The organism is Tropicimonas marinistellae, assembly GCF_001509585.1.
Taxonomy (GTDB): Bacteria; Pseudomonadota; Alphaproteobacteria; order Rhodobacterales; family Rhodobacteraceae; genus Tropicimonas; species Tropicimonas marinistellae.
In genome coordinates, this window is sequence record NZ_LNCI01000002.1 from 169,514 (window position 1) to 227,184 (window position 57,671).

General features: G+C 62.3%; 47 protein-coding genes, 2 tRNA genes and 1 pseudogene (1 of these 50 cut by a window edge). 34 read left to right on the forward strand and 16 right to left on the reverse strand.

What is annotated here, in order from left to right; translation table 11 throughout:
- Positions 1 to 138: 138 nt before the first annotated feature.
- From ARC39_RS04190 to ARC39_RS04215, 6 genes are all read right to left on the reverse strand, one after another.
- Positions 139 to 213 (reverse strand) — tRNA-Gln (locus ARC39_RS04190).
- A gap of 80 nt (positions 214 to 293) precedes the next feature.
- Entirely contained in the window at positions 294 to 1,127 is an 834-nt protein-coding gene (kdsA, locus tag ARC39_RS04195) for a 3-deoxy-8-phosphooctulonate synthase (RefSeq protein WP_068110563.1), read from the reverse strand.
- A gap of 9 nt (positions 1,128 to 1,136) precedes the next feature.
- A complete protein-coding gene (locus tag ARC39_RS04200; protein WP_068110566.1) occupies positions 1,137 to 2,900 on the reverse strand; it encodes a KpsE/RkpR family capsule polysaccharide export protein in 1,764 nt (587 codons plus the stop codon).
- The gene (locus ARC39_RS04205; protein WP_068110569.1) at positions 2,878 to 3,537 is read right to left on the reverse strand and encodes an ABC transporter ATP-binding protein; all 660 of its coding nucleotides are present in this window, start codon (positions 3,535 to 3,537) and stop codon (positions 2,878 to 2,880) included. Before ARC39_RS04205 ends, ARC39_RS04200 begins: the two co-directional genes overlap by 23 nt.
- Positions 3,538 to 3,950: 413 nt before the next feature.
- Entirely contained in the window at positions 3,951 to 4,985 is a 1,035-nt protein-coding gene (locus ARC39_RS04210) for a permease (RefSeq protein ID WP_068110572.1), read from the reverse strand.
- Complete coding sequence (locus ARC39_RS04215; protein WP_149866307.1) at positions 4,978 to 5,322, reverse strand: ArsR/SmtB family transcription factor; 345 nt, start codon at positions 5,320 to 5,322, stop codon at positions 4,978 to 4,980. Before ARC39_RS04215 ends, ARC39_RS04210 begins: the two co-directional genes overlap by 8 nt.
- Before the next feature lie 80 nt (positions 5,323 to 5,402).
- Between ARC39_RS04215 and ARC39_RS04220 the strand changes: the two genes are divergently transcribed.
- From ARC39_RS04220 to ARC39_RS04230, 3 genes are all read left to right on the forward strand, one after another.
- Positions 5,403 to 5,990 (forward strand): uracil-DNA glycosylase family protein, encoded by a 588-nt coding sequence (locus tag ARC39_RS04220; RefSeq protein WP_068110577.1) that lies wholly within the window; start codon positions 5,403 to 5,405, stop codon positions 5,988 to 5,990.
- Positions 5,987 to 6,781, forward strand: a complete 795-nt coding sequence (locus ARC39_RS04225; protein ID WP_236545119.1) for an SseB family protein — start codon at positions 5,987 to 5,989, stop codon at positions 6,779 to 6,781. Before ARC39_RS04220 ends, ARC39_RS04225 begins: the two co-directional genes overlap by 4 nt.
- Positions 6,782 to 7,042: 261 nt before the next feature.
- Positions 7,043 to 7,273, forward strand: a complete 231-nt coding sequence (locus ARC39_RS04230) for a hypothetical protein (RefSeq protein WP_068110579.1) — start codon at positions 7,043 to 7,045, stop codon at positions 7,271 to 7,273.
- Between the two features lie 882 nt (positions 7,274 to 8,155).
- Here the strand turns inward: ARC39_RS04230 and ARC39_RS04235 are convergent.
- A complete protein-coding gene (locus tag ARC39_RS04235; protein WP_068110582.1) occupies positions 8,156 to 8,977 on the reverse strand; it encodes a TolB family protein in 822 nt (273 codons plus the stop codon).
- A 173-nt stretch (positions 8,978 to 9,150) separates the two neighbouring features.
- Here ARC39_RS04235 and aspS point away from each other — a divergent pair, with 173 nt between their 5' ends.
- The gene (gene aspS, locus ARC39_RS04240; RefSeq protein ID WP_068110584.1) at positions 9,151 to 10,926 is read left to right on the forward strand and encodes an aspartate--tRNA ligase; all 1,776 of its coding nucleotides are present in this window, start codon (positions 9,151 to 9,153) and stop codon (positions 10,924 to 10,926) included.
- 105 nt (positions 10,927 to 11,031) lie between these two features.
- Here aspS and ARC39_RS26450 read toward each other — a convergent pair whose 3' ends face one another.
- Positions 11,032 to 12,720, reverse strand: a complete 1,689-nt coding sequence (locus ARC39_RS26450; protein WP_068110589.1) for a pentapeptide repeat-containing protein — start codon at positions 12,718 to 12,720, stop codon at positions 11,032 to 11,034.
- Between the two features lie 174 nt (positions 12,721 to 12,894).
- Here ARC39_RS26450 and ARC39_RS04250 point away from each other — a divergent pair, with 174 nt between their 5' ends.
- Together ARC39_RS04250 and ARC39_RS04255 are read left to right on the forward strand one after the other, a co-directional pair.
- A complete protein-coding gene (locus ARC39_RS04250; RefSeq protein WP_068110592.1) occupies positions 12,895 to 14,268 on the forward strand; it encodes a DUF1800 domain-containing protein in 1,374 nt (457 codons plus the stop codon).
- A 9-nt stretch (positions 14,269 to 14,277) separates the two neighbouring features.
- Positions 14,278 to 15,504, forward strand: coding sequence for a DUF1501 domain-containing protein (locus ARC39_RS04255; protein ID WP_068110595.1), 1,227 nt, complete (start codon positions 14,278 to 14,280; stop codon positions 15,502 to 15,504).
- Between the two features lie 72 nt (positions 15,505 to 15,576).
- Here the strand turns inward: ARC39_RS04255 and ARC39_RS04260 are convergent, their stop codons facing one another.
- Positions 15,577 to 16,296, reverse strand: a complete 720-nt coding sequence (locus ARC39_RS04260; protein ID WP_068111626.1) for a response regulator — start codon at positions 16,294 to 16,296, stop codon at positions 15,577 to 15,579.
- A gap of 146 nt (positions 16,297 to 16,442) precedes the next feature.
- Between ARC39_RS04260 and mce the strand changes: the two genes are divergently transcribed.
- The 17 genes and pseudogenes from mce (at position 16,443) to ARC39_RS25180 (ending at position 33,964) form a co-directional block, all read left to right on the forward strand.
- A complete protein-coding gene (mce, locus tag ARC39_RS04265) occupies positions 16,443 to 16,850 on the forward strand; it encodes a methylmalonyl-CoA epimerase (RefSeq protein WP_068110598.1) in 408 nt (135 codons plus the stop codon).
- Entirely contained in the window at positions 16,851 to 17,144 is a 294-nt protein-coding gene (locus ARC39_RS04270) for a DUF1467 family protein (RefSeq protein WP_068110600.1), read from the forward strand.
- Between the two features lie 317 nt (positions 17,145 to 17,461).
- A complete protein-coding gene (locus ARC39_RS04275; RefSeq protein WP_068110603.1) occupies positions 17,462 to 17,878 on the forward strand; it encodes a universal stress protein in 417 nt (138 codons plus the stop codon).
- A 48-nt stretch (positions 17,879 to 17,926) separates the two neighbouring features.
- Positions 17,927 to 19,561, forward strand: a complete 1,635-nt coding sequence (locus tag ARC39_RS04280; protein WP_068110607.1) for a BCCT family transporter — start codon at positions 17,927 to 17,929, stop codon at positions 19,559 to 19,561.
- Between the two features lie 95 nt (positions 19,562 to 19,656).
- A complete protein-coding gene (locus tag ARC39_RS04285; protein ID WP_068110608.1) occupies positions 19,657 to 20,883 on the forward strand; it encodes an aminotransferase class V-fold PLP-dependent enzyme in 1,227 nt (408 codons plus the stop codon).
- Positions 20,884 to 21,059: 176 nt separating this feature from the next.
- Complete coding sequence (locus tag ARC39_RS04290; RefSeq protein WP_068110611.1) at positions 21,060 to 22,505, forward strand: cryptochrome/photolyase family protein; 1,446 nt, start codon at positions 21,060 to 21,062, stop codon at positions 22,503 to 22,505.
- 147 nt (positions 22,506 to 22,652) lie between these two features.
- Positions 22,653 to 23,864, forward strand: a complete 1,212-nt coding sequence (locus ARC39_RS04295; protein ID WP_068110614.1) for an SAM-dependent methyltransferase — start codon at positions 22,653 to 22,655, stop codon at positions 23,862 to 23,864.
- A gap of 30 nt (positions 23,865 to 23,894) precedes the next feature.
- Positions 23,895 to 24,338, forward strand: a complete 444-nt coding sequence (locus ARC39_RS04300; RefSeq protein ID WP_068110617.1) for a TrgA family protein — start codon at positions 23,895 to 23,897, stop codon at positions 24,336 to 24,338.
- Between the two features lie 23 nt (positions 24,339 to 24,361).
- Entirely contained in the window at positions 24,362 to 25,486 is a 1,125-nt protein-coding gene (locus ARC39_RS04305) for an NUDIX domain-containing protein (protein WP_068110618.1), read from the forward strand.
- 54 nt (positions 25,487 to 25,540) lie between these two features.
- Entirely contained in the window at positions 25,541 to 26,578 is a 1,038-nt protein-coding gene (locus ARC39_RS04310) for a cysteine synthase A (RefSeq protein WP_068110619.1), read from the forward strand.
- A gap of 2 nt (positions 26,579 to 26,580) precedes the next feature.
- Complete coding sequence (locus ARC39_RS04315) at positions 26,581 to 29,091, forward strand: DUF3772 domain-containing protein (RefSeq protein ID WP_068110620.1); 2,511 nt, start codon at positions 26,581 to 26,583, stop codon at positions 29,089 to 29,091.
- The gene (locus tag ARC39_RS04320; protein ID WP_068110621.1) at positions 29,091 to 29,813 is read left to right on the forward strand and encodes an alanyl-tRNA editing protein; all 723 of its coding nucleotides are present in this window, start codon (positions 29,091 to 29,093) and stop codon (positions 29,811 to 29,813) included. The genes ARC39_RS04315 and ARC39_RS04320 overlap by 1 nt, the downstream gene beginning before the upstream one ends.
- Before the next feature lie 82 nt (positions 29,814 to 29,895).
- Positions 29,896 to 29,985: transfer RNA gene (locus tag ARC39_RS04325), tRNA-Ser, on the forward strand.
- Between the two features lie 282 nt (positions 29,986 to 30,267).
- Positions 30,268 to 30,597 (forward strand): annotated as a pseudogene (locus ARC39_RS26540) (transposase); the annotation flags it as partial.
- A gap of 424 nt (positions 30,598 to 31,021) precedes the next feature.
- Positions 31,022 to 31,396 (forward strand): GIY-YIG nuclease family protein, encoded by a 375-nt coding sequence (locus tag ARC39_RS04330; RefSeq protein ID WP_068110623.1) that lies wholly within the window; start codon positions 31,022 to 31,024, stop codon positions 31,394 to 31,396.
- On the forward strand, positions 31,386 to 33,068 hold the full coding sequence (locus tag ARC39_RS04335) for a DNA sulfur modification protein DndB (RefSeq protein WP_068110626.1): 1,683 nt from the start codon (positions 31,386 to 31,388) through the stop codon (positions 33,066 to 33,068). The genes ARC39_RS04330 and ARC39_RS04335 overlap by 11 nt, the downstream gene beginning before the upstream one ends.
- Positions 33,068 to 33,964 (forward strand): RelA/SpoT domain-containing protein, encoded by an 897-nt coding sequence (locus tag ARC39_RS25180; RefSeq protein WP_078059068.1) that lies wholly within the window; start codon positions 33,068 to 33,070, stop codon positions 33,962 to 33,964. The genes ARC39_RS04335 and ARC39_RS25180 overlap by 1 nt, the downstream gene beginning before the upstream one ends.
- Positions 33,965 to 34,092: 128 nt before the next feature.
- On the opposite strand, the gene dndA is transcribed toward ARC39_RS25180, so the two are convergent.
- A complete protein-coding gene (gene dndA / locus ARC39_RS04350) occupies positions 34,093 to 35,232 on the reverse strand; it encodes a cysteine desulfurase DndA (RefSeq protein WP_068110635.1) in 1,140 nt (379 codons plus the stop codon).
- A 142-nt stretch (positions 35,233 to 35,374) separates the two neighbouring features.
- On the opposite strand from dndA, the gene dndB reads away from it, so the two are divergent.
- Genes dndB through ARC39_RS04375 form a run of 5 tightly spaced genes read left to right on the forward strand, consistent with a single transcriptional unit; the run spans position 35,375 to position 40,954 of the window.
- Positions 35,375 to 36,466 (forward strand): DNA sulfur modification protein DndB, encoded by a 1,092-nt coding sequence (gene dndB, locus ARC39_RS04355; RefSeq protein WP_068110636.1) that lies wholly within the window; start codon positions 35,375 to 35,377, stop codon positions 36,464 to 36,466.
- The gene (dndC, locus tag ARC39_RS04360) at positions 36,450 to 38,015 is read left to right on the forward strand and encodes a DNA phosphorothioation system sulfurtransferase DndC (protein ID WP_068110646.1); all 1,566 of its coding nucleotides are present in this window, start codon (positions 36,450 to 36,452) and stop codon (positions 38,013 to 38,015) included. Before dndB ends, dndC begins: the two co-directional genes overlap by 17 nt.
- Entirely contained in the window at positions 38,012 to 40,015 is a 2,004-nt protein-coding gene (dndD, locus tag ARC39_RS04365; RefSeq protein WP_068110647.1) for a DNA sulfur modification protein DndD, read from the forward strand. Before dndC ends, dndD begins: the two co-directional genes overlap by 4 nt.
- Positions 40,012 to 40,413, forward strand: a complete 402-nt coding sequence (gene dndE, locus ARC39_RS04370) for a DNA sulfur modification protein DndE (RefSeq protein ID WP_068110648.1) — start codon at positions 40,012 to 40,014, stop codon at positions 40,411 to 40,413. The genes dndD and dndE overlap by 4 nt, the downstream gene beginning before the upstream one ends.
- A 1-nt stretch (position 40,414) precedes the next feature.
- Positions 40,415 to 40,954: a hypothetical protein gene (locus tag ARC39_RS04375; RefSeq protein ID WP_068110649.1), complete on the forward strand. Its 540-nt coding sequence runs from the start codon at positions 40,415 to 40,417 to the stop codon at positions 40,952 to 40,954.
- Here the strand turns inward: ARC39_RS04375 and ARC39_RS04380 are convergent.
- Positions 40,941 to 42,917, reverse strand: coding sequence for a DNA phosphorothioation-associated putative methyltransferase (locus tag ARC39_RS04380; RefSeq protein ID WP_068110652.1), 1,977 nt, complete (start codon positions 42,915 to 42,917; stop codon positions 40,941 to 40,943). The genes ARC39_RS04375 and ARC39_RS04380 overlap by 14 nt on opposite strands.
- Before the next feature lie 194 nt (positions 42,918 to 43,111).
- Between ARC39_RS04380 and ARC39_RS04385 the strand changes: the two genes are divergently transcribed.
- The gene (locus tag ARC39_RS04385; RefSeq protein WP_068110655.1) at positions 43,112 to 43,666 is read left to right on the forward strand and encodes a hypothetical protein; all 555 of its coding nucleotides are present in this window, start codon (positions 43,112 to 43,114) and stop codon (positions 43,664 to 43,666) included.
- A 111-nt stretch (positions 43,667 to 43,777) separates the two neighbouring features.
- Positions 43,778 to 44,212: an HNH endonuclease domain-containing protein gene (locus ARC39_RS04390; protein WP_068110658.1), complete on the forward strand. Its 435-nt coding sequence runs from the start codon at positions 43,778 to 43,780 to the stop codon at positions 44,210 to 44,212.
- Between the two features lie 3 nt (positions 44,213 to 44,215).
- Here the strand turns inward: ARC39_RS04390 and ARC39_RS04395 are convergent, their stop codons facing one another.
- The 5 genes from ARC39_RS04395 to ARC39_RS04415 form a co-directional block, all read right to left on the reverse strand.
- On the reverse strand, positions 44,216 to 44,650 hold the full coding sequence (locus ARC39_RS04395) for a hypothetical protein (protein WP_068110661.1): 435 nt from the start codon (positions 44,648 to 44,650) through the stop codon (positions 44,216 to 44,218).
- A complete protein-coding gene (locus ARC39_RS04400) occupies positions 44,647 to 45,942 on the reverse strand; it encodes a recombinase family protein (RefSeq protein WP_438273252.1) in 1,296 nt (431 codons plus the stop codon). The genes ARC39_RS04395 and ARC39_RS04400 overlap by 4 nt, the downstream gene beginning before the upstream one ends.
- Positions 45,943 to 45,950: 8 nt before the next feature.
- Positions 45,951 to 47,309, reverse strand: a complete 1,359-nt coding sequence (locus tag ARC39_RS04405) for an ATP-binding protein (RefSeq protein WP_068110668.1) — start codon at positions 47,307 to 47,309, stop codon at positions 45,951 to 45,953.
- A complete protein-coding gene (locus tag ARC39_RS04410) occupies positions 47,306 to 48,418 on the reverse strand; it encodes a metallophosphoesterase family protein (protein WP_068110671.1) in 1,113 nt (370 codons plus the stop codon). The genes ARC39_RS04405 and ARC39_RS04410 overlap by 4 nt, the downstream gene beginning before the upstream one ends.
- Positions 48,419 to 48,511: 93 nt before the next feature.
- Positions 48,512 to 49,510 carry a helix-turn-helix transcriptional regulator gene (locus ARC39_RS04415; protein ID WP_068110674.1) on the reverse strand — a complete coding sequence of 333 codons (999 nt, stop codon included), beginning with the start codon at positions 49,508 to 49,510 and terminating at the stop codon, positions 48,512 to 48,514.
- A gap of 143 nt (positions 49,511 to 49,653) precedes the next feature.
- Here ARC39_RS04415 and ARC39_RS04420 point away from each other — a divergent pair, with 143 nt between their 5' ends.
- From ARC39_RS04420 to ARC39_RS04440, 4 genes are all read left to right on the forward strand, one after another.
- Entirely contained in the window at positions 49,654 to 50,496 is an 843-nt protein-coding gene (locus ARC39_RS04420; protein ID WP_149866309.1) for a hypothetical protein, read from the forward strand.
- Positions 50,497 to 50,506: 10 nt separating this feature from the next.
- A complete protein-coding gene (locus ARC39_RS04425) occupies positions 50,507 to 53,788 on the forward strand; it encodes a TM0106 family RecB-like putative nuclease (protein WP_068110680.1) in 3,282 nt (1,093 codons plus the stop codon).
- 697 nt (positions 53,789 to 54,485) lie between these two features.
- Complete coding sequence (locus ARC39_RS04435; protein WP_078059069.1) at positions 54,486 to 57,512, forward strand: sigma factor-like helix-turn-helix DNA-binding protein; 3,027 nt, start codon at positions 54,486 to 54,488, stop codon at positions 57,510 to 57,512.
- A gap of 2 nt (positions 57,513 to 57,514) precedes the next feature.
- Positions 57,515 to 57,671, forward strand: partial view of a DEAD/DEAH box helicase family protein gene (locus ARC39_RS04440; RefSeq protein WP_068110687.1) — the 5' end (the start) only. 1,931 nt of this gene lie beyond the right edge of the window; only the first 157 of its 2,088 coding nucleotides appear in the window; the start codon lies at positions 57,515 to 57,517; its stop codon lies off the right edge, out of view.

Genomic DNA, 57,671 nt, shown 5'->3' on the forward strand with positions numbered 1-57,671 from the left:
GTCCCGATCGCTTCCTAAACCGGGTTCTTTGCTCTATCCGCAGCGGATCCTGGTAAGCCAAATCACGGAGCCAAACAAGCATACGCCGGTGGTCGCCGTGTTGCAGGCGACTGATTCTTAATAGCTTTATTTGCAGGCTGGCTGGGGTGGTAGGATTCGAACCTACGATACACGGTACCAAAAACCGCTGCCTTACCACTTGGCTACACCCCAGCAGCGGAGCGCTTCATACTTGCAGGTCCGGAGCACCGCAAGCCCCTTGTTGCAAAAATCTGTCGTGCCGGCGCGAGAAGTCAGATGCGGGCTGGCGCGGCCTTGGCGAGCCGGTCGAACGCTGAAAGGTCTCGCAGGAGAGCGGGCATTTTCGACAGCGGCACCATGTTGGGCCCGTCCGACGGGGCGCTGTCGGGCGCTTCGTGGGTTTCGATGAAGACAGCGGCAATCCCAAGGCTGACAGCCGCCCGTGCGAGTATCGGTGCGAATTCGCGCTGGCCGCCGCTTGCGCCGCCGAGCCCGCCGGGTTGTTGCACGGCGTGTGTTGCGTCCATCACCACCGGATAGCCCGTTTGCACCATCCGGGGCAGGCTTCGCATGTCCGTAACGAGCGTGTTGTATCCGAAGGAACTGCCGCGTTCGGTGAGAAGTATGTGTGTGTTGCCGGTGGACGCGACCTTCGCCGCGACATTGTCCATGTCCCAGGGGGCGAGGAATTGCCCTTTCTTGATATTGACTGCGGCTCCGGTTTCACCGGCGGCCAGAAGCAGGTCCGTCTGTCGGCAGAGAAAGGCGGGAATTTGCAGTATGTCGACGGCCGAGGCCACGGTGCTGCATTGCTCCGGCGCGTGGACATCGGTCAGCACCGGACAGCCGACCGTGTCACGCACGGTTGCGAGCATCTCCAGCCCGGCCGCCATGCCCGGGCCGCGTCGCCCGGATAGCGACGTTCGGTTCGCCTTGTCGTAGGACGCCTTGAAAACGTAGCCCAGACCGGCGTTCGCGCAGGCCTCTGCCATGGCACGGGCTATTGTCAGCGCATGGTCGGTGGTTTCGAGCTGACACGGACCGGCTATGACCGTCAGCGGGCGGTCGTTGCCGATGGTAAGCGGTCCGACAGGGACGTCGATCATGGAGTTTCCTTACGCAGAGACCTGTTCACGCAGGACCGAGGCGGTCAGCGATATCATCAGGTAGATACCTGCAAATGCGGCGAAGGCCAGCAGTGTATTCTCCAGCGCGCGGGGATATGTCGGCTCGTCCGGCGCGATGGGACGTACGCCCACCGCCATGTAGCGGACCTGTCGGTTTGCCTCGATCCGCGCCATCTCAAGTTGTTGCGCCGCCTGCTGGAGCAGCAACTGGCGGGTCGTCAACTCCCCCTCGGCGATACGCAATTCCCCGCTGATCCGCGCCAGCGAGGCCTCGCCTGTCGTGCTCAGAGTCATCGTGTTGCGCAACGTCTCGATCAGCGTTTCCAGGCGACCCACATCGCCCTCCAGGCTGCGGACCCGGGCGGCATTGGGGCGCGGGTTTGCAAGGTGTTGTTCGAGTTGCAGTTTCTTTTCGGAAAGCTGGACCTCGAACATCGTGATTTGCTCCATCAGCGATCCGGTCTCCGAGATCGGATCGAGCACGCCGAGTTCTTCCTGAAGGTCCAGGACGCGGCCCTGCGCTTCCACGACATTATTCTCTGCCACGGCATAGCTCTGCGTGGCGCCGGACATCTGATCTTCACGCAGGCGTCTGGTCAGCTGGTCCACCTGTTCTTCAGCGTATCCTATGAGCGCCTCGGAAAAGGCTTGGCTGGTATCCGGGTCGGCGGCGACGACCTCCATGCGGAGTATGCCCTCCGAGGGATCGAAACCCACCTGAACGCGGCGCTTGTAGAGCTTGTAGGCGTCTTCGTTGGTGGCATCCTCGGCCAACCGTTGAAGCGGATCGATCCAGGGCGCTTGGAAATGCGACTTGAAGCCCATGTCCGCATCCAGTCGCAGCATCGCGTCACGCGATTGCAGGTAAGATTGCACCGTGGTGCTGTCTTGCTGCATGGCCATCCCGGCGCCCTGAAACAGGTCACTCAACCCGGGCGCGGCGGAGGAATTGTCGGCTTGCTGGATGACGAATTCCGACTCCGTTGCGTACATTCTGGTCGCCGCGACGGCGAAGTACCAACCGGCGACCAACGTGGGGAGCAGAACGAAAAGCGCCAGCCGGGCGAAGAGCGCCATGGTCTTTTGGCGGCGGCGGCGCGCGATGTCCTGCTGAATGCGAAAGATCTCGCCCGCCCGATCCTCGGGCAAGCCGGCATCGGGTGTTGGCACATCTGACGGGGCAGGGGGCCGGGGTTCCTCCACAGGTTGAGGCAATTGCACCTGCATCTGTTCGGACTGCGGTGCGCGTTCCGTGGGCACGAGTTCGAGAATGGCCGCACGCTGGAACGGGTCGATCCCGCGCTTTCGCAGCTGGCGCACGGCGTCGAAGTCCGATGTGGCCGCTATTCCGTGCTTCTGCGCCATTCGCCGGGCCATCCGCAACTGGCGCCCGGTCAGCCCCTCCTTGCGGATCTCTGCAATATCGGTTTCCGAGGCAACGTCCTGCGGCGATGCAAGCTCACCGGTCTGTGCCGCCGCGACCGGATGCGCACCCGTTTGTGCCGAGGCCGCGGATTTTGTGACCGCCGCTTCTGCTGCGGTATTCATCTTGGTTCCGGATGCAGCCGCCGTGCGCTCCGTGACGACCCGTGGTCCCGCCACGTTCCCGACGACCTGTGCAATGCTGCCACCGGCGCGATGTGCCGTGCTCAGCGCCGATCGTGCCCTTGCGACGCCCTCTGCCGTCACGCCTTCGGCCAGTGCCTCGTCCGGCCGCAGGCGATATGTCCTAGCTTTGGCCTTCGAAGTCATAGAGCTGCCTTGCCTCTTCCAGTGTGTCGAACATGTGGAGCTTTCCATCGCGTAGCACGGCGGCGCTGCGGGCGAACTTCTCCAATGTCTTGGCCTGATGCGATACGATCACAACGGTCGTGTGTTTCAGCCGCTCTCGCAGGACGGCTCCGGCTTTCTTGTTGAATTCGACGTCGGTCGTATTGGGCATACCTTCGTCGATCAGGTAGATCTCGAAATCCAGTGCGAGCATGAGTGCGAAGCTGAACCGTGCGCGCATACCCTGGCTGTAGGTGCCCACGGGCATCTCGAAATACTCTTTCAGATCGCACATCCATCGTACAAAGGCTTCGACGTAAGTCGGATCGAGCCCGTAGAGACGCGCGATGTAACGTGCGTTTTCGACCCCGCTGTGGCGGTAGACGACCCCGCCCATGAAGCCCAGCGGAAAGGAAACACGGGACGTGCGCCGGATCTCCCCCTCGTCGGGTTTTTCGAGCCCAGCCATCATGTTGATGAGTGTCGTCTTGCCGGTTCCGTTCGGTGCAAGGATTCCAAGTGAGCACCCAAGTTCCACACGCAGGTTCGCGCGATCAAGGATCACCTTGCGCTGCGTCCCTGTCCAGAAGGACTTGCTGACATTGTCGAACTCGATCATGCACCGATCCCGGGGCGGCCAGATATCGCCACCATGAGAGGGATGGCGTTTCGTTACGGTTAACAGCGTTAACCTTTTCGTCCGTTTTGGGCGGCAGTATGTCTTCTTTCGTGCGATGTGATCAATATTCGGCGAGCGCGACGGTCGCAAATCGTCGGCAATTGGGTCCAGAGCGCCCTACGCAGGCGAATGATCGGCGTTTCATCCGTCATTTCCTCGGTGATTGGCTACGAGCATGGATGCAAAGCGACCTCGCCGCGTACCGGCGGTACGGGCCAGGACCATTTGCGCGGCGACGGCGCCCCTGCAAAACGCACAGCGCCACCTCAGCGGGTGGCGCAGCCGTGGTTCTCGTGGTTGACCGTTCGTCGGGCTACGGGAGCGTGCGCCTCAGGCGTGTGGACCCGTAGGCGTCAGGCGACCACCGACCAAACGCTGCCGGCCAGCACTGCACCCAGCATGGCAAACCCCAGGTAGCCGGCGAAGACACGAGGCTTGACGAGCGCCCAGACCGCAACGGCAGCGGGAATGCAGCTCACGCCACCGGCAATGGCAAAGGACATGGCCGCGCCATCCGACATGCCCTGCCGTAGAAGCGCATCGATCAGCGGCACCGCGGCGTAGCCATTGAGATAGGCCGGAGCGCCGACAATCGCGCCAAGCAGGATCGGCCCGAGCCCCTGGCCACCGAGCAGCCCGGCAATGGCTTCGGCCGGCACGTAGGCAAGCATCAGAGCTTCCAGCAGGTAGGCGAGAAGCAGCCATTTCACGAGGAAGACGGCGTTATCCAAGGTGGTTGCCCGGAAGGTGTCGCGCCGCGGGGCTTCTGTCCAGAATTTCCATACCGGCTTGCCCGAAAACGGTTTCTTGACACCGCAGCAGCCTCCGATCTGCGGCTTATCCCGCAAGGGATCGGCGAAGACGGGCGAATTCGCAAAGGCCCGCACGCCAAACCCGCCCAGCATTCCGAGGCCCACGGCCGAAATCGTCTTGGCAATGGCAAAGTCCCATCCGAGCGTTCCGGATGTGATCAAGAACATCGCCGGATCCATCAACGGCGAGGCCAACCAGAACGCCATGACGGCGGAGAGTGGCGCACCGACGGCCAGCAGCGCCGCGATGAAGGGGATGACCTCGCAAGAACAGAAGGGGGACAACCCGCCGAGCAACGCCGCCATCAGGATCATCCGAGTCTCGCGCCCCTCGAAGGCCTTCGCCAGGAGTGTCTCGGCACCGGTCGCCTTGAGAAGGGCCACGGCCAGCACCGCGAAGACGATGAATGGCGCCGTGTGACCGAGAGCGCCGAGCGCGAACGACATCGTCGGGACGGCCTGTGGCGCGTCGAACAGGGCAACGAGCAGGGGGATCGCGAGGATCAGTAGCCAAACCTTGTCGATCCGTCGCCAGAGCGCCGAAAGGGAGGGGGAACTGTGGGTCGTGTCAGTCATGGTCGTCCGGAAGGTTGAGTGGGGCGCAATCGGCGCAGCATTCCGACAGCAGGAAATCGGCAAGTGTACGGATGTGGTCATAGGCCACGGCGGCGCAGATGATGCTGCGCCCTTTCCGCGTCTGCTGGACAAGGCCCACGTGGGCCAACGTTTTCACGTGGTGGGTCAGCGTGGAGCCGGTGACGCCACAGCGCGCCCCGAGTTCGCCGATGCTGAGCCCATCGGGCCCGGCCCGAACCAACGTACGCAGAACGGTCAGCCGCTGTTCTGAACCGAGCGCGGCAAAAGCGGAGGCCGCAATTTCCAGCGGCACACGGGGAGGGGCGTGAGTCGTCATGCGCAATCATTTTCATAATTCTAGAAATATCGCAATATGGAATTTGCCCGGGTTGTCCATACGAACTACATTGCTAACAGATGGACACCCTTCCCGACCGTATCGCCGCCTGCCGGATCTGTGCCGATCGCTTCGCCGCGACGGAAACAGCGCACGCACCGCGGCCGGTGGTGTGGTTCCAGAAAGGTGCGCGCCTCTTGATTGCCGGACAGGCGCCCGGGGCGCGGGTGCACGAGGCAGGCATTCCTTTTCAAGATGCCTCGGGCGACAGGTTGCGCGACTGGCTGGGGCTGGATTCAGCGGTGTTTTATGACCGTTCGCGTGTGGCGCTCATCCCGATGGCGTTCTGCTTTCCCGGCTATCGCAAGGGAGCCGACTTGCCACCGCCGCCAGATTGCGCACGCGCCTGGCGTGCCCAGGTGCTCGACCACGCCGGGCCGTTCGACCTCGTGGTTCTGGTGGGCGGACACGCGCAGAAGTACCACCTTGGCGCCGCGGCAAAAGGCGGCGTGACCCGCACCGTGGCACGATGGCGCGACCATGCGCCGGACGTCTTCCCCTTGCCCCATCCGTCTTGGCGCAATACGGCGTGGCTGAAGCGAAACCCGTGGTTCGAGACGGATCTGCTGCCGGTATTGCGCGCGCGCATCCAGGAGGTGTTGAGATGAATGACGAGATGACGGCGCTCGACCGGGCGCACCAGGCCATGGCCGAGACACCCGAGAGCGACGCGGCGCGAATGCGTTTCTACGAGCGGCTTGCCGATTCGGAGCTGTTCCTGCTGCTGGCGGCGGAATCGGAGGGCGACACGATCGAGCCGCAGGTGTTTCCGCTGGAGGAGGGGCCTGTCGTCCTGGTATTCGACCGCGAGCTTCGATTGGCGGACTTTGTTGGCGCGGCGGCGGATTTCGCCGCGCTGTCAGGACGGCAGATCGTGAAGCTGCTCGCGGGCCAGGGGATGGGACTGGGCGTCAACCTTGGCGTGCCCGGCTCCGAGACCGTATTGCCGGCCGACGCCGTAGATTGGCTGGCCGGGGCGCTCGACAACGCTCCGACGGAGGCGGAGGATCGCCCGGAGGAGGTATCGCCGCCGGGTGGCGTTCCGGAGAGCCTGCTGCAGGGTTTCGATGCAAAGTTCGCGACCGCCGCCGGCCTTGCGCGCCTGGTCTATCTTGCCAGCGTTCGCTACCAGAGCGGCCGGACCGGGCATTTGCTGGCCTTCGTCGAGACGGTCGATGGAGCGCAGACGGCGCTGGCGACTGCCGCGTCGGAGGCGCTGACCTTCTCGGGGCTGGATGCCGGCGAGATGGATGTTGTCTTCCTCTCCGCGAGCGATCCGCTGGCCGCGCGGCTGGCGAAGGTGGGCTTGCGGTTCGACCTGCCGGAACCGGAGGTACCCGAGATCACGGAAATCGCGCCCCCGGGCATGGACCCCGACGCCCCGCCGATCCTGCGCTGAGCAAGGCGCCCTCCTGTACCGACCGGTCTCGCTGCCCGCCGAAGGCGGGCCCCGCCCAACCGCCGCCGAGGCGCGCGGCACGCGCGCGCCGGCGGTGGGCGGGAGACCTCGGCCGGGCGGTGTCCCACGGTGAGACAGTGTTCGGATTACGTGATTTCAACGGGTTGCGCGGGCATGTTCAGAGATCGTTAACCATTCCGCGCGAGAGGACGGGTGTGGCCATGCCACCGTGTATCGGGGGCGGGGACGTCGGATCGGGAGATGCTGCGGTCGCCCAAGACAGCCGGGCGACCTTCGACAAGCGGCGACACGCGCGCCCAGAGAGGAAATCTCATCGCCGGGCTCCTGTTCCTTGGGTTCAGTTGGACGCGCGGGCAGGTTTCGACCGTTGAGGCCGTGGCGCCACTGGCACGGGATCACGGCGGTGCCGCCGTGCCAGCGCCAGCCCCGATCCCGCGCTCGCTGCGGGTGTTCGGTCCAGCCTGCCTGTGAGAAAGGTCTCCTCAGGACATCGACGCTGCACCGGCACGGGATCACGTCGGAGCCACCGTGACAGCGCCAGACCGCCCGCACGGTCTGGCGCTTTGCCGTCCGCACGCGATGCTCGGATAACTCGCTGATATGGTTCATATAAATCTCCCCGCCCAAGCGTCGGAGCGCCAGCCCGCCGTCTGGCTTTGTCGCGGCTATCCGTTCGGGTGCTCGGTCCCGTCTGCCAGCGAAAAGAACCGTGGGATTTTGAAGCGTCATCCGGCACGGGGCAAGGGCGCAGCCCGCCGTGCCAGCGCCAGACCGCCTGCACGGTCTGGCGCTTTGCTACCCGCGCGCAACGTTCGGATAACGCGCGGATATGGTTCATATAAATCGCCCCGCTCAAGCGTCGGAGCGCCAGCCCGCGGTCTGGCGCTGTCACGGCTATCGATGTGGATGCTCGGTCCCGTCTCCCGGCGAAATAGTCCACCTGATATTTTGATGCTCCACCGCCGCGGAATCACGGCGGAGCCGCCGTGCCAGCGCCAGGCCGCCAGCGAGACCGGAGACCTCTTTCCAGGAAATCGAAGCGGCATCCCGCCCGGAACGAGCCGAAGGCGCCGGGCGAGCGCCGGACCGGTCCCGCGGTCTGGCGCTTTGGGAGCCGCGCAGAGGGTTCGGATCTGCGCCGGACATGGCCGGGATAAACCGCTTGCCTCGCACGTCGCGGCGCCAGCCCCCGAACCGGCGCTCGCTGCGCGTGCCCGGTCCTGTCTCCCAGCGAGACCAGCCCCCCATGTCGCAGCACCATCCCCCGGCCGCGCGCCCGGTGCTCGCAGCACGGTGGAGATTGCCTCGCGTGTGACGAAGACGAATCCGCGTTTCAGGCCGCGTCAGGGCGTCTTACTGGCCATAGCGCACAAAGGCGAAGCGGCGGGCGTCGGATGCCCAGCAGGGGACATTGATCGTGCCCTGTCCGCCGAAGAGCGGGAGCACCTCGCGGGAGTCGCCGCCCTCGGCCGGCATCAGTCGGAGCGAGACGTCGAGATCGGCCGGGTGGCCCTCGGTTCCCGGCGGATAGGCGAGATAGAGCACGTGTTTCCCATCCGGCGAGGGATGCGGGAACCAGTTCACGCTGTCGTCGGAGGTCATCCGTTCGAGCCCGGTGCCGTCCGGGCGGACCCGCCACAGATCCACCGCGCCGTCCATTTCGCCGTTGAACCAGATCCAGGCGCCGTCGGGCGTGTAATCCGGCCCGTCGCAATGGTCGAAATCGAAGGTGATCTGCCGCTCCGGCCCGCCCGCCGCGGGGCAGGTGAAGATCTCCGCCTCGGCGCCGCGAAACCCGGCATAGGCAAGCTGCGCCCCGTCCGGCGACCAGCCGTGGAAATAGGACGGGACCTCCGCCGTCACCCGCTCCGGCGCGCCGCCGCCGATGGGGATGGTGTAGATGCAGCTCTGGCCCGTCTCGGTCTTGTCGCTGATGGCGATGCGTGTGCCGTCGGGCGAGATCCCGTGATCGTTGTTGAGCCCGGTGGCGAAGCCGGTATCGACGGCCTCCAGCGCCGGATCGGCCAGCGGCACGCGAAAGAGGCGCCCGTTCGAATTGACCAGGAGCGCCGCATCGCCGGGCATCCAGTTCGGCGCCTCGATATGGTGCTCGCTCCGAAGCACGATCTCCTGGGTTTCAGCGCCGAGATCGTAGACGACGAGTTCGCTGCGCATGGCAATTCCTCCGGGGGGCTGGGGTGGGCAGGTGCCGCGACACTCCTTCCCCCGCGCGGACGGCGTCAAGGCCCGATCGCCGGGACCGCGCGCCTGCCGCCGCCTGCTTGACATCTCCTCTGCCAAGGGGTGTATCGGCGCGGACCGAGACATTCCGCCGAAAGGGCTTCGAGATGCACGCCTACCGCAGCATGACCTGCGCCGACCTTACCCGCGCCAACGTGGGCGAAACCGTCCGACTCTCCGGCTGGGTCCACCGGGTGCGCGATCACGGCGGCATCCTGTTCATCGACCTGCGGGACCACTACGGCGTGACGCAGGTTCTGGCCGACCCCGACAGCGCCGCCTTTGCCGATGTGGAGAAGGTGCGCTCCGAATGGTGCATCCGCATCGACGGCGAGGTGAAGGCGCGCGACGAGAGCCTGATCAACCCCAAGCTGCCCACTGGCGAGGTGGAGGTCTTCATCCGCGAGATGGAGGTGCTGGGCGCGGCCGAGGAATTGCCGCTCATGGTCTTCGGCGATCAGGAATACCCGGAGGAAACCCGCCTGCGGTACCGCTTCCTCGACCTGCGCCGCGAGGCGATGCAGGAGAACATGACGCTGCGCTCTGACGTCGTCGCCTCCATGCGGCGGCGGATGTGGGACCAGGGCTTCCGCGAATACCAGACGCCGATCATCACCGCGTCGAGCCCTGAGGGCGCGCGCGATTTCCTCGTGCCCTCGCGGCTGCATCCGGGGCGCTTCTATGCGCTGCCGCAGGCACCGCAGCAGTTCAAGCAGCTGATGATGGTGGCGGGCTTCGACAAGTATTTCCAGATCGCGCCGTGCTTCCGCGACGAGGACCCGCGGGCCGACCGCTCGCCGACCGATTTCTACCAGCTCGACATGGAGATGTCCTTCGTCGAGCAGCAGGACGTGTTCGACACGATCCAGCCGGTGCTGGAAGGCGTGTTCGAGGAGTTCGGCAAGGGCCACAAGGTGGACAGGCACTGGCCGCAGATCTCCTACCGCGATGCCGCGCTCTGGTACGGCACCGACAAGCCGGACCTGCGCAACCCGATCAAGATGCAGGATGTCTCCGAGCATTTCCGCGGCTCGGGCTTTGCGATCTTCGCCAAGCTGCTGGAGCAGGAAGGCACGCAGATCCGCGCCATTCCGGCCCCCACGGGTGGGTCGCGCAAGTTCTGCGACCGGATGAACAAGTTCGCCCAACAAGAGGGGCTGCCGGGGATGGGTTACATCTTCTGGCGGGACGGGGCCGAGGGCATGGAGGCCGCCGGGCCGCTGGCCAAGAACATCGGGCCGGAACGCACGGAAGCCATTCGCCTGCAACTGGGGCTCGGCAAGGGCGACGCCGCCTTCTTCCTCGGCGGCAAGCCGGGGGTGTTCCAGAAGGTCGCCGGCAAGGCGCGCGACGTGATCGGCGCGGAGCTGGGGCTGACGGAGAACGACCGCTTCGCCTTCTGCTGGGTGGTCGACTTCCCGATCTACGAGAAGGACGAGGAAACCGGCGAGATCGATTTCGAGCACAACCCGTTCTCCATGCCCCAGGGCGGGCTGGAGGCGCTGGCGGGCGACCCGCTGGAGGTGCTGGGCTACCAGTACGATTGCTCGTGCAACGGCTACGAGATCCTCTCCGGCGCGATCCGGAACCACCGGCCGGAGATCATGTTCAAGGCCTTCGAGATCGCGGGCTACCCGGCCGAAGAGGTGATCAAGCGCTTCGGCGGCATGGTCAACGCCTTCAAATACGGCGCGCCGCCCCACGGCGGCTGCGCGGCTGGCATCGACCGCATCGTCATGCTGCTGGCCGACACCGCGAACATCCGCGAGGTCATCATGTTCCCGATGAACCAGCGCGCCGAAGACCTGATGATGGACGCCCCCTCGGAGCCCACGAACGAACAGCTCCGGGAGCTGTCGCTCCGGGTGATCGAACAGGAGTGAGAGGGGGCCGGTCGGCCCTCCCTGCCGCCGGACGCAACCGGCCTGAATCAAACGGATCCGGTGTCGCCGGCTGCAGCGCCGGAACGCGACAGGCCCGGGGCGGCGCTACTGCTCCCAGGGCGGCACCTCGTCCAGCCCAAGCGGCGTGCCCGTGGGCTGCGGCTCGGTGCCGGACGGGCAGAGCCACTGGGCGCGGAGGTCGTCTTCGGTCACGAACCCGAGATCACCTGTCGAGTCGTATGCGATTCCCGCGGCGCGGGCGACCATCGCATCGAAGCCTTCCGGCGGCACGGCCCAGCAGGTCCAGACATGCAAGCCCGGCGGATCGGCCGGCAGTAGAGTGTGCTCGTTGCCGATGACGTGATCCAACATCTCTTGCGTCAGGTCTTGACCGCCGCGAAAATCCGCGAACTGGGCCGGGGAACGCACGTTGGCCCAGGCCCAGTTCGCGGATTGAAACCGCGCCCCGGTGAGGACCGCCCCCTCCATCTGCGCCCCGGTGAGGTCCGCCCCCTCCATCTGCGCCCTGGTGAGGACCGCCCCCTCCATCTGCGCACGGAAGAGGACCGCCCCCTCCATCTGCGCATCGCGGAGGTCGATCCCCGGCATCGTAGCGTTGCGGAGGTCTGCATCCCGCAGGTCCCGGCCGGAGAGATCGGGCTTTGCCAGCGCCGCGATGGTGCGGCGGCGCAGGTCTTGCCATTCGGCGTCGAATTCCGCGTCCAGTTGCGTGAAATAGGCCTCGCAGTCGGCTCCTTCCGGCATCGGGTGCCAGCTACACCAGCGGCGGCGCATCTCTGCCTGAAACTTCGGCGCGCCAAAGCCATTGCCATGGCCGCAGACGTCCGGTTTCAACCCTTGCCGCGCGCACCATTCCGCCCGATAGCGATGGCGGGACGTATCCGGGTTCACCGCTCCCGGCGGGAGTTCGGCAAAAGTAACTCCTGCAAGATCGGCGCGTGCGAGGAGACTGATTCCACCGAAGATCGTTACCGAGATCTCGGTTTTAAACAATGTCAGGGCGAGCAAAGTCAGAAATGCCACCCTCCCCCAAATGTCCCTCTGTCTATGGCCGCGCGCCTCCGCTGCATCGGCTTCCGGGTTTGGGGTATCCCTGCCCGCGCAGGCGAGACCCCGGCGCAGGCGCAGCGCGCTGGTCCAGCCCGCGAAGATGCAGAACGCGGCGCCGATGAGGATGGTAATGGACATCCATTCCGCATGGGCGGGAAGGGACCAAGACCACGTGATCAACAGAACGGCGGGACCGGCCAACCAGATGAGAAGGATTGCGGTGAGTGTTGCCAAAGCGTCAAGCGGGCGCCGCTTGGCCGCCCCGTCACCGCGCAAGCGCAGCACCAGATCGTTCAGGAGCCAGGGGAGGACCGGGTTTTCCAGCGGTACACCCTTGGGGTCCATCGCGGTCTTGCGGACGAAGGGGGGCGGGGCGGTGAGGGCTTCGGTGCATTTGCGGATGATCAGGTGCAGGTAGACATAGAGCGCCGCGCCGAGGACGGGGGCGAAGAGGAAGAAGGAGGTGGTGGGGATGGAGACGCCGATGAGCGGCAGATCCGTCTGCCGGCTGGGAATGAAGAAATCGGCATCCTCCACGCCCAGCACGGTGACCAGCATGAAGGCGAGATAGGCCATGAGGCCGAACCAGTTGGCGCGGCCGGCGCGGGTGAGATCGTTGATCCGGTTGATCTGCGCGTCCTCGGCGTCGTCCTCGATGAGGACGGGCAGGGGGGTGCCTGGGCGCCGGGCCTCGGCGCGCCGGAGGGGGACGGGTTTGCGCATGGGGCGAGCCTTGCGGGCGCATGTGTTTCGGTCAAGCCCGTCTGACGCCGCAGGATCGCGCCGTTCCCGGCGGTTGGCCGCTCGGCCGCAAATCGCGCATGCGCGGGTCACGGACAGCTACCGCGCGGTGCCCGCCGCTGCTACTCTCCGACCCATGTGGACACGGAGAATCCCTTGACGCTCGATCCCACTCTTGCAGCGATCCGGTTCGGGACGGGACGCGCGCCACATCTGCCCGATCCGGCCGGGGCCGACGCGATGCTGGCGGCCCTGACGGGGCCCGACCGGATGGCCGTTGCCCATCCGGTTCCGTCCTTCGCCTCGATCTATCCGGCGACCCGCGAGATCGCGGAGATCGACGCCGCGCGGCGGGCCGGCGAGGCCACCGAGGAGGCGCTTGCGCGGAAAACCGCGCTGGTCCGCGGGTTCCGCGCGCAGCAGGCCGAGCTGATGGCCGTGGCGGTCGCGCGCGGGCTGGACAGCACCGACCCGCTGCGCGAGCGGCTGACGTGGTTCTGGGCCGACCATTTCACGGTTGTCAGCAAACGCATGGAGACACGTTCGGCCGCGCAGATGTATGTGGAGGACGCCATTCGCCCGCATGTGACCGGGCGGTTCGTCGACATGCTGACGGCGGTGGCCACGCATCCGATGATGCTGCTCTATCTCGACCAGCACCAATCCGTGGGTCCGCATTCGGCCGTGGCGCGGAAACGCCCCGGCCTCGGGCTGAACGAGAATTTCGCCCGGGAGTTGATGGAATTGCACACGCTGGGCGTGGACGGGCCCTACACCCAGGACGATGTCCGCGAGCTGGCCGAGTTGCTGGCGGGCATGCACGGGACGCACCGCACGACATTCGTCTACAAGACCCAGCGGGCCGAGCCGGGGCCGGAGACGGTGCTTGGGCGGAATTACGGCCGGCGGGAGCCGAAGTTCGAGGACGTGGAGCGCGTGCTGGAGGATCTTGCCCGCCATCCGGCCACGGCGCGGTACATCGCGCAGAAACTCGCCGTGCATTTCGTGTCCGACCGGCCGGATCCGGATCTGGTGGCAACGCTGGAACACCGGTTCACCGAGAGCGATGGCGACCTGTTGGAGGTCACGCGGGCCTTGCTGACGCATCCGGCGGCCGGATTGCGCCCGATGGAGAAGGCCAAGCCGCCCTTCGACTTCGTCGTCTCCAGCCTGCGGGCGCTGGGGATGCAGGGGCGCGATTTCCGCGCCCTCGACGTGGCCGCGCTGCGCCGGCAGGTGCTGACGCCGCTGGCGAGAATGGGGCAGCCCTGGCAGGCCCCGGACGGGCCCGACGGCTGGCCGGAGGCGGCCGACGCATGGATCACGCCGCAGGGGCTGGCGGAGCGTATCACCTGGGCGATGGGGCTGGAACGGCTCTGGGGGCTGGAGATGCCGGACCCGCGGGACTTCGTCCGTACCGCGCTTGGCGATGTCGCGGGCCGGGAGACGTTGCTTGCCGCGCGGGCCGCGGAAACCCGCGGCGAGGGGGTTGCGCTCGTCCTGGCATCTCCCGAATTTCAGCGCCGCTAGGAGGCAGACATGGAGCGCAGTGCATTTCCCGACCGCCGCCGGTTCCTCCGCAACGCTCTCTCGCTGGGGTGTTCCGCCGCCGCCAGCCCGCTGCTGACGCCGGTCTCGCTGGCCTCGGCGCCGTGGGACGCGCGCCTCGTGGTCATCATCCTGCGCGGCGGCATGGATGGGCTGGACGTGGTCCAACCCTATGGCGACCGCAATCTGGCCGGGCTGCGCGACCGGTCCCTGGGGTTCGGAGAGGCGGCGGGGGCGGCCGACCTCGACGGGTTCTTCGCCCTGCACCCGGCGCTCGCGCCACTGCTTCCGCTCTGGTCGGCGGGCGAGCTTGCCTTTGCCCATGCGGTTTCCACCCCGTACCGGGACAAGCGCAGCCATTTCGACGGGCAGGACCTGCTGGAGGCGGGCACCGGCTTCGCGCCCGGTGTGCCGGTGGCGAAGGACGGGTGGCTCAACCGCATGTTGCAGCAGGTGCCGGGGCTGGAAGCCGAGACGGCCTTCGCCATCGGCCGGGACAACCTGCACCTCCTGAAGGGGAGTGCGCCGGTCGCGAACTGGGCGCCCGGCACCGATCTGTCGCTGTCGCCCCAGGCGGAACGGCTCCTGAAGATGGTCTATGCGGAGGACCCGCAGTTCCGGGACTCCGCCGCGGAGGCGTTGCAGATCACCGCCCGGCTGGAGGCGGCGCGGCAGGCCGGTGCGGATGCGGCGCAGGGGGGCACGTCAAGGCCCGCGCCGTCGCCGGGACACGTGCGCGTGGCGGAATTCGCGGCCGACTGGTTGCGCCGGGATACGCGGATCGCGGCGTTCTCGATCAATGGATGGGATACGCACCAGGGGCAGAAATCCGGGCTGGCAACCGCGCTCGGGCGGCTGTCCGATACGATTTTGACGATGCGGACCGGTCTCGGGCCGGTCTGGCAGAAGACGGCGGTACTCGCGATGACCGAGTTCGGGCGTACGGCACGGGAGAACGGGAACAAGGGCACCGATCACGGCACGGGCGGTGCGATGATGCTGGCCGGCGGGGCGGTGCGCGGCGGTGTCGTGCACCGGCTATGGCCCGGTCTGGGCGAGTCGGATCTCTATGCGGGGCGTGATCTTCTGCCGACGGCGGATGTGCGCAGCTATGCCGCCGCGACGATGCGGGAACTCATGGGCCTCGACCGGCAGGTGTTGGAACGCGCCGTTTTCCCCGGCCTCGACATGGCACGTATCGGTGGCGTCATCCTGTGAGGGGCGGGTGCACTTGTAGGCACCGCGCGCGCCGCGCCTTGGCCGCCGCGACGCGCTGACACTGCGACGCGTTCAGAACGGGCCGGTCCCTGTCATCCGGGTTTCCACCAGATGTGTGACGGCGCTGAGGGCCGCACGGGAATCGCTGCCGTCGCTCCGCGCCCGCTCCAGTTGGCTCGCTGCCTGTGCAAGGTCGGTGTCGGAGGCGCTGCTGGCGACGGAGGAGAGGAATTGCGCAATGTACTCAAGCGACTGGCCGTCAGCCCGTTGCGCGAGGATACCGGCCGCGTGGCTCAGGTCGTCGCGCAGGGCGAGCGGGTCGGGAGTGACTTCCTCGCCGGAGACCAGCCGCATGCCCGGTGGGCGCGACCCGACCGGGAGCCGTGACAGGATGGCCTGCTGGAACACGGCGAGGCTGGTGATGGGTTTCGCCAGGAAGCCGTGGGCGCCGGCCTTCAGGGCCACCGGCTCCGCCGCCGGATCGCCGCTTGTGCCGAGGAGGACCGGGGAAGGCTGGTCGGACGTTGCCAGTTCGCGGATCAGGCAGGCGCCCGAGCCATCCGGCAGACCGAGGTCGACCACCACGGCGGATGGCCGATAGGTCGCCAGGTGGCGCCGCGCCGAGGCCAGGCAATCCGCCCGGCGGATCCGCGCGCCGCTGCGCAGGCACAGCAGGCGGATCGCCTCGCTTGCGAAACGGCTGTCCTCAACCACAAGCACAGTCAGCCCCGTCAGCGGCCGGTCAGGCGTCGGTCTGCGGGCGAGGATGTGGGTGCAAATGTCGTCTGCCATGATCCATCCTTTCATGCTTTGCGTAGAGTTAATGGCGATTCCTCCTAAAGCTTCGTAAATGGACCCTGCGCCGCAGGCGCCGGGGTTGCGGTTGCCCTCACAGCGGAGCGATAAGGCGCGCAGATCCATCAAGAAGGAACAAGATCATGATCGGTCGACTCAACCACGTTGCCATCGCCGTGCCGGACCTCGAGGCCGCGGCCGCGCAATACCGGGAAACCCTGGGCGCCAAGGTCGGCGCGCCCCAGGACGAGCCGGACCACGGTGTGACCGTCGTTTTCATCGAACTGCCGAACACCAAGGTGGAGCTTCTCTACCCGCTGGGTGAGAAATCCCCGATCGCGGGCTTCCTGGAGAAGAACCCCGCCGGCGGGATCCATCACATGTGCTACGAGGTCGAGGACATCATCGCGGCGCGCGACGCGCTCGTGGAAAAGGGCGCCCGCGTGCTTGGCAACGGCGAGCCCAAGATCGGCGCGCACAAGAACCCGGTGCTCTTCCTTCACCCGAAGGATTTCAACGGCTGCCTGATCGAACTCGAGCAGGTGGGCTGAATGGCGATCACCTCCGCACTCGTCCTGCTCGCCGTGATCTGGTTCATGGTGTTCTTCATCGTGCTGCCCCTGCGGCTGACGACACAGGACGAGGCGGGGGATGTCGTGCCGGGCACCCAGCGGTCAGCCCCCACCAATCCGCGCCTCAAGCGCAAGGCGGTGCTCGTGACGGCCATCGCCGTGCCGCTTTGGGTTGTGGTGAGCGCCATTATCCTGACCGGCACGGTGACCGTGGACGATTTCGACCTGTTCCATCGCTTCGGCCCGGATAGCGGGCAGATTACACCCCAATAGGTCGTGGACTTCCGGCGGGAGCCCCTGAGCGGCTGAGGCCGGCAATCCGTGCGTGACCGCCGCTGCCGCATCGTGCCGGCTGCGGTGCCCCGTTCGCACACGCCTTGCCACGCCAAGGCAAACCGGGCTCGTCAGATGCGCCGTGGGCAAGGCGTCGCTTTTTTCCTTTCAATGCGTTAGCATAGACCTCGCGCTTGGTGGCTGGCGTGGGGCGTTTGCCGCTAAAAAACATTAATCGCACGTGCGTCGCGCGACGTTGCTGCCGCTGGATCGGCGCGGCGACAAGGTGCCACGCACCGACAATCACGGAGGTTCTGATGTTCACCCGCATCATGGTGCCGGTCGACCTTACGCACATTGACCGGCTGCAAAAGGCGCTCAGATGTGCTGCGGACCTGGCAAAGCTCTACAGCCTCCCGGTGATCTATGTCGGCGTGACCACCGCTCTGCCGGGCAAGCTGGCGCATACGCCCGAGGAATACACGGATCTACTGGCGGCGTTTTCGGCCGAACAGGGCGCCGACGAGGGAATTGAAACCGGGTTTCACGCCATCCTTTCGCACGATCCGGCGGTGGAGCTCGATCCGGCGCTGATCAGGGCGGCCGCGGAATTGCAGGCCGATCTCATCGTCATGGCAAGCCACATTCCCAACCTCATGGATTACGTCTGGCCTTCCAACGGCGGCACGATTGCGTCCCATGCCAAGGCGTCCGTTTTCGTCGTCCGGGTTTGATCCGGCCGGGTATCGCGACGCTTGAACAAACTCACGAAAGGTTTTGTAATGACTGATGAAACTCAGGGTATCCCTGAACCGGAAGGCCCGGTTGAACTCATCGATACGGAGTACGAGATCGGCCAGGACAACGTGGAGGGGTCCGTCGGGCCTTTCGGCTTCGACATTCACAACCCGGTCTTCGTGATCTCCGGTCTGACCATCGTGATCTTCGTTTTCTACGCTCTGGTGTTCCGCGAGCAGGCGACAGAGGCGTTCGGCGCGCTCCGCCCGTGGCTGACCAGCACGTTCAACTGGTTCTTCCTAGGCTCGGCGAATATCTTCGTGATCTTCTGCCTGCTGCTGATCGTGACCCCGTGGGGAAGCGTCCGGCTGGGCGGGCGCGATGCGACGCCCGACTACACCTACGCGGGCTGGTTCGCGATGCTCTTCGCCGCCGGCATGGGCATCGGGCTGATGTTCTTCGGCGTTCTGGAGCCCGTGTATCACATGGCGATTTCAGAGCCGTTGGGCGTCCCGTCGCCCTTCGCCGAGGATGGCACGATCATCGAGGAAAACGTGGAAGCCGCCAAGCGCATGGGGCTCGCGGCGACGATCTACCACTGGGGCCTGCATCCCTGGGCAATCTACGCGGTGGTGGCACTAGCGCTGGCGCTCTTCAGCTTCAACAAGGGGCTGCCACTGACCATCCGCTCTGCCTTCTACCCGATCTTCGGTGAGCGCGTCTGGGGCTGGACCGGCCATATCATCGATACGCTCGCGGTCTTCGCCACGCTCTTCGGGCTGGCAACCTCGCTCGGCTTCGGTGCCCAGCAGGCCAATGCCGGACTGGAGCATGTGTTCGGGCTGCCGAACAACGTCGAGGTGCAAGTCGTTCTGATCACGCTCATTACGGCGGTTGCCCTGGTTTCGGTGCTGCGCGGTCTGGACGGCGGCGTGAAGGTGCTGTCGGAGATCAACATGGTGCTGGCGGCGCTGTTGCTGCTGTTCGTGCTGCTGGTTGGCCCGACGCTGCTGATCCTGTCGGATTTCGTGGCGGGCCTCGTGACCTATGCGCAAGACCTTGTGGCGCTCTCCTACCCGCTGAACCGTGAAGACACCGGCTACATGAACGGCTGGACCGCGTTCTACTGGGCCTGGTGGATCTCCTGGTCGCCCTTCGTGGGTATGTTCATTGCCCGTGTCAGTCGCGGCCGAACGGTGCGGGAATTCGTGATCTGCGTGCTGATCATTCCTAGCCTCGTCTGCGTGCTGTGGATGGCCGTGTTTGGAGGCGTTGCGATCGACCAGGTGCTGAGCGACCCGGCAAACAGCGCGGTGAAGGCGCAGGTGATCGACAGTTACAACCCGCCGATCTCGCTCTTCGCGATGCTCGAAGGGCTGCCGCTCGCCGGGATCACATCGACGCTCGGCATCGTCCTCGTGATCGTATTCTTCGTCACCTCGTCGGATTCCGGCTCGCTGGTGATCGATACGATCACCGCGGGCGGCAAGGTGGACGCCCCGGTTCCGCAGCGCGTGTTCTGGTGCACGTTCGAGGGGGCGGTGGCGATTGTGCTTCTGCTCGGCGGCGGCCTGTCGGCACTTCAGGCCATGGTCATCTCCACCGGTCTGCCCTTCACGGTGGTGCTGTTGCTGATGTGCGTGGCCATCGGCAAGGGGTTGGCCAGCGAACCGAGATGACCTGAAGTCAGCGATCGGAAATCGGGGGCGGCGGTGCTTGCGCATCGCCGCCCTTTGGATTTTCTATGCGCCGTGATGCGACATGGAGAGGCAACATGACACTCGACGTCGATTTCGTCCGATCCCAGTTCCCGGCCTTTGACGAACCGTCCCTGCAGGGACAGGCGTTCTTTGAGAATGCCGGCGGCTCCTACACGTGCGGGCAGGTGATCGACCGCCTGACCCGGTTCTATCGCGAACGAAAGGTGCAGCCCTACGCGCCCTACGCAGCGTCCGAAGCCGCGGGGGCGGAGATGGACGAAGCGCGGCGACGTCTCGCGGCGCTGTTGGGCGTGGAGACCGACGAACTGAGCTTCGGCCCCTCGACGACACAGAACACCTATGTCCTCGCGAACGCCTTTCGCCGCTGGCTCAGCCCCGGCGACGCGATCATCGTCACCAATCAGGATCACGAGGCCAATTCGGGCCCTTGGAGGCGGCTTGCCGACGAGGGGATCGACGTGCGCGAATGGCGCATCGATCCGGCGACGGGGCACCTGGACCCGGAGCTGCTGGAACCGCTCCTCGCGGACGGCAATGTACGGCTGCTGTGTTTCCCGCATTGCTCCAACGTTGTCGGCGAGGTGAACGATGTGGCGGCGATCACGGCGCTTGCGCATGCCGCTGGCGCTTTCGTCTGCGTCGATGGCGTGTCCTATGCGCCCCATGGCCTGCCGGATGTTGGCACGCTGGGCGCAGATATCTACCTGTTCTCCGCCTACAAGACGTACGGCCCGCATCAGGGGCTCATGGTCGTTCGTCGCCAGATCGGGAGCGCGCTCCCCAACCAGGCGCATTATTTCAATGGGGAAACGCTCTACAAGCGGTTCACGCCGGCCGGGCCGGATCACGCGCAGGTCGCCGCATGTTCCGGGATCGCCGATTACATCGATGCAGTCGCGGCCCATCATGGAATGGCCATGCAGACACCATCAATGACAGGCGCGGCGGTTCACGGATTGATGCGGAGCCACGAAAGCGAGTTGCTGCAACCCCTGCTGGACGACCTCGCAAGCCGAAACGACGTTCGGCTCCTCGGTCCGCGCGAGGCGACGCGCCGGGCGCCGACGGTGGCGATTGCGCTCGACCGTCCGGCAGAGGCGGCCGCCGCCGAACTTGCCGCCCATGGCATCATGGCTGGCGGTGGCGACTTCTACGCCGTGCGCCCACTGGAAGCGATGGGTATTGAGCTGACGAAGGGTGTATTGCGCCTGAGTTTCGTTCACTACACGACGCAGCAGGAAGTTGACCGGCTGCGCACGGCGCTCGACACGGTGCTGTAAGCCGGGCGGCATGTTGCTGGCGGTCGGGTGTGCCGCCCGATCTGACGGTTGCCGGGAAAGACCACTGTCTCCGCCCTGCTGGACGCTCAGTGGGCTGGCGACCGGGATTCGATAGCGATTTGTGTTGCTTCGCGCGCGAAGGGTACTAGATCCTGCATCCTGATCGGACAGGTTTCATGCAAGATTCATCCCCCATTCTCCTTTGGCTCCGGCGCGATCTGCGCATGCAGGATGCGCCCGCGCTCGCGGCGGCCTGCGCTTCCGGGCGACCGGTCGTCCCAGTCTTCATACGCGATGCCTCGGTGGACAATCTGGGTGCCGCACCCAAATGGCGGCTGGGCCGGGCTGTGGAGGTGTTCGCGGCGTCGCTTGCCGAAAACGGGTCACGCCTCATTCTGCGCAGCGGCAACGCGCGGGACGTGCTCCTCGATCTGGTTCGGGAGACGGGTGCCGCCGATGTCTACTGGTCAAGGCTCTATGACCCGGCATCCGTCGAACGGGACACCGCGATCAAGTCGGACCTGAAGAAAGCCGGCCTTGCCGTGCACAGCTTTGCCACCGCCTTGCTCTTCGAGCCCTGGGAGGTCGCGACTGGCGGTGGGGGACACTACAAAGTCTATTCTCCCTTCTGGCGCGCGGTGCGGGGCAGGGACGTCGCAGCGCCGTCGCCGGCGCCGTCGGCCATTCCAGCGCCCGATCGCTGGCCGTTGAGCGAGACGCTGGATCAATGGGACCTGTCGACGCCCATGCGGCGCGGGGCGGAGATCGTCGGACGCTACACGGAGATCGGCGAAGCGGCGGCGCAGCGGCGCTTCGATGCATTTCTGGATGATGACCTTGCGCAATACGCGCATGATCGAAACGCGCTCGACCGCGTGGGAACGTCGGGCATGAGCCCTTATCTGGCGACCGGCGAAATCGGCCCGCGGACGCTCTGGCATGCTGCAATGCGGGCGCATCACGACGGGAACGCCGGTGCCGAGACCTATCTCAAGGAACTGGTCTGGCGCGAGTTTGCCTGGCATTTGTGCTGGCACACTCCGCACATACTGCACCGCAGCTGGCGTGAGGAATGGGACGCATTCCCTTGGAACAAAGACGAAAACCATCCGGACGCGATTGCGTGGAAACGCGCCTGCACCGGCGTTCCGCTGGTCGACGCCGGACTGCGGGAAATGCAGGTGACCGGAACAATGCACAACCGCGCCCGCATGGTCGTTGCGTCCTACCTGACCAAGCACCTGATGTGTGACTGGCGTATCGGCCAGCGCTGGTTCGAGCAGCACCTGGTTGACTGGGATCCGGCAAGCAACGCGATGGGGTGGCAATGGGTGGCGGGCTCCGGTCCGGATGCGGCGCCGTATTTCCGGATCTTCAACCCGGAGACCCAGAGAAAGACCTTCGATCCGGATGGCACCTATGTCGCGCGCTGGATCGCCGAGGGGCAGGAGAGCCCGCCCCGGACGGCCCTGGACTATTTCGAGGCCGTTCCGGCGCGTTGGAACCTTCGCCCGAGCGCTCCCTATCCCGAACCGACGGTGGGATTGGCAGAGGGGCGGGCCCGTGCCTTGGCCGCCTACGACGCGGCACGAGGCGGTTCTGGTAGCGATAATCCGGGGTAACCGGCTGTAATTGGCCCATTTCATCGTGTCGGTCGACCGGGGGCTTGACGGAATGTCGCACCGGAATCGATCATATGGTCGGTGCTGGTGGGGCGCCCACCTGCACGGAGATTGCCGAAAGGATGCCCGGGTTCTTGGAGGGGGACGATGCAGATCAGGACCACGACCGCCGGTGAGACCGGCCTGCCGCGCTACTTCGCGCACGTTTTTGAGCGTGCCGCCCGGACGCCGAAAGGGCGATTGGATATCGCGCTACCCGACGGCAGGATCTTTCGCGCGGAAGGCGTCGAAGCCGGGCCCGTCGCACGGTTGGACATTCACAATCCGGATATATTCGCGCGTCTTGTCCGCGAGGGCGACCTCGGGTTTTGCGAGGCTTATCTCGACAAGTGGTGGAGCACGCCGGACCTTCAGGCCTTCATGGATTACGTCCACACCGGCGAGGAAGAGATCTACGACGAGTTCGGCGGTATGGCGCTTGTGCGGCTGTACGAGCGGCTCCGGCACCGCTTTCGGGACAACAGCCGCCGCCAGGCACGGCGAAACATCTCGTATCACTACGATTTGGGCAACGACTTCTACCGGCTTTGGCTCGACAACACGATGACATATTCCTCGGCGCGATTCGAGCACGCGGGCGAGACGCTGGAAGAAGCTCAGACACGCAAATACGCCAGCCTGATGGATGGGATGGGCGCGCGCCCGGGCGACCACGTGCTGGAAATCGGCTGCGGTTGGGGCGGGTTTGCCGAGTTTGCGGCGCGGGAACGCGGCGTCAAGGTCACGGGGCTGACCATCAGCCGCGAGCAACATGATTTTGCGCAGGCACGCATTGCGCGAGCAGGTCTTCAGGAGCGGGTCGAGATCCGTATGCAGGACTATCGCGACGAGCGCGGCCAGTACGACGGCATCGCTTCCATCGAGATGTTCGAGGCGGTTGGTGAGAAGTATTGGCCGACGTATTTCAATACCTTGCGTGACTGTCTTAAACCGGGAAGAAATGCGACGCTTCAGATTATCACCGTGCAGGACCGGCGTTTCGAGATCTATCGCCGGGGTGTCGATTTCATCCAGAAGTACATTTTCCCCGGTGGGATGCTGCCGAGCCCGTCCGTGTTGCACAGGGAGGTCGAGAGGGCCGGGCTGTCGGTTCTCGGGTCGATAGAATTCGGCGACAGCTACAGCCGGACGCTGCGCCGCTGGCATCAGACCTTCAACGACCGCTGGGATGAGATCTCGGCCCTTGGGTTCGATGATCGCTTCCGCCGGATGTGGGAGTTCTACCTATGTGCCTGTGCTGCCTCATTTTCGTCCCGAAACTGTGATGTAACCCAGATAACCGTCAATCGGACGGCCTGAGATGTTCACTACGAGGGAGCCTCGCAGCACATGCCTACCGCCGCCAAGCTGTTTGCCGCAGTGGCCTTTGGTTTCGTTGCGTTTTTCGCGTCCGAAATTTTCAAGCCCATTCTTCCTGAAGGGACCAAGTTCGGTCTTTTGACGCCTATCAACACGTTCCTTGGCCTGTTGAGCGGCTGGTATGTCATGGGCCAGCTGGCCGGGAGAGGATATTTCGCGGCCGCGGGATCGGGTGTGCGAACCATCGCCGTGGCACTTTTCTACGTGCTCGTTACGTGGTCATGTTACGAGATGGTCGTGCGGTCTACGCGGCGGTATTACGACGGCCCGACCGATGCGCTCGCCGGTATGACGGATCTCATTGCAGAGTATTTCCTGCTGATGGTAAGCGATCCGCAGGTGCCGATCGTTCTTCTCGCCGGCGGGGTTCTCGCGGCTTTTCTGTCGGAGTGGGCGTCGGAACGCTGGGCGTGAGCTGACTTCCGGGGGCTTTTTTCATGGCTGGGATCTTTTTCTATGGCACGTTGTGCCATGCGCCGTTGCGTGCTCTCGTTCTGGGGGAGGATGCGACGGAGCGCCTGACGCCTGCGTGCCTGAAGGATCATGCGGTCGTCTGTGCCGCAGACGAGTCATTTCCCATGATCGTTGCCCGGGAAGGCGCGGAGGCCACCGGATTGCTGTTGGCAAATCCCACGGCCGAAATGGTTGCGCGGATGGATTATTACGAAGGTGGTTTCGGATACCAGCTCGGACCGGTGGAGGTCTGGACGGAGACAGGACCGGTCCCGGCGCAGATGTACCTGCCGCCTGCCGAGGATTCGACCCGGGGTGAGGACTGGGACATCGAAGCCTGGGCCAACCGCTGGGGCCCGCTGACGTGCTTGACGGCGGAGGAGATCCTGCTGGACATGGACAAGCGCCCGGCGACCGAGGTCGCGCATCGTTTCGGGCCGCTTCGGGCGCGCGCGCAAGCGCGGCTCAACGCCCGCCGCTCTGCACCTACGACCTTGCGCCGCCGTGCCATACCGGACGACATCCGGCTGAGGCGCAGAAACCTTGTCTATTCCCGCTTTTTTTCGGTTGAAGAGTACGATTTTGCGCACAAGAAATTTTCCGGCGACTACGGCGCGGAACTCAACCGCACGGCCTTCATTTCGGCGGATGCCGTGACTGTCCTTCCCTACGATCCGGTGCGGGATCGCGTGCTGCTGATAGAGCAGTTCCGCGCCGGGCCATATGCCCGTGGCGATGCGCAACCCTGGATGCTGGAACCGATCGCCGGCCGGATCGATGGCGGCGAGGTTCCCGAGCAGAGCGCGCGGCGAGAGGCGCGGGAAGAAGCGGGGCTGGAACTTGGCGACCTGCATTTGGTGGCGGAGTATTACCCGACCCCGGGGGCGAAGAGCGAATATCTCTTCGCATATATCGCCACTGCCGATCTGCCCGACGACGCGGCTGGTATCGCGGGGCTTGAGACCGAAGGCGAGGATATCCGCAGCCATATCGTTCCGTTGGAACAGGCGATGGCGCTTGTCGAAAGCGGGGAGATAAACGTCGGACCGTTGATCCTCTTGCTCCTGCACCTTTCGCGAATGCGTGAAAGCCTGCGTGGGGACAGTTGACACCGCTTCCCGCTGGGCTAGCAAGGAGTGCATCCAACCCCGAGGGAGCACTTTATGGAAATCAGGACCGACCTGGCAGCCGCCGTTGGCAACACACCGCTCATTCGCCTTCGGGCGGCCAGCGAGGCCACCGGTTGCGAGATCCTCGGCAAGGCTGAGTTTCTCAATCCCGGCCAGTCGGTGAAGGACCGCGCGGCGCTGTTCATTATTCGCGACGCGATTGCAAAGGGCACCCTGCGCCCGGGCGGAACGATCGTCGAAGGAACCGCGGGCAATACCGGTATCGGCTTGGCGCTCGTTGGCGCGTCGATGGGGTTCAAGACGGTGATCGTTATCCCGGAAACCCAGAGCCAGGAGAAGAAGGACATGATCCGGCTCGCGGGTGCGCAGCTGGTGGAAGTGCCCGCGGTCCCCTATCGGAACCCCAACAATTACGTCAAGTATTCCGGGCGGTTGGCGGAGGAGCTTAACCGCGATGACCCGAATGGCGCGATCTGGGCCAACCAGTTCGACAATGTCGCCAACCGGCGGGCGCATGCTGAAGGGACGGGGCCGGAGATCTGGGCGCAGACCGAGGGCACAGTGGACGGCTTCATCTGTGCGGTGGGCTCGGGCGGCACGTTGGCGGGCGTGGGCGAGGCGCTTCAGCCCAAGGGGGTGAAGGTTGCGCTTTCCGACCCGATGGGGTCCGGCATGTACTCGCTCTTTGAGACAGGGACCGCGGCGCCGGAGGGCAATTCGATCACCGAAGGCATCGGGCAGGGTCGGATCACCGCGAACCTGGAGGGCTTTCGACCCGACATGGCATTCCAGGTGTCCGACGAGGACGCCTTGCCAGTGGTTTTCGATCTGCTTGAGCACGAAGGCCTCTGCCTCGGCGGTTCTTCGGGCATCAACGTGGCGGGTGCGATCCGCATGGCACGCGAGATGGGACCGGGTCACACCATCGTCACCGTGCTCTGCGATTACGGAACGCGCTACCAGTCCAAGCTGTTCAATCCGGACTTCCTGCGCGCAAAGGGTCTGCCGGTGCCGCATTGGCTGGAGAGTGACGCCGCGCTGCCGGTTCCGACCGTCTTCGAGGAGGCGTAGCCGTGCAACGGCTGCTGGCTGGCGGGCTGGCGTTGCTGCTTGCGATGCTGGTGTGGATCGGGGTCCCACCGAGCGCCGACCGAGCGTTTTTTCATGATTTCGGTGCCGCATGGGCGGCCACGGACGAAGCCGACGCGAGCGCGGCCGACCATTATTCTGAATGGGAGAAGGTTGCGACCCGTGCCGAGGAGGCACTTGCGGCCGCCCGCGCGTCCAATCAGGCATTCGAAGCGCTGCGCGGAACGCTGGTCGATTGGCGGGCGTTTTTCCTTGAGGAGCAACGCAGCCGCGAGACGTTGATCACCGCGCTGAACGACCGCATCGAGGCGCTCGGACCGGTCCCGGAAGAGGGGGCGAGCGAGAGCACGGAACTTGCCGCGTTGCGTGCCGATCTGGATGTCCAGCTGCAACGTCTGATCACGCCGGTGCGCCAGGCAGAGGAAGCCTATGCGCGGGCGCAGGGATTGATCAGCCGCGTCGATCACCTTCTGCGGGAAAGGAAGACTCAGACGCTGCTGGAACGCGGGCCCTCGCCGCTAAATCCGGCAAATGTCCGGAACGCGTTTGCTGACACGTTGACGGTCCTCCGCATAATTGGAAATGAACTGAGCTCGTCGCTCCACCTGAGCAGCGACCGTCGGCAGTTTTGGAATAACCTGCCGCAAATAACTATACTTCTGGCGCTTTCCGCGTTGCTGCTGACCTTCGGGCGGCCGGTTTTCTACCAACTCGTCAAGCGGCTTGTCCGGGAGAAGCGCAGCGACGACAGGATATTCGTCGTCGCCATGATCCTGTCGCTGGGTCAGTTTCTGATGCCGACAATCGGTATCTGGGCGCTCGCCACGGCGCTCAGGCTGACGGAGATGTTTGGCTCCGCGGGCGAAGGACTGCTCGATATCGTCCCACTTGTGGGGGCGGCGTTCTTTGCCGCGCGCTGGATCGGTGGCCAGACATTTCCGCGCGATGAAAACTGGCCCACGCCCCTGCAACTCAGCGCGCGGCAAAGGGTGCGCGGACGCTTCTATTCCAATGGTCTGGGGCTTCTCGTGGGCCTGGCAATCCTGCTGCGCCGCACCATGGACCTCTTCGTTTTCGAAACCGGGACGATTGCAGTTCTGGCCTTCCCGATCATCGCGTTGGCCGCGGTGTGTTTGGACGGATTGGGACGGCTCATCCTGACGAGCAGCCGTAAAGACAGCGGTGACGAAGCACTTGAGGCGGACGAAACGGCGGACATTCCGGGCGAACGCCGTTTCATCAAAGTGATCGGTCGCTTCATCGGGCACGCCTGTTTCTATGCCGCGATCCTGGGACCCGTCTTTGCGGCGATCGGCTATACGCGCGCAGGGGTCTTTTTCACGCTTTCGCCCGGATTGACTCTCGGTCTGCTGGCGCTCGTCATCTTCCTGCAGCAGCTTGCGGGCGGTCTGCTGGCACTCCTGGCTCCAAGCGACCGGGTGGGGGACGGGCTCCTGGCCGTTCTTGCCAAGTTCGCCATTGCCTTCGCGTCCCTGCCGTTCTTTGCCGTGATCTGGGGCGCGCGCTGGTCCGATATCGTGGAACTCTGGACCAAGCTGAACGAGGGCTACTCCTTTGGCGACGTGACGGTTTCGCCGTCCGGGCTCTTCATCCTTCTGCTGGTCTTCGGTGCCGGGTACGTGGCAACGCGCCTGTTGCAGGGCGCGGTGGGCAGTTCCGTGCTGCCGCGCACATCGCTGGACCGCGGCGCACAAAAAGCGGTGAATGCCGGGCTCGGTTACGTCGGCATATTTCTGTCGGCGGTGATCGCCGTTTCGGTGGCCGGTCTGAACCTCAGCAATCTGGCGATCGTCGCCGGTGCGCTTTCCGTCGGTGTCGGTTTCGGCCTGCAGAACATCGTGTCGAACTTCGTCTCCGGCCTGATCCTGCTGATCGAACGACCGGTGACGGAAGGCGACTGGATCGAAGTTGGCGGCATCATGGGCACGGTGAAGCGTATCTCGGTGCGCGCGACCACCGTCGAGACATTCGACCGGACCGACGTCGTGGTGCCGAATTCCGATTTCGTTACCGGACAGGTCACCAACTGGACGCGCGGCAACCTGAGCGGCCGGCTGATCCTGCCGGTGGGGGTCGCCTACGGGGCTGACACGCGCAAGGTGGCGCAGATCCTTCAGGAGATTGCCGAGGAACATCCGCTGGTCATCGTCAACCCGCCGCCGCTCATCGTCTTTCAAGGGTTCGGGGCGGATGCGTTGGAGTTCGAGATGCGGGTGATCTTGCGGGATATCAACTTCGGATTGAGTGCGCGTACGGAACTCAACCATCGGATCGCGGAGCGTTTCGCTGAGGAAGGGATCGAGATTCCCTTCGCCCAACGTGACATCTGGCTTCGCAATCCCGAGGCGCTTGTGCCCGGCGCGAGGATGCCATCTGGCGGGCAGGGGGGCGATCAGGGGGCATCCGGCGCGGTCGCGACAGCCACGAACCGGCCCGATCCGGAGCCCTACTTGCCGTCGCAGGAGGATGATTGATGACAGAGATGCTGTTCCGCCATGACCCCTACATGCGGGAGGCCATCGGCACCGTGACTGCACACACGCCGGAAGGCGGCGTGGTGCTTGACGCGACGATCTTCTACCCCACCGGCGGCGGCCAGCCGGGCGATAGTGGCGCGTTGCACTGGCAGGACCGGGTTCTGGAGATTGCAACGACGCTCAAGGGGAGCGGCGGCGATGAGATCGTCCTCGTGCCGGCGGAAGCCGCGGCCCTTCCGCCGGTGGGAACTGCTGTCAGACAGGCCCTCGACTGGGAACGGCGCTATCGGCACATGCGCGTTCACACCGGGTTGCATCTGCTTTCCGTCGTCATCCCGTTGCCGGTCACGGGCGGCGCCGTGGCCGCGGAGAAAGGGCGGCTCGATTTCAACATGCCGGAGGCGTTGGATGACAAGGATGCGCTCCAGGCGGCGCTGCAGGAACTAATCGACCGGGACCTGCCGGTGCGCGAAGACTGGATTTCGGAGGCGGAGCTGACGGCCAATCCGGAACTGGTCAAGACGATGTCGGTGAAACCACCCGTTGGAAGAGGACCTGTGCGCCTGGTGCGTATCGGCGACGGTGCAACGCAGATCGACCTGCAGCCGTGCGGAGGCACCCACGTGGCCTCAACCGGCGAGATCGGCCGCATCCGGATCGGAAAGGTGGAGAAGAAGGGCGCGCAAAATCGGCGGGTGAACATGCATCTGGCGAATTGACGGGAACCGGGGCGCGATACGCGTTTTCCATGCGTTATCCGCTTGCATCCCTCCCGGCGTTGCGGCTAAACCCTCGTCCACCGGAGAGGTGGCCGAGTGGTCGAAGGCGCACGCCTGGAAAGTGTGTAGGCGGGAAACCGTCTCCAGGGTTCGAATCCCTGTCTCTCCGCCACTTGCCTCCGCGAAAGTGTTCTCCCGATCCGACTACGGCCGGATTTTGTCGTTGTGTTCAAGGGTTATGCGGGGTGGGCTATTCACCGACCTCAGTGTCGGGAGGTCAGAAAGCGGTCTCTTAAGGCCGATATTCTCCGGACCTGTTGACTTCGAGTATTTGGTACTCACCGTGTAACGTTCTGTTTCTCAATGGGAAAAGTTCGCGCCGAAATCGTTTCTGATATTGGTCGCACCTGGTTCGTTGGGAACTGTCGTCAAACAAAACATGACGCTCCGCCCAGACTATGACTTCGCCACGCGAGACCTCGGTGAGCCGGAGACTGTCTACTCGTTCGTCGACGGCATCGCCGAGCGCATCCGGCCGGGACAGCGGCGCGAGTCGGTGATGGCAGCCTAGGGGTTCACGGCGACGGGTCAGCGCGTGCTGCCGCACTTTATGGCAGGATCGAAGGAAGATGTAATGACTGTCAGCTATTTCATTCAGGACATGCGTGCCCGAGGGCTGGGTGATCCGCTGCTGGTCGTCTCGGACGGCGCGCCCGGTGTGATCAAGGCGATTAAGACCTGCTTTCCGCGATCGATCTGCCAGCGCTGCCTCGCACACCGGATGGCCTAGCCAACTCCATGAAGACTACATTGATAGCGGCCTTTGTCTTGCCAGTCTTCGCAGGAGCAGATTTTCCTCAACCCGGGCGGGTGGCGCCCCGACCCTCTAGGCCCTCGAAGTTTTCGACTATTTGCCGATCGCGCGGTACGCGACCCCATAGCCCTTCGTATTGCGGTCGTCATGGCTGCAACGGGTGAGTGCGGCCATGGTCCTGGCTCGTGTAGTTCACGGGCGCAGGATAAACGGGTCAACTCTACCACACCCTAGTCTATCGGTTCCGATCCCGGTCGTATCGAGCACCTTGCGAGTTCAAAGACTATGATCTCTGAAAAGCTTTATGCGTTGCTATTAAAATATAACCAAAGCTACTTGTAACATACATCGATATGCTCTAGATAAGCGCCGAAAGCTACTTATGGAGAGAGAAATGCTTGCCGAAAGAACGCGCCATTGGCGTAGCGTCCGGGTCCCGGGAGCGACCCCGTCGCGTATCCCCGCGCTGCCGGGCGTCTACGTCATCGCCGACGTTCTTGAAGTTGCTTCATTGAGGCTTCGAGTTGAACCGATCTACGTCGGCAAGACCTACAGCCTGAGGCGTCGAATCGGTGAGCACCTAGATCCTTGGAGGACCCACAATGCTTCTCTGTCGCGCCGCCTGACTGCCGGCCCTAAGAATTCGAAATTTGAGCTCTGGTTCCAAGTGCTTGAGCGAAATGAGATCAGCAAAGCCGAGAAGGAGCTGATCAAAGCACTTCAGCCGGAGGCCAACATCATACGCTATGGAGAAAACAATGACCTCTGAAACAATGCCCCGTGCGGGCGACATCACTTTGGACGAAATCAAAGAGATGGAGGCGCTGGAGCGGAAGCAAGCGCAAACGCTAAGCAGGTTACTTGACAATGCGCTGCAGAAGGATGGTCACGCGATCGTACTTCGCGGCGTGATGGGCAGCACGCTTGCCGATACTGGTGCAAATGTAGGGGTGCCTTCCTACACCGCTGTTCACACCCTTCGGTATGTGAGCGACCCGGTGAAGATCAAGATGGGTTCGGAGATGCCGTTCCTTCGGAACTACATCGACGACGAGGGCCAGGTGCAAGTTGACAAGGGCAACGCGGCTGACCTTGCTCAAAGGGCGCCGGATTGGACACGCCAGCCTGCGCTCACGGCCTACCTGCTTCACGACAAGAACCACAAGTTTGGTACGATTCTGGCTGTCGTTAGCCCTGCTTGGGTCGACGACCCCAAGCATGAGAATTGGAGCAGTGATGGCCGAGCACTGAAGTCCGCGGTGGAGTTTGAGGCTCTCGATTCCAGTGGCAACATGGGCCTCATAGATCTCCGGCACGTAGACACCTATGCTCTGGACGGGCAACACCGGATTATGGGTATTCGAGGCATCCAGGCGCTCCAGGAGGGACGCCTTGATTTTCGGAAGAAGGGCGGAGCGCCGACCGGGAAATACACAACCCGGGAGGAATTCCTTGATGCATTCAAGGTCGAAGAAGCCCGACTAAAGTCGACGCTAGACGAACAAATCTCGGTTGAGTACATCCCTGCCGTGATTAAGGGCGAGACGGCCTCTCAAGCCAAACAACGTGTCCGCTCGGTCTTTGTTGCGATCAACAGCTACGCCAAGCGGACGGACAAAGGCGAGAACATCCTGCTTGATGAGTCGAACGGGTTTGCGCTCGTCGGGCGTCATGCCGGGCTTTCGCATCCGCTTTTTGAGGCGCCGAAGGAGAAGTCCAGAGTGAATTGGAAGACTTCCAGTCTTCCGAAGCGCAGTGTGTGGATTACGACTCTGCAAGCGCTGAAGGACATGACGGAAAACTATCTCTCATCGGTCGCGCCAGATCTCGCAAAATCTTGGGAGCCGAAGTTCAAAGGTCAAGTTCCCCTGCGTCCCTCTGAGCAGGAATTGAAGAGCGGACAGGAGTTGTTCGAGGAATTCCTCGACCACCTGAAGCGCCTTCCGGTCTTCAGGCGGGTTGATAGCCTGGAAGACATCGATGCGATGCGTCTGTTCGATCCTGATGAGCCAAACGGTGAGGGGCACCTGCTTCTTCGGCCGATCGGCCAAACAATCCTGGCTCGGGCGGTCGGAGATCTCGTTGCGGGTGGAATGTCGCTCGATCAGATCTTCGAAAAATTGCGGCGGATGGATTCGGATGGCGGCTTCAACCAGCAGCTGCCCAGCAACGTCTGGTATGGGGTGACATTCGATCCTGCTGGCCGAAAGATGATCATGAGCAATCAAAACCTCGCTGCGAAGCTGCTGGTCTATATGATCAGAGGCGGTGATCAGGCTGAGCAGTCCGCTCTCATGGATGGGGCCCCCGATACCAAGGGCAAAGGTGTTAGGGTGCTGCGCGCAAACGACGATCAATCCATGTGGCGCAACTTCGAAGGTAAACTGGTGCCCATGGAGGACAACAGCTACGGTTCGAGCTTGCCCGTGCCGGTGAAGTAGTGTCCAGCGAGCTCTCGAAAGCTGGCCTGAAACAGCTTGGGAAACGGCTTAGGGCGGTGGTGACTCCGGAGGATTTAGATCTTCTGGATCACTACCGTCGCCGCTTCGACCCGTCACTCGTCGACATGAACGCCAGGTTGGTCGGCGAAATCGATTCCACCGACGTTGATGCTCTGGTTTCCGGCAGAATCAAAAGAACAAAGTCCATTGTACGAAAGCTCGTTCGGGAACCAACGATGGATCTTTCCCGCATGGCAGATATTGCGGGTCTTCGCGTCATAGTCCGCACAACCGACGACCAGAATGCTCTGGTCGGCCTGATCGAGGCCCAGGTTGAAAAGTCTCGGGTCATGGATCGCCGGAACGATCGAACTGAATACAGAGCAATCCATGTAACAGGCACTCACAACGATTTGCCTATCGAGATCCAGCTACGCTCAATCCCGCAACAATTGTGGGCTAACGAATCCGAGAGCCTAGGCGAGCAAGTAAAAGAGGGAGGCGGGACCGACGAAGAGAGGGCGTACTTGGACGCATTGTCCGCAGCGATCTTTGACTTTGAAGAAAGTGTACCCGGAGCTTCCGGCCAGATAGGGCACCGCCTCGCGTCAGCGCGGCAGCCCTTTGAGTACCGTATGCCTTGGATCGAAAGGAAATTCAACGCAGCCATCGATGCTATTGACGCGCACGAAGTTAGATCAGAGCTCTTGATCTTTGATGGGCGCACGTCTGACATCATCAAAGCGATAAGCTTTGGAGCTTCGGAAAGGTCTGATGCGGTCGCCGAATTCGAGCACTTGAGCAGGACGCTTGATCCGGTGCGCTTTGACGTTCTCATACTAAATTCGACATCGCATGCGGCGTTGTGCGTAACGCATCCCAGATTCTATCTCTAACTGGTCGACCAAAGACCGATGATCACAGAGATGCTCGGTTGCTTGGGGCGCATTCCGTCTTTGTCTTGCCCTTGCCGTGGCTAGGCCTCGATCGGTCAAATGATTGGCCTTTGCCAATTGTGCCAAGTTCATACCAAGATGCTCAGCCCCCTAATCTCCTTTGCGAGTTCCGCCCACGGCGTTGAAACCTGCAAGTGGCTCCAGGAAAAGCGAACGACCGAATCAATCAGATCCCGGTCCAACCCCATTGCTGTCAGAACGTGTGAAGCCTCGCGGCTTGCCGATGTGCAGGCCGACCCATTGGAGATGGCCACGTGGTCTTTCAGGGATAGCATCAGAGCCTCTGAATCCACGCCGTCGAACCCAAGCGCAAGGACATGGCCCAATGTGTGCGCCTGATCGCCGATCAGATTGGGCTCAAGGGTTCCCAGGACCTCGAGGACTCTTTTCCTTTCGGCAATGCATGCCAGCCTTCGCGAGTCGTGATCCCGAATGGCGATTGCTGCGGCAGCGCCGAATCCAGCGATCAACGGAACCGGCAAGGTTCCCGGCCGCAGACCCCGCTCCTGACCGCCGCCATGCAGCAACGGCGTGAGTGGCGGCCGTTCATATCCTCGGCGTCGCGCAATGAGTGCGCCAATACCTTTGGGACCGAACAGCTTGTGGGCGCTGACCGACAGCATGTCGATTCGTCCATGACGGGGTCCTTCAAGCTCCTTGCCGAAGCCCTGAACTGCGTCCATGTGGAAATAGGTTTGCCGGCCCTCGAGACCATTGGCAATCTCGCCGATCGGCTGGACGACGCCCGTCTCGTTGTTCGCATGCATCACCGAGACGAGCAGAGTATCGTCGCGAACCGCGGCAAGGATATCGTCCGCAGATACTCGCCCGGACTGCCCGACGCCAACGATGGTCAGCTCGAAACCTTGCCCGGCCAGCGCCTTCATGGGCTCGAGCACCGCCTTGTGTTCGATTGCCGAAGTGACAAGGTGTTGCCGGCCAGTCCGGCGGCCATGGTCGGCTAGGCCGAGGATGGCCAGGTTGTTCGCCTCGGTCGCTCCGGACGTGAATATCACTTCGGTTGGGTCCGCACCGGCCAAGGCCGCGATCTGCTCCCTTGCGAGTTGCACAGCCTTGTTTGCGCGCGACCCGAACTCATGCGTGCGGCTACCGGCATTGCCGTATTCTACATCGAAGTAGTGCAGCATGACATCCCGAACCTCAGGCTCAAGTGGCGTCGTGGCATTGTTATCTAGGTAGATCGGCATCTTCGATTCACGCTCCAGCTGCGCCTGACCCGAGCAATCGGCAGGTGTATGTGACGGGCTTCGTGACGTACGTTATCTGTTTGCTATTCCATTTGACAAACAGTTTGTGGTCGGGCATCCGTGGGACAACCTGAGAGAGACCATGGACAACACTTTCCACTACGCATTTCCAGCCATTCGCGGCGTACAGGCCGGCCGGGAGTACTATGTTTCCATGTGCCCGCTGCGCCTGATCCCAAAGATCTTCCTCTTCGACGAGGAAGAGCTGACGCCGGAGCTGCGTTCCCAGCGTACGCTCAACAAGTCGCGGATTCCAGAGATGTCGAGGTATATAACCGAACACCCCAATGGTTATGTGTTCTCGGCCCTCACCGCCTCGGTCGATGCCGACCTCGAGTTCGATCCAGTCTCACAGGAAAACGATCGGCTGGGTGTCCTGCGAATTCCAATGTCGGGAACATTTATCATCAATGACGGCCAGCACCGGCGCGCAGCCATCGAGGCTGCGCTGAAGATGAACCCAAAGCTCGGGGACGAGACCATCGCTGTCGTCTTCTTCAGCGACATCGGTCTGGCGCGCTCGCAGCAGATGTTCGCGGATCTGAATCGCTATGCCATCCGCCCCTCGACATCGATCTCGCTGCTCTATGACCACCGGGACCAGTCAGCCGAGCTGACACGACGCCTCGTGCTTGAGGCTGAGCCTTTCCGGGATCTGGTCGAAATGGAGCGGAGCACGCTTTCGACCCGTTCTCGAAGGCTTTTCACCTTCAGCGCGATCTACCAGGCCACCAATGCGCTTCTCGCCGATACGACGGACGACCTGGAGGCTGGACTGAAGACAGCGCGGGCGTATTGGGAAGAGGTTGCAAAGCAATTGCCAGAATGGAACCAGGTCCGTCGCGGTCGGCTCGCGGCCAGCGAGGTCCGGCAGGATCTGATTCATTCGCATGCCGTGGTTCTCAACGCCCTCGGTAGGTCCGGTGCGGCACTCTTGCGCGAAGCACCGAATGATTGGAAAAGGCGTCTCAAAGCTCTGTCGGACATCGACTGGTCTCGGAACAGTCCGACTTGGGCAGGACGGGCGGTGGTCGGCGGGCGGCTTTCGAAGGCCACGCAGAACGTGGTTCTGACAACCAACTACATCAAGAAGAGACTGGGACTCGAGCTTTCGCCGGAGGACCAGCGCATTGAGGATGCACACGAGCGGGGAGACTATGAGCGAAGCACGTAAATCAGCGCGGCAATCCATCTTCAAAGCCGAGGGGCTCCAGGAAGTGCTCTCACGGTCGATTGAGCAGATCCAGAAGACATACCTTGCGGACCAAATCCCCTGGGTGATCGGCTACAGCGGTGGCAAGGATTCCACGGCAGTGTTGCAGCTGGTCTGGCTGGCAATTTCGAAACTTCCGCCAAGGGATCGTCGAAAGGCAATTCACGTCATCTCGACCGACACGCTCGTCGAGAATCCGGTCGTCGCCGCTTGGGTCGATCGCTCCCACGAAGTCATGGGCGAGAACGCGGCGCGCTTGGGGCTGCCGATCTATCCGCATAAGCTCACACCCGACGTCCAGAGCACGTTTTGGGTCAACCTGATCGGACGTGGCTATCCCGCTCCGCGGCCGAAGTTCCGCTGGTGCACGGAGCGCATGAAGATCCGCCCGGCGGATGAGTTCATTTCCGACGTGGTCAAGCAGAACGGCGAGGCGATTGTCGTCCTCGGGACGCGCAAGGCCGAAAGTTCGGTGCGCGCAGCGCGCATGACGGCGAATGATGAAGGGCGGGTCCGGGAGAACCTGAGTTCACACAGCTCGCTCCCAAACGCATTCATCTACAGTCCGATCGCCGAGTGGACCAATGACGACGTGTGGCTGTTCCTGCTGCAGGTGAAGAACCCTTGGGGCCATGACAACAAGGCGCTTCTGAGTATGTATCAGGGTGCCTCGCCTGACGCCGAGTGTCCTGTGGTCCTCGACACGTCAACGCCGAGCTGTGGTGATAGCCGCTTTGGATGCTGGGTTTGCACGCTTGTCGAGAAGGACAAGTCGATGTCGGCGATGATCCAAAATGACGAAGAAAGGGAGTGGATGGCCCCGCTCCTCGAGCTGCGTAACGCGCTCGACGAACCAGACCACGACAAGCGCGATTTCCGTCGGATGAGTGGCACAGTGCAGCTTTTCACGAGGGACGACCGTCCGATTCCTGGCCCTTACACTCAGGCCACTCGGGAAGAATGGCTGCGTCGGCTCCTCACCGCCCAGGAAGTCGTTCGCAATCACCCGACGGCTCCGCCCGAGGTTCGCGGGATCGAACTCGTGACCCAGGATGAGCTTCACGAGATCCGCAGGATCTGGGTCGTGGAAAAATACGAGGTCGAGGACCGGCTGCCTACGATCTACGCCGAAGCGACGGGTCGGAAGTTTCTGGCGAAGAAACTGGACGACAAGCAGCCCTTCGGGGCGGAAGAGATGACAATTCTAAAAAGTGCTGCCGAAGACGATCAAATCCACTTTGAGCTCGTCCGCGAACTTCTGCAGGTCCAGCGAAGTTATCGAACGGCCGGACGCCGGGCGAAGCTGTATGAGCGTCTTGAGGATGCCTTCAAGCGCGGCTTCTACAACGACGTCGAAGACGCGACCGGGCGTGCCGCGCGCCGGCGTGATCTCCGTGACTTGCTGGAAGCGGTCGGCGAAGCCGGCAACGCGGGCCAGAACGCCGCGGCAGCGCTCCAAGGAGAGCTCGGTGAGTTCGCAGAGATTCAGAAATCGGAGACCGCGAAATGATCCTGGACGAAATCGTTCTACACAATTTCGGCGTCTATCGCGGACGGCATCGGTTCGAGCTTACGCCCGAGTCGGCTGACAAGCCGATCATCCTCATCGGTGCCCAGAACGGCGCCGGCAAGACAACATTCCTTGAAGCTCTTCAACTCGCATTCTTTGGACGACTGGCCAGAGGACAACTCCGGGGGACCGGGGCGTATGAAGAGTACCTCCGCGGCGTGATAAACAGGAATGCCCCGTCGGGCGACGGCGCTGAGGTCAAGGTTTCGTTTCGCCGAAGGATGGACGGGAGGGAGCATGTCTTCGAGATTCGCCGCGCCTGGACCGCAAACACCCGCCGGGTACGCGAGATCTTCGAAGTGGTGGTAGATGGACAACTCGACCGCGTCCTGACCGCTCAGTGGAACGACTTCATCGAAGAGTTGCTGCCGCCGCGCATCGCGCCGCTGTTCTTTTTTGACGGCGAGAAGATCGAACATTTCGCTGACCTCGACAGATCGTCCGAAATCATCGGTACTGGGATCAATGCATTGCTGGGGCTCGACATCGTCGAGCGCCTGAAGGTGGACCTCGAGGTTCTCGAGGCGCGGAAGCTGGCGGAAAACGGCAGTGCAGACCTCCGGGAAGAGCTTTCTATGGCGGAGGCCGAGTTGCGGAAAGCCGAAGACCGCGCTCGGGCCGAAAACGACAGCGTCGCGAGCGCGCGCGTGAGCGCAGAGCGAAGTGCACTAGTGCTGCAGCGAGCGCGGACCGCGCTGGAGGCTGAGGGCGGCGGACTTTTCGCGACTCGCGAGGCGCTGACCGGCGAGCGGGCGCGCCTTGACGAGGCGCTGGAACATGCACGCAAGGACCTCAGAGCTTGGGCTGGCGACGGGGCGCCGCTCCTCCTCGTTCCAGGACTCCTCAAGGCTGCCGCCAGGCAGTCTGAACAGGAAGCGGACACCGAAGCGACCAGAGCACTCCTGACGCATCTTGTTGACCGCGATCAGCTTGCGCTTTCTAGGCTGAAAGATTTTGGCGCCGCAGAGGACCTCGTCCACGAGGTAGAGTCGTTCTTCCTGCAGGACCGCGAACGTCTGGAACAGACGGCGTCGCGGAAAACACATTTGCACTTGAGCTCATCTGCCCGCGCGGCGCTCACGACCCTTTGTGGCGGGGGACGTGTCAGTCTGCTTGATGCCCGAAAATTCCTTCTCGAACGCCTCAACGGGCTCGAGGAGGAACGGGACGATCTTGAGCGAAAGCTTGCCTCAGTTCCAGCGGCGGAAAGCGTTGCTCCTCTTCTTCAGGCAGTGTCGGACTCCGAGAGAGCATTGCGGCAGGCCGACGCAGAACTCCAACATCGCATCCAAGCGAGTGAGGCCGCAGATCGGGAAGCTTCGGCCGTTCGAAGCCGCTACAAGGCCAAGCTGGAAAAACTGGTCAACCTGCAGCTGCAGCGCGAAGACGCTGGACGGCTGCTCCAGCACTCGGCCGGAGTACGCCAAACACTCTCCCGCTTTGCGACAGAGGTGATTCAGCACCACATCCAGCGGATCGAGCGCCACATGCTCGCTGGTCTACAGGCCCTTTTTCGAAAAGACGACCTGATCGCCAGCGTTTCTATCGACCCAAAGACCTTTGCGATCGAATTGCGCGGAAGCGACGCGCATGTAGTTTCCCCAGATCAACTCTCGGCTGGAGAACGCCAGCTCTTCGCCGTCGCTCTCCTATGGGCGTTAGCGCAGGCATCGGGCCAGGCGGCCCCGACGGTGATCGATACGCCGCTGGGGCGGTTGGACTCACAGCATCGGACACGGCTTGCGGAACGATACTTCCCGTGTGCCGGAGAGCAGGTGATTCTCCTGTCCACCGACGAAGAGATTGATAGGCGGCTCTACCAGAAGCTTTCACCGCATATCACCCGGAGCTTCACCATCACATACGATGGCGAGGGGAAAGGCAGTCAGGTCGAGCCTGGCTATGCCTTTGCAGGCGAAACTGGACTGGAGGCTGCATGACGATGATCGAGACCGTCCGCATCGATGAACAGGGCCGCGAGCAACTGATCCGGCTCAAACGACATACCGGGATCGAGACTTGGAACGTCCTCTGTCGTTGGGCATTTTGCGCATCCCTTGCCGAACCGACCAAACCGCCAGCGCGCCAGTTCAAGGGCGAGCCGGCGGTCGAAATCGCCTGGCGGGTTTTCGGCGGTGTGCATCACGAAATCTATCTGGCGCTCATCAAACAGCGTTGTCTGCAGGACGGCCTCGGGCTTGACCAAGCCACGGTCCAGGAACAGTTCCGGCTCCACCTGCATAGGGGTCTCGGCTACCTTGCATCAGATCGAAACGTCCGCTCGATCGGTGGTCTGGCACGTAAGCTGGATGAGACGGCCGATCCCGCGGCGGCATAACGTGGCGGTTCTGCCCGACTTGCAGGAACTCGCGAGTGAACATTTCACATATGCGGACCTGTGCCATTGCAGCGACACCTGGCGTAAGACACGGATTGAAAACGTCCCGCAGGAACCGGAAACCTACCATGCCATCTCCGAGCTTTGCGAGAAGGTACTGGAGCCGATCGCCAAGGAATTCGGCCAAATCGAGCTCACATATGGGTTTGCAGGTCCGGCACTGACTCGAAAGATCCGTCGACGTATCAGTCCCCAGCTCGATCAACATGCAGGACATGAACGACGCGCTTCCGGGGAATTTTTCTGCCCCCGGCTCGGTCAGGCAGCAGACTTCTGGGTGCCCGGCGTGTCGTCGATTGAGGTTGCTCGCGTTGTCGTCGATGCGCTGCCTTTCGACCGAGTCTACCTCTATGGTCCTGACAGACCGATGCACGTTAGCATCGGCCCACAAGATGCGGGTGTGATCTTTGAAATGCGCAAGTCTGGATCCCGGCTAATCCCACGCGCCCTGAAACCGAAGGATCTTGCTAGCGGGGGGTGATGGGTGACCAGTTCCAGCCACGTGGCAATCGGCCCGCAGCTTCACTGACGGAGAGTATCTCCGAGCCTGTGGCACGGACGCCTAGCTCGGCCAATCCAATGTCGGAGGCTTGTGCATCGAACCGCTTCTGGCGCTCGAAACCGGTTTGGTCCGGCGCCATGAACCGCGACTTCAGAACCAGGCGCTGATCCTCGTCTTCGTGGTCGAAATCCGAAATTCGTTGCCGCCGCAGATCAATCTTTGTTCGAAGCTCGAGACGTGGCAGCGGAGAGAGATCAAAATCCGCATATCGGAAGATCGTCAGCTTGCCGGTCAGGAGGTGAAATTTCACCAGGTGCATCTCGTCGAAACCGCCGGCGTATTTCTCGGCACAGCCTGCGAAACAGCGCAAAGCGGCGGGAAGACGTGAGATCAGCTCGGCGCAGATCCAGTAGTTTTCTTCCTCATCCAAAAATCCCAGGCCTTCGCCAAAGGTTGTCTGGGCGGCAAAGCAAAGATTGTCGGTATCAGCGAGCGAGAAGAGCAGATCACGTGCTGACGCCTGCGCCGTTGTGTAGTTGCCGAAGAGGGCACGTACGTCCCGTTGGAGGCGTTCCGGCAGGTCCCGGTAATTTTTTCGCCGGTTGAATTCGTTGAGTGCCAGATAAACAGAGATATCCTCTTGGCGCTGCTTTGCGGCTTGTTCCAAGACTTCGGGATCGGAAAGGCTGCTCGCCAAGCGGATGGCCTTCGCGATTGACGTTTTGGCCTCCTCCAGCCCGTGGCGTACTTCCTTCGGAAGTTCTTCCGGCGCGGGCCACCTTCCGAGGTCTTCTGCAATTGCCACAATAGCTTCGAGGTCGGGGCGGAGGGCCTCGAAGGCGGCTTCCCTTGCCGCCTTGCGCCGAGCGGCAACAGTCACACTCGTGGTGGATCGACGAGTTTGCCGAGACAAGAGGTATGACTGTTCGGCCAACGGATCAGCAAATACAAAAAAGAGGCCTGGGCCGGCCGGAAACGCCTCCCGTCCGAGCGTGGTTTCAATGATTTCCTTGAGTTCGGCCGGGCGATAGAACTTCTGGAATGTGCCGAGGCGCGTAACGTGCCCGTCGCCATAGGGTCGGCACGTCTCTGTTCGTGCTCGGCTCGAGGTGATGACGGCGACCGAAAGGCAGCGTTGCGCAAGAGCAAAGGCCGATTGAAGGACGTCTTGCCGCTCGGCGGGCGTCTCGATTACGTTCAGGACGAAGCCGAGGTTGACGACGTCGGCCGACTTACGTGGTTGATCCGGCGCGTAATACGGATCCCAGCCGGCGGCGGAAATGCCGGCCGCCTGCAAGCCTTCAACATCCGATCCGAATCCGCACCCGTAGTCGAATAACGTCGTTTGCTCGTCAATCAAGCCGTGTCGGATCAGTGCCTGAACAGGGGATGAGAGTCCGTCGCGCCGAATCGCCGCGAGATGACGCCTGATCGTGACCTCGGGCTGTGACGCAGGCTCGCCAAGCCGTTCGATTGCATGCCCGACAACTTTGACGCCGGCTTCTCGCAATCGCTGTTCCCATGAAAGTCGCGTCCCGATGGAACTCGTTTCTTGCAGAAGCCCCATGCTTTCGAGGGCCTGAGTCAGTTCTCCGTATTCTCCTCGTCTTGGGTGATCGGCGGGGAGAAGAAGTTCCTTGCGGTGAAGCACTGGTGGGTTCGCGCGTGCCCGGTAGGAGCGACGAACGGCAGTCCGGTTCTCGAGATTGACCGTGACGCTTTCGAGCAAAGCCGGAAACGGCCGTTCAAAATCCTCATAAGTGAGGAGAGAGATCCGCTTTTCTCCGGAATGCCGAAGCTTTACGACATTCCACTGCGATGTGTTCGCCAAGGCTTCCGCAGCCCATATTTCTGATCGCGATGCCGGCTCCAGAGCCGCGATCGCATCTCGATGCAAGTAGAGGCTACCTGCAACCTGCTTCCCGGAAACCGCCACGTGCATCGTTGCGCCTTTCAACAAGCGATCTGAATACCAAAGCACAGTAGAGGCGCAGCTCGGCGGTCGCCAGAGCCGTCAGCCGGTGATAGGGCTGACTTGGGAATTGCCGGCTCTTGAGGATTCAGGACCGGACGAGAATGGCATGTAACCGGACTGGGAGTATTCCGCTCGTGATGACGTCGCCTGGGAGCTCCGGGTTGCCGGGATCGGATCACCTTGATCCTGCGCCACTGGCGCAAACGTTCCGTGCAGTCAGCACAAGTTACAAGCATCTCCTTTTTCGGGTCTTGCTTCGGGACGGCATCAAACGCGGAAGACAGCAGATCGACTTCGCGAACCTCGCCGTTGGGATGATGGAAGAGGCCTGGTGGCCGGGTTTTCATCACCGTCTCCATTTCGGCGTGCAGGACGATGTCGTTGCACGGATTTCCGCAGCGGTCGACCAGGAGGTTCTGCGGCGTAATCCGGAAAAAGTCAGGCGCGCGTTTGCGTCCGTTGTGGCGTCTTCCGGAAGGGACTCTCTCGTGCGCTATGTACCGCAGCGGTTCCTCAGGCCGTGGTTTGCGCTCGAAACACGTGGGTTGCCAGATCAGCAGGTTGATCGAACGATTGAGGATCTAAGCCGCAGCCGGTTCTCAGCAGTTCAACCGGTCTACAGGGTGCTTGACACAGGAATCGAATTCCACCCAACGTGGATCGATTACCTCGAACGCAACTTGGTAATTGTCCAAGGCTGGAGTGACGCTCTCTGACTCCGCTTTCTAGAACGTCGAAATCCAACTGTGCCTGGACTTGTCCAGAAGATCGCTCCGGCGCTCGGACGACCTCCACTCAGCAATCAGCACGCCCTTTGGAGAGAGGTAATGGAGAAGAACAAGGTGGTCTCGATCTACAGTGGAAACTTTATCGATACGGCGAACTTCGATTTGGACCACTTCTTGCCGCGGGCATTCGTGGCACACGACAGATTCTGGAATCTCACGCCGATTGAGAGCGGCCTGAATGCCGAAAAGAGCGATCTTCTCCCCGATCTGGGTTTTGTTCCCCGCCTTGCGCATCAACACAGTATGATGGCGCGCCATGCCATGTCGCTGCAAGGTCGAGCGGAGGCGACATGGCGACTGGCGTTGGATGAGTACGCAACCGACCTCCAACTGGATTCGAGCCGACTGCAGAATCCGGCCGAGCTAGAACGCGTCTACAACGAGGCATTTTCGGGACTGGCGGGAATCGCAAAGCGGATGGGCTTCCCGGATGGATGGCGTCCAAACGGCGCTCCGGCGCGGAGTTGCGTTTAAACGCTAGAGGCTCGGCTGCTCAAGATTTGCGGGCGACGCGAGGTCTTCGCTTCCAGCTGCTAGAAGCAGGGTTCGTTGGTGCTCCCATTCCATCGGCAATCCCCGAAGCAGTTCCGACAAACCAACGTTGACCGGCTGTCCTTCAAGGATCGCCTCAATCATATCGGGAGCAAGAAGTGTCAGGCGAAGAACCCGCCCGAGATAGGGGGCGTTGATCTTCTCCGCTTCTGCAAGTTCTCGTACCGTCGCATATTCGGCCTCTTCGAGCAGCTTCTGCCAACGGTGCGCCCGCGCCAAAGCTTTGATCAAGGTGTTGTCGGCCTTGCGTTTCGACGCAGCTACGGGCGGCAGTTGCATCTCCTTGCGTCCGCCGCGCCGCACGACGCGGAACGGGACATGCAGGGTCACGGTTTCAGGGATTTGCGCCGCGTGCCTCATGCCGCTTGTCCAAAGTCACCGGACAGCATCTCGCGTGCGAGTCCGGTGAGGCCGTCGACCCGAAGCCGGACGTTGAGCCCCTCCGTGCCGATGTCGACGCGTTCAACCAGCAGGGCAACGATGCGGGCCTGCTCGGCGGGGAAGAGTTCGTCCCAGAGCGGATCGAGCTGCCGCAGGGCCGCGCGGGCGTCGGCCGCGGTTATGTCGTCGGCATGGGCGCGCGCCGCCTTCCATGTGCCCGCCACGATCTCGGGCTGACGGAACGCAGCGCGCAACTGGTCGATGACGGCGGCCTCGATCTCGCCGGCGGGGACGCGGCCAATCGGACAGGATCCGGCGCCGTGCTTCAGCACTGTCTGACTGACGTAGTAGCGGTACAGCTTGCCAACCTTCCGTGTATGCGTTGGCGAGAACGCGGCGCCGTCTGGGCCATAGAGCAGCCCCTTCAGCAGCGCCGGCGTCTCGGCGCGCGTGCGCGCCGCGCGCTTCCTGGGGCTTTCCTTCAGGATGGCGTGCACGCGGTCCCATGTATCGCGGTCGACGATGGCCTTGTGCTCGCCGGGGTAGCTGTCGCCCTTGTGCACCGCCTCGCCGATATAGGCGCGGTTGTTCAGCATCCGGTAGAGGTACTTCTTGTCGATCCGGTTGCCCTTCGGTGTGCGGATGCCACGTTTCGCGACCTCGCGCGCCAGTTCGGTACCCGAGCCGATTTCCAGGAACCGGGCGAAGATCCAGCGGACGTGTTCGGCGCGATCGTCATCGACGACCAGCTTGCGGTTCTCGACGCGGTAGCAGTAGGGCGGCACACCGCCCATCCACATGCCCTTCCTCCGGCTGGCGGCGACCTTGTCGCGGATCCGCTCGGCCGTCACCTCGCGCTCGAACTGGGCGAAACTGAGCAGGATGTTGAGCGTCAGCCGCCCCATGGACGAGGTAGTGTTGAAGGACTGCGTGACGGAGACGAAGGTGACACCGTTACGGTCGAAAACCTCCACCAACCTGACGAAGTCGGCGAGCGAGCGCGAAAGCCGGTCGATCTTGTAGACCACCACCACGTCTACTAGCCCGTCCTCGATATCCTCCATCAGCCGCTGCACCGCGGGCCGGTCGAGCGTGCCGCCGGAAATGCCGCCATCGTCATACTGATCGCGGACCAGCACCCAGCCCTCGGAGCGCTGGCTGGCGATGTAGGCCTCGCAGGCCTCACGCTGGGCGTGGAGGCTGTTGAACTCCTGCTCCAGCCCTTCCTCGGTGGATTTGCGGGTGTAGACCGCGCAGCGGAGCTTTCGCACGGTCGCCCTCATCCGCGTGCCCTTCGGTTTTTCAAGCCAAAGAAGATCAGCCCGTTCCAGCGCGTGACGGTCACGGCGAGCGCATCCCGGCGTGCCCGCGCTTCGGTTAGCTGCCGGGAAAGGTCGTCGAGTGAGGCGAGAATATCGTCATCGACGCGGGCAGCGTCCACCTCCGCTCTTGCTGTGGCGAGGCGCGTGACCTGGGCCTCGGCCTTGGCCAGCCGCGCCCGCATCTCGCCCAGCCGCTCTTGTGCCAGCCGGGCGATTGCGGCCCGCTGCGCCTGTCCATGGGCCGCGCGCAACTCCTTGACGCGGGATTCGGCGGCCTTGAGGGTGTCTGAGGCCGTAGCCTCCTCAGCCTCCTTGCCGGCATAGGCCACCTGTGCGGACGCCTCCTCTTCGTCCGCGGCCGCGACGGCTGCCTGCGCGACGACAACAGCCTCTTTCAGCCCTTTCAAATCCTCGACGGCCGTCTCAGCTGCCCCATGCTCCAGCCCGGCGATCTTCACCTCGCGTTCGGCCGCTTCCAGCTTCAGCACATGGGCTTCGGCCGCCTGCATCGCAGCGCGCGCCGTTTTCAGCGCGCTGTCCCGCGCCGCGCGTTCCTCGGGATCGTCCAGCCGGGCACGCTCGGCCTCGACACGGCGCCGCTCGTCAAGTGCGCCGGAAAGCTCTGCGACCTGCGCGGCAAGGGCCGCACGCGACTGCTGCAGGTTTTCCAACTCATCCTCAGCCCGTTTCCAGGGGCCGCCCGTCCTCGGCTTGCCGGTCGCTGTTGCCAGTGCTGCCAATTCCGCCCGGCAGGCACTCAACACATGGTCCATACGCCGCCCGCCGGTCATCTGGTCGATTTCGCCGGCCAGCGTGGACATCAGGTCACGTCGCGCATCCAGCGCGGTTTCTTTTTCCCGTTTCTCCGCCGTCGATGTCCCGGCGGGCTCGAGCGCGGTCACACCCTGGCGCACCCATAGCAGCCCCGTCGGTCCTCCCAGCCCGCCGCGGATCAGCCGGTCGATCCAGGCCTCGGCCTCGTCATCCTGCGCCAGAAAGCGCCCGTTGGCACAATCGGTCACCTTCGCCGACTTGCGTGAAAGCCAGGTCTTTTCCAGCCGGAACAGGCCGTCATCGGTCTCGATTTCTGCGGCAACGGCCACAGCACCACCCGAATGCGGGCGAAGCTTTTTCACCTCACTGTTCTGGCTGGAATAGGGCTGGAAGAACAGCGCGTGCAGTGCGTCGAAGAAGGTGGACTTTCCAGATTCGTTTGCGGCGGAGAGTACCGTAATCCCGTCACCGATCTCTCCAATTGTTGCGGTCTGCCCGGCAAAGCGGCGGACATTGGTCAGGCTGAGCGAGCGGAGTTTCATGCGACCTCCGAAGCCAGGGCGTAGAGACGGGCGAGCGCAGAAGCGGCAATCTCGCGGTCTTCCTCTGAAAGCGCGGGGCTCTGCGCCTCCTCCCACAGCGCCTCGGCGGCGCGGCGCAGGGCGCCGGCGCGATCTATCCCATCCAGGTCCGTCACGTCGTGGTGGATGGCGAGACCGTTCAGCTCTGCCTCGAACCAGCCGAAATCCTCGCGCACCGCGCGCGCCGCGGCTTCCAGCAGCGTGCGCTCGGCCAGGTTCAGTCGCCCCTCCGGGCGCAGGCGGAACAGTGTCTTGCGCCTCGCCTCCACAGGCGGCAGCAGGTCGCTCAACCGCGCCTCGACATCCTCGCCGGGCAACATGTCGGGGCGCGCTGTCGTCCAGGCATATTCTCCGGTCGGCACCGGGCTGACCTCGGGTTCGGCACCGGGGCCGGTGAGCGTGACGACCAGTGCGGAGGCTTGCTCTTCATGCTTGAAACTGTCGGCCTCTGGCGTGCCGGAATACCAGGTCCGCGCCCCGATCTGCATCTGCCCGTGCCAATCGCCCAACGCGAGGTAATCCAGTTCCGACTGCGATGCCCGGTCGGGCGGGATCAGGGCCGGGTCGCCAGCTTCGCTGAAATCGGTCACCGCGCCGTGAGCGAGCCCGATGCGCAAGGCGCCCTCGGGCGTATACTGGTCCAGCGCGTTTGTCAGGTCTCGCCCGGGCCGTCGTGCGGTGCAGGGTGCGGGTAGGATCACAGCCTCGCCCAGCACGATTGGTGCAGAATCGAAAGCGACAAGGACATTTTCGGGCCGCGCCTCCTCCACGCGCCGCCACAGGTCCATTGCGGCCAGCGAGTCGTGGTTACCCGGCAGGATCAGCCAGGTCAGGTCTCTTGCTGCGGCCATCGCTTGCAACGCATGGCGGATTGTCGTGGGCGTCGGGGTTTCCGCATCGAACGTGTCGCCCGCCAACAGAATGACCTTTGCATCGTTGCTGCGTGCAACCTCGGCCAGACGAGCAAGCGCGCCGTAGCGGGCCTCGCGCAAAAGAGCGGGAAGGTCATTCTCGAACCGTCCAAAAGGTTTGCCGAGATGAAGGTCGGAACTGTGGACGAAACGGAACACTGGGAACCTCCCATTTGGACACATGGCACCGCGCGCATTGGCGAGCGGCTCTCGGCTGAACTATCACCCGAGCGTGACAATTCCTGTCATCCCTCAAGGCAAGGCCGGAAAATCCGACCTCTGATGACTTGCGACGAGGGAACGCAGCCCTTCGGGCGCCAATACATCGACCCGGTCGCCCCACTGGTAGAGATGCCAGGCCATCTCCAGCCATCCCGAGGCGTGAAACCGGACAGTGAGCGAACCATCCGGTTCGTCGGTCATTTTCTGCTGGGGGTGGAAGACAAATTCGCGGGCGATCGGGGCCGCCGAGGGGGCAAAGCGCCAGACCACTTCACCGTATTCCGCCTCGGCATGATATGAACCGAACGCCCGTCCGGCGTGAGCGTCGAGGTCAAACTCGGGATCGCGCGGGAACGAGTGCGCCTCCAGGCGAGCCGAACTCACACGGTCCAGGCGGAAATGCCGGAACCTTCCATCGCCACCCTTTTCTCGTGCCACCAGGTAGCGCCTGATGCCGAGCAGCAGGCCGTAAGGTTCGACCAGTCGTTCCCTCGCGGCGTTGTCGCGCTCGCCGGTATAGCCGATGGTCAGCATGTTCGGCGCCTTAAGGGCCTCGGCAATTGTCGCCAGGATGTTCGGTTCCACACGCACCCGCGGCCCGGGACGTGAGGCAAAACCATGCGCCTCCAGCACCGCTTCCGCATCTGCTTCGGCACGGCGCGCGTGTGGTCCCGGCATGATGGAGAGCAACCGGTCACGGAGGGACGTCAGAGCCTTGACCTCGTTTGTCGCGCCTTCCCGTTCTGCGCGGCGAATGCCCATTTCAACTGCGGCGAGTTCGCTGTTGCGAATTCCGCGGGTGAGCATGAGGCGCGCATCCTCGCCCCGAAGCTTCCAGAACTTGCGCCTCTCGCCGTCCTTGCGCGTCTCGACGTTCGGGAAACAGTCTTCCAGAGCTTTCGTCATGCGCTGCGCAGTTCGGCGGTCGACGCCGAATTCTTCCTCGATCTCTTGAAGCGCGACACCGTTGTGCCGGGAGGTGGCCATCTCGGCGAGACGCAGGAGGTCGGAAGCTTTGGAAAAAGACATCAGGCACCATGACAATAAATGACACCTCGGCAGGCTAAGTAGATCGCTGCGGCCTGTCGATGTGATTCCGCCCTCGCAAGATAGTATCAGGTGAAGCATTTCATGATGGTGAGGGACTTCGGCAGGCCGCACCTCCATTTCTTTTGCCTCCGGTGGCGCCTCACTTTCAAACGGTCGGCTGCCTGACTGGCGAAGTGCCCGTGAGGGCGACAGAATCTGACGTGCTGGCTCGTCATGTTGGAATCGTAAAGAAATCGATTCCGGAGAGCACGCACATGACGATCCAGTTTTCCACTGTTAAAGAACCGCGCCACCTTCGTATCTCGCTGAAGCGGGGCCTTGCCAAGCAAGCGGTCTCTAAAGCTCAAAAGGCACAGGCAGACGACGCAGCAATCTTTTCGGAACTTCGCAATGTGTCGCCCAACCGTCGCTCGATGGAGCGGTCAGTGCTTCGGCTGCGGAAATCGCCAGGTGTCGTGCGCGCCGGAATTGCCGATGACCAGATAATTGTCATTTTCCGTCACGCCTGCGCCATGCTGACGCGCGTGGATGGGGTGGATCTCTTCAGCGAGAATGTCTTGATTTACACGCGCGTGTCAGCGTCCGCGGGGAAGGGCAAATTGGGTATCCGGATCAATCGAGTGAGTTTCAATCAACATGCACTTGAGCGCCTCATCGAGCGCAGCCGCTGCAGGATCCGGCCGGATTTCCTCTCCTCTGTCGATGCCGAAGCTGCTGCCGCTCTCAAGCTCGCGCAGGACGGCGAATGGATCGAAGACAACGGGGACGACTACATCCAGTCCAGGGAGAACGGCGTCTGGGCCGGCAGCCTCGACTTTTCAAGTGCCGAGCCCGAGTGGGACCTTCAGCAGGCGGATGCACAGATTCCCGTGTTTTCCGCCCGCACCTTTCTCGGGCCCGAAGAAATGAAGCCGTCGGTATGGCTTCGCTGGCAGGACGACCCGTGCCTGTCCTTCGTCGCCTGAGGCCCGGCCAATGCGAGAAACGGATGGTCGCGTCCTTCTTTCCGCCTCGGATCTGATGCGGTTCATGGGTTGTGCCCATTCGACCGCACTGGATCTTCTGCGACTGCGTGGAGAGGGGCCGGAACCGGGCGAGGACAGCGAAGATGTGGCACTGCTTCAAAAACAGGGCGATGCCCATGAAGCCGCGCATCTGGAAAAGCTGAAATCTTCTGGCCTGACTATCGTCGAAGTCCCGCGTGGCGATCTCGTTTCCGATGCCGATGCAACGCGAAGGGCTTTGGCCCGAGGAGCCGAGGTCGTGTTTCAGGGCGCGTTCCTGTCGGGCAACTGGGGTGGATGGTCGGACTTTCTGATGCGTGTCGATCGGCCTTCCACACTTGGCTCGTTCAGTTACGAGGTGTCCGATACCAAGCTGAAGCGGAAGCCGCATCCCAAGCATGTGCTGCAACTCGTCCTCTATTCCGACCTGCTGACCGACGTTCAGGGCGTGGCTCCGGAATTCGCGCATGTCGAACTGGGCACTGGTGAACGCGCGACGCTGCGGCTGGCGGACTTTGCCCACTATGCCAGAGCGGCACGGTCGCGGCTTGAGACATTCGTGGCCGATCCGCAGCCAACGCGCCCGGTTCCTTGTGCGGACTGCGGGCTTTGCCGTTGGGCCAGGCATTGCGACAGCATCTGGCAAACCGAGGACAGCCTTTTCAACGTGGCAAATATCAGCCGTGGCCAGGTCAAGAAGCTTGAGGCCGCGGGAATCGCGACCATGGAGGCGCTTGCCGACCTGGATTGCCCCGTCCGTGGAATGGCCGAAAGTACCCGCCTGCGTCTGGTGTCGCAGGCCCGGTTGCAGCACGCTCGCAAGAGCGGGGAGCCGGCATTCGAACTGCGTGCACCGGAACCCGGAAAGGGCTTCAATCTTCTTCCCGAGCCGCAATCGGGCGATCTCTTCTATGACATCGAGGGGGATCCGCATTTCGAGGGCGGCCTCGAATATCTGCATGGCGTCTGGTGCGACGGGGCGTTCCGGGCCTTCTGGGCACATGACCATGAAGCCGAGGCGCGTGCACTGTCCGATCTTCTGGCGTTCTTCCGGGCCCGTCTGGAGGAATACCCGAAGGCGCGTATCTATCACTACGCCGCCTATGAGATCACCGCGTTGCGGCGGCTGACGACGAAATACGGGATTGGCGAGGCATTCCTAGATCGCCTGCTGCGCGAACGGCGCTTTGTAGATCTATTTGCCGTGGTGCGTGGCGGGCTGATCGGATCGGAACCGAACTACTCCATCAAGTCGATGGAGGCGTTTTACGGCCGCAAGCGCGACGGTGAGGTCAAGACGGCTGGCGGTTCGGTCGTGGCCTATGAGAACTGGCGCGAGACGGGAGATCAGCACATTCTGGATGAGATTGAGGATTACAACCGGATCGACTGCATCTCGACCGAGGAGTTGCGCGACTGGCTGGTCGGCATACGTCCCGCGGGACCCTGGCCGCAGCCTGCCGAGGATGCCGGCGCGAAGGAGGTTCAGGAGGAAGCCTACGCGCAGGAGCTGCGCGCCATGTTGGCCGCGTCGGACCTGCCTGAAGATCGGCAGGCCCTGCTGTTGAATCTCGGCCTCTTCCACAAGCGGGAAGCAAAGCCAGCTCAATGGGCGGTGTTCGACTCTGCCTCCAAGGATGAGGATGAGTTGCTCGACGACCTCGATGCCTTGGCCGGGCTGGAAGCCGTCGGGCAGGTCGAACCCGTCAAACGATCCTTCGCACGCAGCTATCGCTTCCCACAGCAGGAAACCAAGCTGCGGCGCGGGAAGCGCGTGACCATACCCGTATTCGACGGACTGCCCACCTCCGTCAGCATCGAGGACATGGACCGCAGGTCGCGCCGGATCATGGTCAAGGCCGGGCCGGGAAAGGATCATCTGCTAGCCGATCGGCTGAACCTGCATCCGGACTGGCCGCTGGATCCGAAGCCGATCCCGGATGCGCTGAGAGACGTGATCAACGACCAATGCGGATCGCGTGCCTATCGGGCAGTCGACGACCTGCTATCTCGTGCGGCGCCGCGCCTGACCACCGGTTCGTTGCAGCCCGTTGACGACTTCGTTGAAGGCACCATCGCGGCTGTAGGGGCTATGGACGGGACCGTCCTGCCGATTCAGGGGCCGCCGGGAACCGGCAAGACCTATGTCACCGCGCGGGCGATCCTGTCACTGGTCCGAAAGGGCGCGCGAGTCGGCGTGGCCTCCAACAGTCATGAGGCGATCCGAAATGTGCTGATGGGCTGCCTGAGTGCGCTGAAGGAGGCCGATCCTGACTTGACGCTCGACCTCGTTCACAAGACCTCGAGCGAGGATGATGGCTATCCCGACACTTGCGCGGTGCGCCGCACCACCAGCAATGACGAAGCTGCGGGCGGCATGCATGTTGTCGGTGGCACGGCCTGGTTCTTCTGTCGCGAGGAGAATGTCCAGGCGTTCGACTGGCTGTTCGTCGACGAAGCCGGACAGGTCGGCCTGGCGAACATGGCCGCCATGGGGCGTGCGGCAAAGAACATCGTGCTGGTCGGTGATCCACGCCAGCTGCCGCAGGTGATCCAGGGTTCGCATCCGAACCCCGCGAACCTCTCCTGCCTCGACTGGCTGCTCGGCGACCACACCACCGTGCCGCCCGAACGGGGCATCTTCCTGCCTGTCTCGCGACGGATGCATCCCGAGGTCTGCCGCTTCATCTCCGATCAGGTCTATGAGGGTCGGCTGACGAGCCACCCCGACACCACCCGGCAGGCCGTCAACGGAACAAAGCTTCCCGCAGCCGGGGCATACTGGGTGCCGGTGCCGCATGAGGGTAATGCGCAGATATCGATCGAAGAGATCGCCGCCATCTCGACCGCAACGGCAGACCTGCTACGAGGCACCTGGACAGACAAGGACGGCGCCACGCGCCAGATGCGGGAAAGCGACATCATCGTCGTCGCCCCGTACAACGCGCAGGTCAACGCGCTGCGCGAGGCGCTGCCAGCCGCAATCCGCGTCGGCACGGTGGACAAGTTCCAGGGGCAGGAAGCGCCTGTCTGCCTTGTGTCGATGACGGCGTCCACGGCAGAGGAAACATCGCGTGGGATGGAGTTCCTGTTTTCGCTCAACCGCATCAACGTAGCGGTGTCGCGGGCCAAGGGACTTGCGCTGGTGTTCGGAAGCCCGAGGTTGAGAGAGGCCAAGTGCGAGTCTGTCGAGCAGATGAAGCTGGTGAATACGTTATGCGCTCTGCAGGAAAGGAAACTGGATGGACATTGACAGGATGATTTCTGGGTTGCCTCAGGACTCTTTGAAGACTCTCAAGGACCGACTGGTCAACGCGGATCGGCTTCTGGTAGGCGCCCCAGAACACGCCGATGCAATACGTCTGCGATCAGCTGTCAAAGCAGAGTTGACTCAGCGGAAGATGGGTAGCCGCAAGAAAGTCGGACCGCTGTGGTGGGAACCCCACGATCCTGACGTTCCTGAATTTTTCGCCTATGAAACCGCGGAATCCTCTGTTCCAGTGGGAGCGATCTTTAAACGCAATACACATACCGGGACCCGCAAAGAGGTTTACTCCGTCAGGATCGGGGAGCGCGAGTTGCCCGGGCGTTTTTCTGAGGTCGCAATAGCGCGTCAGGCAGGATCTGAGGCTTGGGAGAGTGGAGTCGGGACATGAGGAAGCCTGGAAGCGATCTCTCAGGGCCAATACTCTTCAGACTTGTTGACTGCGTCGATATGGCCTTCTTCCAGGTATTGAAGATGCGCTGTTTTTGCTCACCTCAACTAAGTGTTTCAATGTTGGTGGCGTTCACAAGGAGGAACAGAAGCCAAATTTCCACTGCGAACAGTGAAAGCTTCAGACCAATGTTCGGATATCGCCACGTCGGAACTTTGCGCACGACTTCTCCGCCGACTATCATCGCCACGTAAATCGTCATCACAACTACACCAATGGATTGAACGATAGTTCATGCTGTCTGCCCTCGCTAAAAAACTGTCAGGCTTATTGCGTAGTCCAACCAAGGCCAAGGACCAGTATTCAGCTCCTGAAGTTGAACCCTGCGCCCAAGTCGATGAGGCAGAAGCAACCTGTTCTACGGCCGCATCGAATCCTCATAAGGAGCGGCCTGAACAAGCCACCGAGCCCACACTTCCTAATGCGGGTTCTGGACCAAACGCTTCGGCGGACCACGCAGCGAAACACAGATTGGAAACGGTATTGGCGGGCCCGGACAGAGAGAGATGCTCGTCTAATGAGAACGCGACCGCAGTCGGCAAATCAAGATGTACGGAAGAAACGGCCCTCCCGTTGATCACCGAGCGTGCCGTGCAGCGTGATGAGGCTGACGAAGAAACGATACGCCATCTAAAACAGGCCTTAGCAACACGCCGCTTGCAACAGGCCTCGGAAACGAAGGCTGAAGAGGCCGTCTTGCCTATTGAACGACAACAAGCACCGAAAGAAATGAGGGAGCAGACCTCGGCACCTTCTCCTGGAAGTCGTCCCAAACGACCTTACGACACAGAAGATGAGTCTGTCGTTCAAGAGCTCGTTGAAGATCAGAAATCTCTGTCGGAGGGTGCCTCTAACGAGGCGATTCTTGGAGCACTCGGCACGGCAGACACGTTGGAACAGGAGCCACCTGTCACGGACCTGACAATTAAAGAACTCGTCGCCAATAGCGCGTGCTCCGTTCGTTTGCGCAATGCAATTGACGCGGCGATAGAACTACCTGTGGAGACCGTCAAAGATTACATGCGGGAACCAACGAAATCGCGCGAGAAGTTCCAATACCGCATAAAAAACTTAGGCCGAAAGTCTGCAGCTGAACTACATAACCTTGTGATCAAATCCCCCAATTCTAGATTACTTCATGACCACAAACTCGAGCATGTTCAGGGTCCTCAAGAGGACCCTCTAAAGGCAGAAAAGAAACCGCGTGCCTTTGCCATTGCTCAGCGAATGATGGAGGGGTTGATATTTCCAAACGAAATCTTAAACGGTTCCCCATCGACCCGTCTAAAAAATTCACTGGAAAAGGTGTATGGCGATCGCACGATGCCATTCGCTGAGCTGTTCGCCAACTATGATGATGTCGTACAAACCCTTAGGTGGCGCGGGAACTTCGGTTCCAAGTCAAGAATTGAGCTTGACCAGATGCTTTCTGACGTGCTTGCAGCGCGGCTGTCCGAAATTGGCGTAAGCGAAATCCTTGCTACGAGCATTAGGCGCGTTCTGGAACAAAAAAATACTGACAGCGAGGTGCTTGAAGCCGTTCTTGCGCTTGAAGATATTGAGGCCTGCCCCCCAATCACAAGAACAGTAGTCTCAGAATGGGAAGGGACGGTTAGCGACATCGTCGGGAGGGTCTTGAATGAACGAGACAATCGAGAGCGCGAGGTGATCAAACGCCGTTATGGGCTCGAGGGTGACGTGATAGGTACTCTAGAAGAAATTTCAAATGACTACGGCATCACCCGAGAGAGAATTCGGCAAATAGAATCAAATGCGCTTCGGAAGATGCGCAAAGGAAAAGTGATCGCAGCCCTTTCAGCTGCCCTAAATTCGGAGGATGCCATTGACCTAGTATTTGGTAATCGAAGAGTAATCACTGACGACCAGATCTCCTCCACTTCAAAAGGTTTAGCTGCCGAACTGCGGCTGGCAATAGATATTTGCTATGGAGGGCTAAAGGAATTTCTTGACCATGAGAGCGTCAAAACTGAAGCAGGTTGGACGCTCGAACAGTATTTACTTGAGCTGCCAGAAGAGCTTGAGATACCCGAGGGTTCTCTTCGGCAGCGTTTTATCGCGGCAATCAAGGATGGGTCGCTTCCCATCCGCCCCTCAGATATTGCGGAAAAGTTTCCAGACGTTTCATTGGAGCAACTTAAGGAAGAGCTCGAAGTCAGCTTTTCAGCTGTGATTGATGATGACGTGGTTGTCGCGGCGCCTCGCCTGCCAGCTTCTGTTCGTTACATTCTAATTTTTCGCAAGGCAGCTCATTCGCTACATTGTAGCGAGGTGAGAGCAATGAATCACGAGATATTTGGAAAGGACGAGAGTGTACAACAAATCGGATCAATTCTTGGAGGGTTAGACGAGGCGCTCATCGTTGCTAGGGGTACTTATGACCTCTATGAGAACTTACGGCTGAGCTCGGAAGACCTTAAGGAAATCAGGGATATTGCTCACGTAGGACTTCAGGAGCGCAAGCAGTTTGTCAGCGTTAAGGTTCTTTTTTCTGATCTTTTCCGAGGCTCTACGGAAAAGTATGGACCAGATTTTGATTACTATATGCTTATGGGTATCCTTCAAGACGATGAACGGTTTGATATACGACGGGGTCTGATGGCTGGTCTTGCCAGCTTTGGAGATGGTCAAGGTTTCCAGAGTCTGAGTGAAGCGATCATCGAAGTACTCGCGGAGTCTGACCGCCCGAAATCGCTAGAGGAAATTGCCTTGGCCTTGGAGGGACGCCGTGAGGTTGCTTTGGTATCAATTGCAACCAGTATTAGCAATACACCCCTGGCCCTTTCGGTTGGCCGTGGCCGTTATGATCTCACGAGCCGTGTGTTTGGCGATGAGAAGCATCAAGAACGGCTTCGTGATTGCTGCTGTCTTGCACTTTTCTCGGGACCAAAGTCGGCGCTGGCACTAGCAGAGCTGATTTCGCCGATCGTTGGTGAAAATCGTTCTCGCCTCCTCAAGGGATTCCTTTCGGGGTTGGATTTCTTTGAGGTTAAAGACGATCTTGTTCGCTTGAAGCAGGCACCGAATGAAATTTGTAGGTATGTAGAGGCTCGAGATATGGCGTCGAAGCCGGCCGCGGACGGAACCGTCGACCTCGCTGGGATAAGAAACTACTTAGCGCAACAGGGCCTTCGAGACTTTACAGGTCTAGATCCTGCGCTCGTGCATCCGTCAGAAGAAAACGTGCCAAGTAAGGGTGATGACGAGATTCTCGATAAACTACTGGGAGAGTTTGGGATCTGACCATGAGCCTGATGGATGTTTCGGTGCCCTTTTACGTGACAACGACCGAGCATGACCCGATTGCTGACTTCTTTGACCCGGTTCTCGAGCGTGCGTCGACCTATGACATCGCGGTTGGATATTTTAGCACGGCCTGGCTGCGCGACGCGGCTCATGGGA

Excerpts from the sequence above, each read along its gene's own strand:
- kdsA (WP_068110563.1), bottom strand. The coding sequence starts at position 1,127 with ATGATCGACGTCCCTGTCGGACCGCTTACCATCGGCAACGACCGCCCG.
- ARC39_RS04200 (WP_068110566.1), bottom strand. The coding sequence starts at position 2,900 with ATGACTTCGAAGGCCAAAGCTAGGACATATCGCCTGCGGCCGGACGAG.
- ARC39_RS04205 (WP_068110569.1), bottom strand. The coding sequence starts at position 3,537 with ATGATCGAGTTCGACAATGTCAGCAAGTCCTTCTGGACAGGGACGCAG.
- ARC39_RS04210 (WP_068110572.1), bottom strand. The coding sequence starts at position 4,985 with ATGACTGACACGACCCACAGTTCCCCCTCCCTTTCGGCGCTCTGGCGA.
- ARC39_RS04215 (WP_149866307.1), bottom strand. The coding sequence starts at position 5,322 with ATGACGACTCACGCCCCTCCCCGTGTGCCGCTGGAAATTGCGGCCTCC.
- ARC39_RS04220 (WP_068110577.1), top strand. The coding sequence starts at position 5,403 with ATGGACACCCTTCCCGACCGTATCGCCGCCTGCCGGATCTGTGCCGAT.
- ARC39_RS04225 (WP_236545119.1), top strand. The coding sequence starts at position 5,987 with ATGAATGACGAGATGACGGCGCTCGACCGGGCGCACCAGGCCATGGCC.
- ARC39_RS04230 (WP_068110579.1), top strand. The coding sequence starts at position 7,043 with ATGCTGCGGTCGCCCAAGACAGCCGGGCGACCTTCGACAAGCGGCGAC.
- ARC39_RS04235 (WP_068110582.1), bottom strand. The coding sequence starts at position 8,977 with ATGCGCAGCGAACTCGTCGTCTACGATCTCGGCGCTGAAACCCAGGAG.
- aspS (WP_068110584.1), top strand. The coding sequence starts at position 9,151 with ATGCACGCCTACCGCAGCATGACCTGCGCCGACCTTACCCGCGCCAAC.
- ARC39_RS26450 (WP_068110589.1), bottom strand. The coding sequence starts at position 12,720 with ATGCGCAAACCCGTCCCCCTCCGGCGCGCCGAGGCCCGGCGCCCAGGC.
- ARC39_RS04255 (WP_068110595.1), top strand. The coding sequence starts at position 14,278 with ATGGAGCGCAGTGCATTTCCCGACCGCCGCCGGTTCCTCCGCAACGCT.
- ARC39_RS04260 (WP_068111626.1), bottom strand. The coding sequence starts at position 16,296 with ATGGCAGACGACATTTGCACCCACATCCTCGCCCGCAGACCGACGCCT.
- mce (WP_068110598.1), top strand. The coding sequence starts at position 16,443 with ATGATCGGTCGACTCAACCACGTTGCCATCGCCGTGCCGGACCTCGAG.
- ARC39_RS04270 (WP_068110600.1), top strand. The coding sequence starts at position 16,851 with ATGGCGATCACCTCCGCACTCGTCCTGCTCGCCGTGATCTGGTTCATG.
- ARC39_RS04275 (WP_068110603.1), top strand. The coding sequence starts at position 17,462 with ATGTTCACCCGCATCATGGTGCCGGTCGACCTTACGCACATTGACCGG.
- ARC39_RS04280 (WP_068110607.1), top strand. The coding sequence starts at position 17,927 with ATGACTGATGAAACTCAGGGTATCCCTGAACCGGAAGGCCCGGTTGAA.
- ARC39_RS04285 (WP_068110608.1), top strand. The coding sequence starts at position 19,657 with ATGACACTCGACGTCGATTTCGTCCGATCCCAGTTCCCGGCCTTTGAC.
- ARC39_RS04290 (WP_068110611.1), top strand. The coding sequence starts at position 21,060 with ATGCAAGATTCATCCCCCATTCTCCTTTGGCTCCGGCGCGATCTGCGC.
- ARC39_RS04295 (WP_068110614.1), top strand. The coding sequence starts at position 22,653 with ATGCAGATCAGGACCACGACCGCCGGTGAGACCGGCCTGCCGCGCTAC.
- ARC39_RS04300 (WP_068110617.1), top strand. The coding sequence starts at position 23,895 with ATGCCTACCGCCGCCAAGCTGTTTGCCGCAGTGGCCTTTGGTTTCGTT.
- ARC39_RS04305 (WP_068110618.1), top strand. The coding sequence starts at position 24,362 with ATGGCTGGGATCTTTTTCTATGGCACGTTGTGCCATGCGCCGTTGCGT.
- ARC39_RS04310 (WP_068110619.1), top strand. The coding sequence starts at position 25,541 with ATGGAAATCAGGACCGACCTGGCAGCCGCCGTTGGCAACACACCGCTC.
- ARC39_RS04320 (WP_068110621.1), top strand. The coding sequence starts at position 29,091 with ATGACAGAGATGCTGTTCCGCCATGACCCCTACATGCGGGAGGCCATC.
- ARC39_RS04330 (WP_068110623.1), top strand. The coding sequence starts at position 31,022 with ATGCTTGCCGAAAGAACGCGCCATTGGCGTAGCGTCCGGGTCCCGGGA.
- ARC39_RS04335 (WP_068110626.1), top strand. The coding sequence starts at position 31,386 with ATGACCTCTGAAACAATGCCCCGTGCGGGCGACATCACTTTGGACGAA.
- dndA (WP_068110635.1), bottom strand. The coding sequence starts at position 35,232 with ATGCCGATCTACCTAGATAACAATGCCACGACGCCACTTGAGCCTGAG.
- dndB (WP_068110636.1), top strand. The coding sequence starts at position 35,375 with ATGGACAACACTTTCCACTACGCATTTCCAGCCATTCGCGGCGTACAG.
- dndC (WP_068110646.1), top strand. The coding sequence starts at position 36,450 with ATGAGCGAAGCACGTAAATCAGCGCGGCAATCCATCTTCAAAGCCGAG.
- dndD (WP_068110647.1), top strand. The coding sequence starts at position 38,012 with ATGATCCTGGACGAAATCGTTCTACACAATTTCGGCGTCTATCGCGGA.
- dndE (WP_068110648.1), top strand. The coding sequence starts at position 40,012 with ATGACGATGATCGAGACCGTCCGCATCGATGAACAGGGCCGCGAGCAA.
- ARC39_RS04380 (WP_068110652.1), bottom strand. The coding sequence starts at position 42,917 with ATGCACGTGGCGGTTTCCGGGAAGCAGGTTGCAGGTAGCCTCTACTTG.
- ARC39_RS04390 (WP_068110658.1), top strand. The coding sequence starts at position 43,778 with ATGGAGAAGAACAAGGTGGTCTCGATCTACAGTGGAAACTTTATCGAT.
- ARC39_RS04395 (WP_068110661.1), bottom strand. The coding sequence starts at position 44,650 with ATGAGGCACGCGGCGCAAATCCCTGAAACCGTGACCCTGCATGTCCCG.
- ARC39_RS04405 (WP_068110668.1), bottom strand. The coding sequence starts at position 47,309 with ATGAAACTCCGCTCGCTCAGCCTGACCAATGTCCGCCGCTTTGCCGGG.
- ARC39_RS04415 (WP_068110674.1), bottom strand. The coding sequence starts at position 49,510 with ATGTCTTTTTCCAAAGCTTCCGACCTCCTGCGTCTCGCCGAGATGGCC.
- ARC39_RS04425 (WP_068110680.1), top strand. The coding sequence starts at position 50,507 with ATGCGAGAAACGGATGGTCGCGTCCTTCTTTCCGCCTCGGATCTGATG.
- ARC39_RS04435 (WP_078059069.1), top strand. The coding sequence starts at position 54,486 with ATGCTGTCTGCCCTCGCTAAAAAACTGTCAGGCTTATTGCGTAGTCCA.